Genomic DNA, 57061 nt, shown 5'->3' on the forward strand with positions numbered 1-57061 from the left:
TGATGAAGGCTGCGGGCGATGCCGGGTTGGACGTGACCTTTGCCACGGCTTTCCTCGATCAGCCCGGCAACATCGCCAATGCCGGCAAGACCGCGCTCGGCCACTACATCGCCAACAACTACGACAACGCCGCGACCGACGGCAAGTTCGCCGAAGCGTTCAAGACGGCGACCGGTCATTACCCGATCTTCGTCGAGGGACATTCGGCATTCGCGCTCGGCGCGCTGCAGCAGGCGCTGGGCACAGTTAATTTCAACGGCGGCGAGATCGACGTGACGAAGATCGCGCTGGCGCTCGAAAACACCACCTACGAGACCCCGCTCGGCCCGATCTCGGTGCGCAAGGAAGACCACCAGACGATCCGCCCGGTGGTCGTCTCGAAGGTCGTCGAGAAGCCGAAGTACCCGGCGGATGGCACCGACATGGGCTTCCAGACCGTCAAGGTGATCGCTGGCGACGCGGCAATCTACCCGGTCCAGGAAAGCTGCAGGATGGAACGCCCCAAGCAGTAGATCACGCAGCCCGTGGTCCGGCGGGCGTCGCCGCCGGCCGGACCATTTCTGCCGTTTCCCACTTCGGAAGTCCCATGGAATTTGCGATCATCTCAACGCTGAACGGCGTCACCTACGGCCTGCTGCTGTTCATGGTCTCGGCCGGCCTGACGCTCATCTTCGGCATGATGGGAGTCCTGAACTTCGCGCATGCGTCGTTCTACATGCTGGGTGCTTACGTCGCCTACGCCGTCTCGTCGCTGTTCGGCTTCTGGGCAGGGATCGTCGTCGCACCGATCTTCGTCGGATTGACGGGGATGGCGGTCGAGCGCTTCCTGCTTCCGCGGGTCCATGCGCACGGCCATGCCCACGAACTGCTCCTGACGTTCGGGCTTGCGCTGATCATCGAGGAGCTGGTCAAGCTGTTCTTCGGCGATTTTCCGGTGAACTACCAGATGCCGAGCGGCATGCGGTTCTCCGCCTTCCAGATCTTCGGCGCCGACTATCCCTTCTACCGGCTGTTCATCGGCGGCGTGGCGGTGTTGATGTTCACGCTCCTGTGGCTGCTGCTGACGCGGACCCGGACCGGCATCGTCGTGCGAGCAGCCGAACGCTTGCCGGCCATGGCAGAGGCGCTGGGTCACAACATCCCGCTCGTCTTCATGTTCGTCTTCGGGTCCGGCGCCGCACTTGCCGGACTGGCCGGCGCCGTGGCGGGAGCCTTCTATCCGACCAACCCGAACATGGGGATCGAGCTCGGCGTCATCGTCTTCGTCGTGGTCGTCGTCGGCGGGCTCGGCTCGCTCAAGGGGTCGCTGGTCGCCTCGCTGCTGATCGGCCTGTTCTCGTCTTTCGCGGTCGGCCTGGACTGGTCGTTGGCAAACCTCTTCGGCTTCGTCGGCCTCGGTGACTGGTCGACCTCGGTTGGTGGTTTGATGACTCTCCAACTGTCGTCGATCAGCGCCACGATCCCCTTCGCACTGATGCTGCTCGTGCTGCTGGTCCGCCCGGCGGGACTGATGGGCGAGCGCAACTGAGATGGTCTCGATGCGAAACATTTTCATTGTCGTCGTTCTGGTGCTGATGCTCGCCCTTCCACCATTCCTGGGCGCCGCCTGGCAGAACGCGCTCGTCAACCTGCTGATCGCAAGCCTCTTCGCGCTGGCATTCAACCTGCTGATGGGGCAGGCCGGGCTGCTCTCTTTCGGGCACGCCGCCTATTTCGGGATAGGGGCATTCGCCGCCCTCCATCTGATGATCGCGATCGAGGGCGGGTTCGCCTTCCCGACGCCGCTGGTGCCACTGGCAGGGGCCGCCGCGGGCCTTCTGCTCGGGCTTTTCGCCGGCTATTTCGCCACGATGCGATCCGGCGTCTACTTCGCTCTGGTGACGCTTGCGATCGCCGAGCTCTTCCACTCGCTGGCGCCGCAGCTGAAAGGGATGTTCGGCGGCGAATCCGGCGTCTCGTCGATGAGGATGCCCTGGAGCGGTATCATCTTCGGCTCGACGATCGAGGTCTATTACCTGACGCTCGGATGGGTCCTGCTCTGCGGCCTCGGCCTCTGGGCCTATACGCGCACACCGTTCGGCCGGCTGACGCTAGCCTTGCGCGACAACGAGCAGCGCGTGCGCTTCCTCGGCTACAATGCGCATTCCGCCAAGGTGGTGGTCTTCTCGATCTCGGCAATGACGGCCGGGATCGCCGGCTCGCTGCTGGCCATCTCCAACGAAACCGCAAACTACTCGCTGTTTGCCAGCGACGTCTCGGCGCAGGTCGTCCTGCACACGTTCGTCGGCGGCTCGACCGTCTTCCTCGGTCCGGTGATCGGCGCCGTGGCCTTCACGCTGTTCTCGTTTCTGGTGTCCGACCTCACGCGATCCTGGGTCTTCTACCAGGGCCTGATCTTCGTGCTGGTGATGCTCTTCGCGCCGACCGGTATCGGCGGTGTCGTGCAGCATCACATCCACAACCGGCACCGCCTCGACTGGCCACGCCTTTCGCGGCCTTACCTGCTGGCGCTCGGCGCAGGACTGCTGTTGACGGCAGGCGTGGTCTTCCTCACCGAGACCGTCGCCGTCCTGTTCGGAGAGGAATACGCCAGGATGCGTCGGAGCGCCGGCGGTGGCCTGCCCGATTACCAGCTGTTCGGGGCAGACTGGCATCCGACCGGCATTCTCACCTGGCTTGTGCCCCTGGTGCTGCTCGCCGGCGGTGGTGCCATCCTTTTTTACGCCAGGCGGCGGATCGCTGCCCTGTGGGAACACAAGAGCGAGGACGTCGGCAACGCGGCTGAGCCTGCTTCCGTGCGAGGTGTGGTATGACTGAAATGATGACAGACCAGCCGGCACTGCGGCTTGCCGCCGTGACCAAGTCGTTCGGCCCGATACGGGTCATTCAGGACCTGGACCTCGACATCCGGGCAGATGAACGCCACGCGGTGATTGGTCCGAACGGGGCCGGCAAGTCCACGCTCTTCAACCTGATTTCCGGCATGTTCCAGCCATCGTCCGGCGAGATCTCGCTGAATGGACGCAGCATCGGCGGCCTCTCGCCGCACCGAATCAACCGTGCCGGACTGGCGCGATCGTTCCAGATCACCAACATCTTCCACCGCCTAAGCGTGTTCGAGAACCTGCGCATCGGCGTGCTTGCCCGCCACGGGATCCGCTATGGGCTGTTCCGCCCCGTGTCGGTCATGAAGGCGGTCAACTTGGAAACAGCCGAGGTTCTGTCGCGGGTTGGCCTGGAGGCGCGCGGTCACGATCTTGCAGGCGATCTCACCTATTCCGAACAGAGGGCACTGGAGATCGGCATGACCTTGACGACCGGGGCCGACGTGATCCTGCTCGATGAGCCGACCGCCGGCATGTCCCGTGAGGAGACCGCGCAGGCCGTGCAACTGATCCGCTCGGTCACCGAAGGCAAGACGCTTCTGATGGTCGAGCATGACATGAGCGTCGTCTTCAGTCTCTGCGATCGGGTTTCCGTGCTGGTCTACGGGAACATCCTGGCGACCGATACGCCCGAACGGATCAGCGCCAATCGCGACGTACAGGAAGCCTATCTTGGCCAGGAGGCGTCATGAGCCTGCTCGAAGTAAAGGGGCTGCACGCCCACTACGGCAAGAGCCACATCCTGCATGGGATCGATATGGAGATCCCTGGATCCACCATTGTTTCGCTGCTCGGTCGCAACGGGTCGGGCCGCTCGACGCTGCTGAAGGCGATCATGGGCCTTGTGCCGCCGACCGCCGGAACGGTGACGCTGGACGGACTGCCGCTCGCCGGTCAGCGGCCTTACGGCATCTGCCGCCATGGCATCGGCTATGTGCCCGAGGAACGGCTGGTCTTCCCCAACCTGACGGTCGAGGAAAATCTGGCGATGGGTGTCCAGAAGGGCGCGCCCGGAGCCCATCGCTGGTCGGTGGGAGAAATGTACGACTATTTCCCTCGGCTGAAGGAGCGGCGTGCCATCCGGGCGGGCTACCTGTCGGGAGGCGAGCAGCAGATGCTGACCATCTGCCGGTCGCTGCTCGGCAATCCCCGCGTGCTGCTGATCGACGAGCCGACCGAGGGATTGGCGCCGAAGATCGTCGAGGTGGTAATGGAAGTGATCCTCGACATCGGCCGGCGCGGCGTCGCCGTGCTGCTGGTCGAACAGAAGCTCACCATCGCGCTCAAGGTCGCCCAGCAGGTCATGGTCATGGGCCATGGAGAACTGGTGTTTCAGGGCACGCCCGGCGAACTCGACGCGGCACCCGAGGTGCGCCGCAACTGGCTTGAGGTCGCCTGACATGGCCTTGCTTCTAGACATGCATCGACGGGATAGAAAATGAGCATGATTGAAAGGATGCGGCCGCGTGCCGGCCTCCGGGTTCTTGTCACCGCAGGCGCCTCGGGGATCGGTGCGGCGATCGCCGGCGCCTTCCTCGAAGCCGAGGCGAAGGTACTGATCTGCGACATCGACGCGGTGGCGCTTGCCGCTTTCGCCGAACAACATCCAAAGGTGGAGACGCTCCTCGCGGATATTTCGAACGAGGCGCAGGTCGACGCGCTGCTCGACGCCGCGTCCACTCGGCTGGGAGGGCTCGACGTACTGGTCAACAATGCCGGGATCGCCGGACCGACCGGCGCCATCGACGAACTCTCGGTTGAAGACATCCGCCGTACTCTCGATATCGACCTGATGGGCCAGTTCCTGGTGCTGCGGCGTGCCGCGCCGTTGCTGCGCGTCAGCGATGCCGGATTGATCCTCAACATCTCGTCGGTTGCCGGCCGCCTGGGCTATGCGCTGCGCACGCCGTATTCGGCGGCCAAATGGGGCATTGTCGGGCTGACGCAGAGCCTCGCCAAGGAGATGGGTCCGGACGGGATCCGCGTCAACGCCATCCTGCCGGGGGTGGTGCGTGGCGCCCGCATCGAAGGCGTCATCCGTGATCGGGCCATCGCCGCAGGCATCAGCTACGCGGAGATGGAGGCGCAATATCTCTCCAACATCTCGCTCCGCCGCATGGTCGAGCCGGAGGATGTCGCGGCCACCGCGCTGTTCCTCGCCTCTCCAGGAGGCGCCAACATTTCCGGGCAGGCAATCAGCGTGTGCGGCAATGTCGAAAATATCTGACAGCAAGGAGTGAGAACATGGCCAGATCATCCCGCAAGGTCATCGTCACCTGCGCCATCACCGGCGGCATCCATACCCCCAGCATGTCTCCTCATCTGCCGGTGAGCGCCGACCACATCGCCGCGGACGCGATAGAGGCTGCAGAGGCCGGCGCGGCGATCCTCCATCTGCATGCGCGCAATCCCGCTGACGGCCGACCGACGCAGGATCCCGCCGCCTTTGCCGCCTTCCTGCCGCGCATCAAACAGGCGACGGGCGCTGTGCTGAACCTCACGACCGGCGGCAGCCCTACGATGACGGTAGAGGAGCGTTTGCAACCAGCGCTGAAGTTCGCTCCAGAGGTGGCATCGCTCAACATGGGATCGATGAACTTCGGCCTCTATCCGATGCTCGGCCGGTACGAAAAATTCCAGCATGACTGGGAGCCGGAGTATCTGGAGAAGACCCGCGATACGGTATTCAAGAACACCTTCAAGGACATCGAGCACATCCTTCGGCACTGCGGCGGCAACGGCACGCGGTTCGAATTCGAATGCTACGACACCAGCCACCTCTATACCCTGGCGCATTTCCGAGACCGCGGGCTAGTGGAGGGGCCGCTGTTCATCCAGACAGTGTTCGGAATTCTCGGCGGGATCGGCACCCACCCAGACGACGTGTCGCATATGAAGCGCACCGCCGACCGGTTGTTCGGTGACAGCTATGTCTGGTCGGTGCTCGGTGCCGGGCGCCACCAGTTGCCGATCACCACGATGGCGGCGGCGATGGGCGGCAACGTCCGGGTTGGCCTGGAGGATTCGCTGTGGGACGGTCCGGGCCGGCTAGCGACCTCCAATGCCGTTCAGGTCCGCCGCATCCGCCAGGTTCTGGAGGGTCTCGGCCTGGAGATTGCAACGCCCGACGAAGCGCGCGACATGCTGGCGCTGAAGGGCGCCGACCGGGTGAACTTCTAGGCACCGGACGACAACAGGAGAGACACGGCATGCAGGGTGAATTCGAGGGACGGGTGGCGATCGTCACCGGCGCCGGTGCCGGCCTCGGCCGATGTCACGCGCTGGCGCTGGCCCGTGCCGGTGCAAAAGTCGTCGTCAACGACATGGCCGGGCCGGACGGTTCCGTCGGAGAGGCGGCACGATCGGTGGTGCTCGAGATCGAGGCATCGGGAGGCGAAGCGGTGGCCGAGCCTGCCGACGTTGCGTCGTTCGCCGATGTCGCGGCGATGATGGCGCGCGTCGATTCCCGCTGGGGCCGGATCGACATCCTCGTCAACAATGCCGGCATCCTGCGCGACCGATCTTTCGCCAAGATGGATATGGCGGATTTCGACAAGGTCGTCGCCGTGCATCTGCTCGGGTCCGCCAACTGCTGTCGCGCGGTATGGGAGCGGATGTGCCGGCAGGGCTACGGGCGGATCGTCCTCACCACCTCCTGTTCCGGTCTCTACGGCAATTTCGGCCAGGCGAACTACGCTGCCGCCAAAACCGGGATGATCGGCCTGATGGCGACGCTGCAGCAGGAGGGGTCGAGATACGGTATCCGGGTCAACTGCCTGTCGCCTTTGGCGACGACGACCATGACCGAGGGATTGTTTACGGCGGAAGATGCCGCGCGGCTCGCGCCCGAAGCTGTTTCCCCCGCGGTCGTCTTCATGGCCTCGGAACAGGCGCCCGAAAAGACGATCATCGGCGCCGGCGCCGGTGTCTTCACCGTGGTCCACCTTGTCGAGACGCAAGGCGTCTACCTGCCGCCGGAAGCGCGCAGCCCGCAGGACTTCCGCACCGCCTTCGCCGCGATGAGCGATATCTCCACGGCGCGTCATTTCGACACGGGCTTCGATCAGGCGGCCGGCTTCATCCAGACGGCCAATCGGGCGCGGGGCGCCGCCGCCTGAGGGGCGCGGAGTGGCTGGCTGTCAGTACGGAGGGGAGGCGGGCAAAGCAAATTCCGAGCGCGGTGACCGAGGAGGTCGGTCTGCGTGCCGGCCGGGCCGTTGAGCGCGGCTGACCTAGCTGGATCCGTCGTTCGTGTTCGGTGACTTTACAGCGAGGATATGGCGCAGACGGGTATCGCGCTCTTCGGCCAGTGCCTGCACCGAGCGGTCTGCGTAGCAGCGCTCGACAGCGTCCGTGACCCGCGCCTGCAGCGCCTTGTTGGGTACCGGCGCTCCAAGTTCGCCCCATAGCTTGTCCTGCATCGGCGCGAACATGTCCCAGAACCCCTGCATGCCTCTGTCGCCTCCGGCCAGCCGATAGGTGAGGAGCGGCCCCATCAGCGCCCAGCGCAGGCCAGGCCCCTCGGTCACCGCCCGGTCAATGTCCTCGGCCGATGCTACGCCGCTGTCGAGCAGGTGGATGGCTTCGCGGAAGATCGCCGCCTGCAGGCGATTGGCGACATGCCCATAGATCTCCTTCTGCAGCCGCACGGGAACCTTGCCGAGGCGTGTGTAGAAGCTTTCGGCGCGAGACAGTGCAGCCTCCGCCGTTTTTGCGCCGCCCGCGACTTCCACCAGCGGCACCAGATGCGGCGGGTTGAACGGGTGGCCGAGAACAACGCGCTGCGGATGCGCGCAGGCGCTCTGCATGTCGGTCACCGAAATCGCCGAAGAGCTGGAGGCGATGACGACGTCCGCAGGTGTCGCGGCATCGATGCGGCGCATCAGCTCGATCTTGGCATCCAGCCGCTCGATGGCATTTTCCTGGACAAACCCGGTCTCCGCACAGGCCTCTTCGAGTTCGGCAGTGAAGCGCAGCGATCCACGCCGGGCATGATCGAGCACGGACTGCGGCAGGGATTTCCAGCAGCGATCGACTGCTGCGGTAAGCGCAGTTTCGGCTCCGTCTCGGATATCTGTGGCAACCACGTTCAGCCCGTGCGCCAGAAACAGGCAGGTCCAGCTTGCCCCGATGATACCGGTGCCGACCACGGTGACCGTGCTGATGTCGTCCGTCTCCACAAGCAACCCTCCTGTTACGCGCCGAGCGATCGGGATCCGATCCGACGCCACCCTCCGCCGTCGAATCCCTGGCGTCTTGGATAGCACGCAAGCTCTTGAGGTCCCAAGAATTCCGTCGGATTTTGGGTTGCTCCGACACTCTATCTACGCCTGTGGAAGGCACGGTCTGCTTGGGGGGCCTAAAGGTAACGATCGAGGCGTTCGCGCCTGAGACCGTTCCCCCGGATCCTTCCTGGCGGAGGGCGGAACCCGTTTTGACAGACGGCGGGATTGACACTTCCAGCCTCACCGTTATTCTCTTATAAAAAGTTATACAACATAATAGTGGAACAGATGAAACGGGAGCATAAGATGAAGTTCAAGATTGCATTGCTACTGGCGACAGCCCTGGTTGCTGCACCGTCGATCCTCTCGGCCCAGGAAAAGGGCGGCGTGATCAACGTCGCAACGATCGGCGAACCACCGACGCTCGACCCCATGGCCTCGACCGCCGACCTTGTCGGGATGACGACGCAGCACATTTTCGAAACGCTGTTTACCTTCGATGCTGAGTGGAAGGTCATTCCGCTGCTGGCCGAAACGATGCCCGTCATCTCGGCCGACGGCAAGACCTACGACATCACCCTGCGCAAGGACGTCAAATTTCACGACGGCACGACAATGACCTCGGCCGATGCCGTGGCTTCCATCGAACGGTGGATGTCGATCGCCTCGCGCGGCAAGCAGGCGGCACCCTATATCGAAAGAGTGGAGGCGACCGGCGACCTGTCGCTGAAGATCACGCTCAAATCTTCCTACGCGCCGCTGATGTCGCTGCTCGCCTTCAATAACTCGGCCGCCGTCATCCTGCCGAAGGCCAACCTCGCCGATCCGCTGACCAAAATCATCGGCACCGGTCCTTACATGCTGAAGGAACGCAAAGCCGACCAGTATATCCAGCTCGTCCGCTTCGATGGCTACAAGGCCCGCAGCGAGAAGGCTTCGGGCTTCGGTGGTGCGCGCAAGGCGATCCTCGACGAGATCCGCTTCGTTCCGGTACCCGACGCCAATACCCGCCTGCAGGGGGCCGTCTCCGGGCAGTTCGACTACACGGATTCGATCGCTCCAGAGAATTTCGACCGGCTGAAGGCCTCCACCGCCTCACAGCCGGTGGTGCTGAAGCCGTTCGGCGCGCCGGTGTTCGTCATGAACATGAAGGAGGGCATGATGACAAGCAAGGTGCTGCGCCATGCCATCCAGGTGGCGCTGAACCCGGAAGACATGCTGCTCGCCGCCTTCGGCAATCCCGAATTCTTTGCCGTCGACGGGGCGCTCTATCCCGAAGGCTATGTCTGGCACACCAAGGAAGGCATCGAGCGCTACGGTTCCGGCGATCCCGAAGCCGCCGCCAAGCTGATGAAGGAAGCCGGCTACGATGGCAAGCCGGTGCGCATCCTCACCAGCCGGCAATACGAGTTCCACTACAAGATGGCGCAGGTCGCCGCCGAGTACCTGAAGGCGGCGGGCTTTGCCGTCGACCTGCAGGTGTTCGACTGGGCGACGCTGACGCAGCGTCGCGCGGACCCGGCCCAGTGGGACATCTTCATCACTCACGGCCCGTTCCCGGCAGACCCGGCACTCAACGGCTGGATGTCCGACAGCTATCCCGGATGGTGGGCGAACGACGCCAAGCATGCGGCCGTCGACCCGTTCCTCGCCGAGCCCGACCTGCAGAAGCGCATCGCGCTGTTCGGCGCGGTGCAGAAAACCTTCTACGAGGAGGCGCCGGTGTTCAAGGTCGGCGATTTCAACGCGCTGAGTGCCGAGGCGAAGACGCTGCACAACGTCCAGCCCTCGCCGTGGCCGTACTTCTGGAACGTCACCACCGACAAAAAGTGAATCATTGCGCCGGCGCATCCCATCGCGCCGGCTTTTTCTTGAATCCCTGTTTTCTGAATTTTTGAGCGATAGCCATGACGAGAGCCTTTCCCGCCGACTTCCTCTGGGGCGTTGCCGCCTCTGCCTTCCAGACCGAGGGCGCCGTCCACGCGGACGGCCGCGGCCAGAGCGTCTGGGACACCTATGCCCACACGCCAGGCCGCACGACCAACGGTGATACAGCCGACATCGCCTGCGACCACTACCACCGCTACCCGGAAGACATCGAACTGATGCGGGGACTGGGGGTCAAGGCCTACCGCCTGTCGACCGCCTGGCCGCGGATATACCCCGACGGCGACGGACAGCTGAACAGCCGCGGGCTGGATTTCTACGACCGGGTGATCGACCTCCTCCTCCACGAGGGTATCGAGCCGTGGATCTGCCTCCACCACTGGGACATGCCGGTCTCGGTGGAAGAACGGGGCGGATGGCGCAGCCGCGACACGGCAAAAATGTTCGCTGACTACAGCGCCACCGTCATCCGTCACTTCGGCGACCGGGTGAAGCGCTTTGCGCCGATCAACGAGCCCAATGTCATTCCCTGGGTTGCCTACAATGTCGGCCGCCATGCGCCGGGCAGGCAGGACTACCAGTCGAGCCTGAAGGCGATCCATAACCTCAATCTTGCCCACGGACTGACGGTAAAGGCGGTGCGCGCCGAAGCCCCAACCGCCGAGGTTGGCAACATCGTGTCGCTCGGGCCCGTCCGTCCGCACTATGACGATGCCGCGCATGAAGAGGCCCGCATCCTCGGCGATTGCCTCTGGCGCCGGATGCTGGTCGATCCGCTGTGGCTCGGGACATATCCGGACCCGCTCGCCAAGGAGATGGAGCCGCTGATCCAGCAGAACGACATGCAGGACATCAGCCAGAAGATGGATTTCTTCGGCCTCAACCACTATAATCCGGTGTTTGTCGGACCCAATCCTAATACGACCTTCGGCGTCGCCGAAACCGCGCCGCCGACGGGCATGGGGCCGCTGACGGACGTCAACTGGGTCGTCGATCCGGCAGCTTTCCTGGAGCAGATCCGCGATACAAGTTCCCGCTATGGAAAGCCCACCATCTACATCACCGAGAACGGCGCCTCCTACCCCGACGCGCTCACCAGCGCACGCGAGGTGATCGACAACGACCGGATCGCCTATTTCCACCAGTATCTCGACAAACTGCTCGACGCGATCGACGAGGGCCACGACATCCGCGGCTACTTCGCCTGGTCGCTGATGGACAATTTCGAATGGGGACGAGGCTTCTCCAAGCGCTTCGGCCTCGTTTACGTCGACTACCCGACCCTTCAGCGCATCCCGAAGAGATCCTACTACTGGCTGCGGGACACAATCACAGCCAATGCCATCTGATGCCGACGGGGGCAAAGCGGGTGGCGGATTGACACCAGCTGTTGCTGCGGTATTCTACAATTAACAAGCATAATACATAATAATGGAACAACGAACCGGGAGACTTCGACATGAGGATGAAACTTGCGTTCCTTGCCGCCACGGCGCTGATCATCGCACCGTCCCTCACACTTGCTGCCGAGAAGGGCGGCGTCATCAACGTTGCGACCATCGGCGAACCGCCGACGCTCGATCCGATGGCCTCGACCGCCGATCTGGTCGGCATCGTTACCCAGCACATGTTCGAAACGCTCTACACGTTCGACAAGAACTGGAAGACGGTGCCGCTTTTGGCCGAAGCCATGCCGGAGATCAGCGCCGACGGCAAAACCTACACGATCAAGCTGAGGAACGGCATCAAATTTCATGACAGGTCGGACATGGCGTCGGACGACGTCGTCGCCTCGCTGAACCGCTGGGTGAAGGTCGCCTCGCGCGGCAAACAGGCAGCAGCCTTCCTCGACAAGGTCACTGCGACCGACCCCTCTACCGTGACGATCACGCTGAAGCAGCCCTATGCACCGCTCGTTTCGCTGCTCGCCTTCAACAATTCCGCGGCGATCATCCTGCCGTCGGAAAAGCAGGACGAGCCGATGAAGGATTTCATCGGTACCGGCCCCTACATGCTGAAGGAACGCAAGGCCGACCAGTATATCCAGCTGACCCGCTTCGACGGCTACACGCCGCGTTCGGGCGAAAGCGACGGATACGGCGGCGCCCGCCATCAGTATCTCGACGAAATCCGCTTCGTGCCGGTGCCGGACGCCAACACCCGCGTCGAGGCGGCGATCTCTGGTCAATACGATTATATCGACTCCATTCCGGTCGAATCCTTCGAGAAGGTGAAGGCGTCGTCGGCTGTCGAGCCGCTGGTGCTGAAGCCATTCGGCTATCCGGTCTTCGTCTTCAACACGGCCGAAGGCGTTGCCAAGGACGTTGCCATCCGCAAGGCGATCCGCCAGGCGCTTAGCATGGAAGACATGATGGCTGCAGCTTTTGGCAGCACGGACTTTTACGCGCTCGACGGCAATATCTACCCGAAGAACTTTGTCTGGAGCACGGATGCCGGGGTCGAGGGCAGCTATAACCTCGCCGATCCGGAGGGTGCAGCCGCGGCTGCCAAGGCTGCCGGCTACGACGGCAAGCCGATCCGCATCCTGACCAGCCGCCAATACGAGTTCCACTACAAGATGGCGCAGGTTGCGGCGGAATACCTGAAGCTTGCCGGCTTTACCGTCGACATGCAGGTCGTCGATTGGGCAACGCTCACCCAGCGGCGCGCCGACAAGGGCCTCTGGGATATCTACATCACCCACAGCCCGTTCCTGCCCGAGCCGGCGCTGATCGGTTCGCTTGCGCCGACCTCGCCCGGCTGGTGGGACACGCCGCTGCGCAAGCAGACGGTCGAGGCATTCTCTGCTGAGCCGGACGCAGACAAGCGGGTCGCGCTCTGGGCCGACGTGCAGAAGGCCATGTATGCCGAGATCCCCTACATGAAGATCGGTGACTTCAACGCCGTCTCGGCCAAGTCCAAGAAGGTCGAAGGCGTCGAGCCCGCTCCGTGGCCCTACTTCTGGAACGCCTCCATCAAGAAGTAATTCATATCGACGATCCCGTAGCCGCCATCGGGCGGCGCCGGGTTCAAGACTGTTCTCTTCGCGGCAGCCGTCGCGAAGACACGGGAAGCCAGATACATGATCCGTTACATTTTCCAGCGCCTGGCCGGCATGATCGTCGTGATGTTCCTCGTCGTGACCATCGTCTTCGTCATCGTCCGCGTTACCCCCGGCGATCCGGCCGCCGTCATGCTCGGGCCTGATGCCTCGGCGCAGGACATCGCCGACCTGCGCGTCCGGCTGGGTCTCGATCAGCCGCTGGTGGTGCAGTATGTCTACTACATCGGCCAGATGCTGAAAGGCGATCTGGGGCAGTCGATCTTCCTCAATATGCCGGTCGCATCGGCTCTCCTGGACCGCGCTGAGCCGACCTTCTTCCTGACGCTGTTCTCGCTGGCCATTGCCACCGTCATCGCGCTGCCGATCGGCATCTATGCCGCCTATCGGCGCGGCTCCTTCGTCGACCAGGCCGCGACCACGATCGCCATGCTGGCCGCCAGCATTCCGAGTTTCTGGCTCGGCCTCATTCTGATGCAGTTCTTTGCCGTGCGGCTGAACCTGTTTCCGGTCTCCGGTTACGGCGGTCCGGGTTCCAGCTTCGCCGACCGCATGTATCATCTGACGCTGCCGGCATTTGCGCTCGGCATCGTCTCCTCGGCGCTGATCCTGCGGTTTACCCGCGCCTCGATGCTCGACGTGCTGGGTGACGACTACATCCGTACCGCCCGCGCCAAGGGGCTGATCGAGCGCCGCGTCATCCTCAAGCACGCCTTGAAGAATGCGCTGATCCCGATCCTCACCGTCATCGGCCTGACCGCTGCCGTGCTGATCTCCGGTGCCGTCGTCACCGAGACCGTGTTCGGGCTTCCGGGTGTCGGCAGCCTCGTCGTCTCGGCCGTTCTGCGGCGCGACTATCCGGTCATCCAGGGCGCGCTGCTGGTTATCGCGGCGCTCTACGTTCTCATCAATTTCGCGATCGACATGCTCTATCTGCTGATCGATCCGCGCGTACGTTACTGAGGGGCGTGACCGATGACAGATATCGCGACCACCACACCCACACCTGCCGTCAGCGAGAACGTGAAATTCCTGCGGCGCTTCCTCAAACGCAAGACCGTGGCGGTCGGCCTGGTCGTGCTGGTGATCTTCGTCGTGCTCGCGGTGCTCGCGCCTTGGATCGCACCCTATTCGCCGTCCAAGCTGTCGATCGTCAACCGGCTGAAGCCGCCAAGCGAACCGTTCTGGTTTGGAACCGATGAATTCGGCCGCGACGTGTTTTCGCGCACCATTTATGCCGGCCGGCTGTCGCTGCTGGTCGGAGCCTCGGTGGTCGTGCTGTCGGCAGCGATTGGCGTGACGCTCGGCCTGCTTGCCGGCTTCTTCCAGAAGCTCGACACCCCGATTGCCCGCCTCATCGACGCGATGATGGCGTTTCCGGACATCCTGCTCGCCATCGCTCTGGTGGCAGCGCTCGGTCCGTCGCTGACGACGGTCATCGTCGCGCTGTCGATCGTCTACTCGCCGCGGCTTGCCCGCATCGTGCGCGCCTCGACGCTGGTTATCCGCGAACTTCCTTACGTGGAGGCGGCGCAGGCGCTCGGCATTTCGACCTTCCACATCATGACGCGCCACGTGCTGCGCAACCTGCTGTCGCCGATCCTCGTCCAGGGGACCTTCCTGTTTGCCAGCGCCATGCTGGCGGAGGCCGGCCTGTCCTTCCTGGGCCTCGGCGTCAGTCCCGAAATTCCGACCTGGGGAACCATGATCGCCGGCGGCCGCCAGTATATCGGGCAGGCCGACTGGATGACCTATTTCCCGGGCTTTGCCATCATTCTTTCCGTGCTCTCGCTGCAGATGGTCGGCGACGGGTTGCGGGACATGCTCGATCCAAGACTGCGAAGGGATTTGTGATATGAACGGCCACACGGGAAAGCCGCTCCTCCTCACCAACATCAAGCCGATGGCCTTCGGCGCCACTGCTGAAGGCGGCACCACCGATATCCTGATCGGCGGCGACGGCAAGATTGCTGCGATCGGCCAATCGATTGACGCTCCCGCCGACGCGGAGCGCATCGACGGAAAGGGCGCCTGGATCTCGCCAGGCTGGGTGGATCTGCACGTACATATCTGGCACGGCGGCACCGACATCTCGATCCGTCCGTCGGAATGCGGCGCCGAGCGCGGCGTCACCACGCTGGTCGATGCGGGTTCGGCAGGCGAGGCCAACTTCCACGGCTTTCGCGAGTACATCATCGAGCCGTCGCGTGAACGCATCAAGGCGTTCCTGAACCTCGGTTCGATCGGTCTCGTCGCCTGCAACCGGGTGCCGGAACTGCGCGACATCAAGGACATCGATCTCGATCGCATCCTCGAATGCTACGCGGAGAACAGCGAGCATATCGTCGGCATCAAGGTGCGCGCCAGCCACGTCATCACCGGTTCCTGGGGCGTGACGCCGGTGAAGCTCGGCAAGAAGATCGCCAAGATCCTCAAGGTGCCGATGATGGTGCATGTCGGCGAGCCGCCGGCGCTCTACGACGAGGTGCTGGAAATTCTCGGCCCCGGCGACGTCGTCACCCACTGCTTCAACGGCAAGTCCGGCTCGTCGATCATGGAGGACGAGGATCTCTTCAACCTCGCCGAACGCTGCGCCTCGGAAGGCGTGCGTCTCGATATCGGCCATGGCGGCGCGTCGTTCTCGTTCAAGGTGGCGGAAGCAGCGATCGCCAGGGGCCTGCTGCCGCATTCGATCTCGACCGACCTTCACGGGCATTCGATGAACTTCCCGGTCTGGGACCTGGCAACGACGATGTCGAAACTGCTGTCGGTCGGCATGCCGTTCGACAAGGTCGTCAACGCTGTTACCCACGCACCGGCAGAAGTCATCCGTCTCGACATGGAAAACCGGCTGTCGGTCGGCCAGCGCGCCGACTTCACGATCTTCGACCTGATCGATGCCGATCTCGAGGCGACAGATTCCAACGGCGATGTCTCGCAGCTGAAGCAGCTGTTCGAGCCGCGCTACGCGATCATCGGATCAGAAGCGATCACCGCCAGCCGCTATATCCCGCGGGCACGCAAGCTGGTGCGTCATAGCCACGGCTATTCCTATCGCTGAGCCATCCAACACATCGCATGACCCAATTCGCATGACACAGGAGTTCGCGTGACACAGGTATCGACCAAAACCGGCGCCGAGGCGACCACGCCGATCGCACGGCTCGCCGCGCTGGGCATCGAGCTGCCGCCCGCGCCGCCGCCGATCGCCAATTTTGTCACCCACGTGATCGAGGGCAACATGCTCTATCTCTCGGGGCAGGGGCCCCGCGAGGCCGATGGCTTCATGCACACCGGCAAGGTCGGCGCCGCCGTGAGTGCCGAGAAGGCCTACGACGACGCGCGCCTGACGGGCATCAACCTTCTGGCCGTCATGCACGACGCGCTTGGCGACCTGTCGCGCGTCAAGCGGGTGGTGAAGCTCCTCGGCATGGTCAATGCCGCACCGGATTTCGGTGATCACCCGCAGGTCATCAACGGCTGTTCGGACCTCTTCAATGCCGTGTTCGGTGAAGCCGGGCGGCATGCGCGCTCGGCCGTCGGTTTCGGTTCGCTGCCCGGCAACATTACGGTCGAGATCGAAGCGATCGTTGCATTGCACGATTGATCAGCGGGGAGAGACGGTCAGTGGTTGCGCCAGCCCATCAGCTTTTCGATCCGAGCCGCCGAGGCCTTGACGCGTTCGGCGTAGCCGGTTTCGTCGGCGAAGGCCTTCTGTTCGGGAAGGACGATGGAGATGGTCGCGACGCAGTCACCCTTGCCGTCGACGATCGGCGAGGCGATGCACGCGACGGCGTAATCGGATTCGCCGGCCTGGACCGAGAGCCGCTCCTCGAAGGCCTTGGCGGCGGCCTCCGACAGTTCAGCCGGATCGATCGTAGCGCGGCCGGTCGGCGAGATGCGCGCACCGCGTTTGAACAGGTCGATGCGCTCGGCTTCCGCCATGTGGCCGACCAGCAGGCGACCCGACGCCGTCCAATTCAGCGGAACCCGCGTGCCGACGCGCGAGGTGACCTGAAAGTGGCTCGGGCCATCGGCCATGGCCAGCACCAGCATGTGCTCGGCGTCGCGACCGCAGACTTGCACCGTCTCGCCCGTCTCGCGGCAAAGATCGTGCATTTCGTGGGTGGCGACGCTCATGAAGTCCAGCGATCGGGCGTAGGCGAGACCGTAGTGATAGAGCCGCGCGCCAAGCCACAGCGTCCCGTCGGCATTGCGGGCCAGCATGTTCTTGTCGACGAGATCGTCGATGATCACGTACACGGTGGAGAGCGGCGCCTTGACCGCCTTGGCGATCGCGTAAGCTCCCGCCGGAGATCCCGTCTCGTAGAGGTAATCGATCACCTGCAGGGCGCGGTCGATGCCACTGACCCGCGAACGGCGCTGCTTGCCGTCGTCTGCCACGCCAGGCGCAGCGTCGGAAAGTGCGTCCGACCGAGATGCCGTCATATCCAAGCTCGCACTCCTGCGCTCCACTCTATCTATTGCATTACTATGGCATAGGGCCTCGCCCGGCAATCGAAATCAGCGCCGGCTTCGGCGCCACACTCTGGAGAATGACATGTCCGACGATATTCGCACGAAACTCGGCCTTCGCCCGGTGATCAACGTGTCGGGGACGATGACCGGCCTGGGCGCCTCGATCGTCGTGCCGGAAGCCATCGCCGCGATGACGGCGATCCTGCCGCAGTTCGTCGAGGTCAACGACCTGCAGCGCAAGGCAAGCGCCGTGATCGCCCGGCTGACCGGCGGTGAAGCGGGCTTCGTCACGGCATCCTGCTCTTCGGGCATCAGCCTTGCGGTTGCCGGCACAATCACCGGGCCGGATCTGCTGGCGATCGAGAAGCTGCCGGAAATCTCGACGCCGAAGAACGAGGTCCTCCTGCAGATGGGCCATGTCGTCAGCTACGGCGCGCCCGTCGACCAGGCGATCCGCATCGCCGGCGGCAAGACCCTGATGATCGGCCAGGCGACATCGACGCATCGCTATCACATGGAGAACGCCATCACCGACCGCACGGCGGCTGCCGTATACGTCGTGTCGCACCATGTCGTCGATTACGGCCTGCTGAACCTCAAGGAGTTCGTCGAAATCGCCCATGCCAAGGGCGTGCCGGTGATTGTCGATGCGGCATCGGAATACGACCTCAAGATCTTCCTCGATCAGGGCGCCGATATCGTGATCTACTCCGGGCACAAATTTTTGGGCGGCCCAACATCCGGCGTCGTCGCCGGGCGCAAGGACCTCGTGCGCAACGCATTCCTGCAGAACATGGGGATCGGCCGTGGCATGAAGGTTGGCAAGGAAAGCATCTTTGGCGTCATGGCGGCGCTGGAGGCCTGGGAAAACCGCGATCACGTCGGCATCCGCGAGCGGGAAACCGGGTACCTGAACCTCTGGAAGCAGACGCTGGATGGCCGCCCGGGCGTCACGGCGCTGATCGAACCCGACCCCACCAACAACCCGCTCGACCGTATGCGCGTGATCATCAAGGCTGAGGAGGCGCATATCACCGCCTGGGATCTGGCGGCTGCGCTGCGCAACGGCAGCCCACCGATCATCGTGCGCGATCATGAGGTCGAGCACCACTACTTCTACCTCGACCCGTGCAATCTGCATCCCGGCCAGGAGACGGTGGTGGCCCAGCGTCTGTCGGAAGAACTCGACAAGGCGCGCGCCTCCAACGAGATCATCGCCACGGCCATCGAGGATCTGGCGCGCCACCGATTTGATGGTGCGCTGCGCTGGCCGGATTGAGCAGGATAGAGCCCGCCCCAGCCCCCTCCCCACAAGCGGGAGGGGCTTAACCTAGCCGATCCGCCGGATCCCTGATTGAGGCGGGCGGTTGCCACAAGTCTTCTCGCCCCTTGTGGGGAAGATGGCCGGCAGGCCCGAGGGGACTTGCTCAGCCGCAGGACGCAAGTTGTCACTTCTGAAGTGCTTGCTTGCCGAGCCAGAGCGAGAGCCAAATTAGAACCAAAGGAACGCCCGATGATCACCGCCGCCAAGACCCTTGCAGCCGCCGATCCGGTCCTGTCCGTCGAACACTTGACGACATCCTTCATGGTGGATGGCGAGTGGAAGCCTGTCGTGCGCGACATCTCGTTCACCGTCGCTCCCGGCGAAACGGTCGCGATCGTCGGCGAGAGCGGCTCGGGCAAGTCGGTCACCTCGCTGTCGATCATGCGGCTGCTGCAAGCTGATTCCAGCCGCATCGAGGGCAAGGTGTTTCTCGGCGGCCGGGATCTTCTGGCGCTGCCGGAACACGAGATGCGCAAGGTGCGCGGCAACGACGTGGCGATGATCTTTCAGGAGCCGATGACGAGCCTCAACCCGCTCTTCACCATCGGCGACCAGATTTCTGAAGCGCTTCTGGCGCATAACGCGATCAGCAGGGCCGAGGCCAAGGCCGAAACCATCCGCATCCTGGAAAAGGTGCGCATCCCCTCGGCCGCCTCGCGGTTCGACGAGTATCCGCATCGCTTTTCCGGCGGCATGCGCCAGCGCGTGATGATCGCCATGGCGCTCGCCACGAAGCCGAAACTGCTGATCGCCGACGAGCCGACGACGGCGCTCGACGTCACCATCCAGGGACAGATCCTCGACCTCATCAAGATGCTGCAGGAAGAGGAGGGGACGTCGGTTCTCTTCATCACCCACGACATGGGCGTCGTTGCCGAGATCGCCGATCGCACAGTGGTGATGTACCGCGGCGAACAGGTCGAGAGCGGCAAGACCGCCGACATCTTTCATCGGGGCCAGCATCCATATACGCGGGCGCTTCTGTCGGCCGTTCCCGTGCTGGGCTCTATGCAGTCCTTCGAGAGGCCGCTGCGGTTTCCGGTCGTCGATACGGGGACGGGCCTCTCAGACGTGCCGATCGAGGTTGCCGATACGGTCGCGGATGGACAGCCGATCCTGCAGGTGAAGAACCTCACAAAGCGCTTCGACATCCATTCCGGTCTCTTCGGAAAGCTCTCCGGCCGCGTGCATGCAGTCGAGAATATCTCGTTTGATCTGCGAGCCGGCGAAACCTTGTCACTGGTCGGCGAATCCGGCTGCGGCAAATCCACCACCGGCCGCGCGATCATGCGGTTGATCGAGCCGGACAGCGGCTCGGTGCTGGTCGAGGGAAGGGAGGTTCTGGCGCTCGACAAGCGAGACATGCGCGAGATGCGCAAGTCGGTGCAGATGATCTTCCAGGATCCCTATGCATCGCTCAATCCGCGCATGACTGTCGGCGCAGCGATCGCCGAACCATTCCTCGAGCACAAGATGGGGGATGGAAAACAGGCTAAGGACGTCGTCGCCGATATGCTGGTCAAGGTCGGCCTGACGCCGGACATGGCGAAGCGCTATCCGCACGAGTTTTCCGGCGGCCAGCGGCAGCGCATCTGCATTGCACGGGCTCTGGCCCTGCGACCGAAAGTGATCGTCGCCGATGAGAGCGTCTCTGCGCTCGACGTGTCGATCAAGGCGCAGGTCATCAACCTGATGCTCGACCTGCAGCAGGAGCTCGAGCTCGCCTTCCTGTTCATCAGCCACGACATGGCGGTCGTTGAACGGGTCAGCCATCGGGTGGCGGTCATGTACCTGGGGGAAATCGTCGAGATCGGGCCGCGCGCTTCGGTATTCGGCAACCCGCAACATGCCTATACCAAGCGGCTGATGTCGGCCGTACCGGTCCCGGATCCGGAACGCCGCCGAGTGAAAAGCGGTGCGGCGGTCGAGGAGCTGAAGAGCCCCATCCGGCCGGTCGACTACAAGATCGTACCGATGCAGTATCGGGAGGTCTCCGCCGGTCACCTCGTTGCCCAAGCGTAAGGTGTAAGCACGTGCGTTGGTGTACGCTCGAAGGGCGGATGAGCCAGTCTAAAAATCGGGGCAAATCTTCAGGCCGGTGTACCGGCGAAAGCCAAAACGGCTTTCGGTGTCAGGCCCAATTCCTTAGAACGGGTGCAACTGACAATCCCCGGGAGGAAACATGAAGATCACCAAGCTGGAAACGGTGCGGATCGCTGAGCGAAGCAACCTGCTCTGGGTTCTCGTCCACACCGACGAGGGCATTACCGGTCTCGGCGAGACGTTCTTCGGAGCCGAGACCGTCGAGAGCTACATCCACGAATATGTGGCGCCGCGGGTGATCGGTCGCGATCCGCTGGCGATCGATCTGCTTGCCCAGGATCTGGTCGGCTATGTCGGCTTCCGGTCGTCCGGCGCCGAAGTGCGCGGCAATTCCGCTTTCGACATCGCGCTCTGGGACATTTTCGGCAAGGCCACCGGCCAGCCGATCGCGCAACTGCTCGGCGGCTTCTCGCGCAAGGAGATCCGCACCTACAACACCTGCGCCGGCACCGAATACATCAAGAAGGCGACCGGCCAGGCGACTGCGAATTACGGGCTGACCGGCGGCACCGCCTATGACGATCTCAACGGCTTCCTGCACCGGGCCGACGAACTGGCGGAATCGCTGCTGGCCGATGGGGTCACCGCCATGAAGATCTGGCCGTTCGATGCCGCCGCCGAAAAGACCAAGGGCCAGTACATCTCGTCGTCCGACCTGAAGACGGCGCTCGAACCCTTCGAGAAGATCCGCAAGGCGGTCGGCGACAAGATCGACATCATGGTCGAGTTCCACTCGATGTGGCAGCTCCTGCCGGCGATGCAGATCGCCAAGGCGCTGACCCCCTACGGCACCTTCTGGCACGAAGACCCGATCAAGATGGACAGCCTGTCCAGCCTCAAGCGCTATGCGGAAGTCTCGCCGGCGCCGATATCGGCTTCGGAAACTCTCGCCACCCGCTGGGGTTTCCGCGACTATCTGGAGACCGGGGTCGCCGGCATCGTCATGCTCGACATCTCCTGGTGCGGCGGCCTGTCCGAGGCCCGCAAGATCGCCTCCATGGCGGAAGCCTGGCACCTGCCTGTCGCACCGCATGACTGCACCGGGCCGGTGGTCCTGTGCGCGTCCACTCATCTGTCGCTCAATGCGCCGAATGCGCTGGTGCAGGAAAGCGTGCGGGCGTTCTACAACACCTGGTACCGCGATCTGGTGACGGCCCTGCCTGAAGTGAAGAACGGCATGATCACGGTTCCCCCCGGTCCCGGTCTCGGCATGGAGTTGAACCCGGACCTGGACAAGACGTTCACCGTCAGCCGACGGTTCTCCGACGCTTCGATCCTGTGAGGCGGCGATGCAAGCGTCTCACACGTCCCGCCTGAAGAGCCTGTCGGCAGCCGGCCCGGCGCTGATGCTGCTCGGTATGCTGATGTTCGCCTTGAACGATGCGATGGGGAAATGGCTCGTCTCAAGCTACGGGCTCGGCCAGGTCGTCCTCTTGCGCAGCCTTGCCGCGCTCGTCATTCTCGTCCCTATCGTCTGGATGGCCGGCCTGCCGGCGTTGAGGGCCGCCGAGCGGCCATGGATGCAGTTCGCCCGCGTCGCATGCTCGACGACGGAGGTCTTCTGCTTCTATTTCGCCGTCATGTATCTGCCGCTCGCCGACGTGATGACCTACTGGCTTGCCGCGCCGATCTACGTTGCGGCGGCGTCGCCGCTCCTGCTCGGCGAACGGGTGGGCTGGCGGCGATGGACGGCGATCGCCGTCGGCTTCGTCGGCGTCATCATCACGCTTGAACCGTCAAGCGCGATGTTCACCATGCCTGCGGTGATCTCGATCATCGGCAGTGCCGCCTTTGCCTTCATGCTGCTTTCGGGTCGCTTCCTGCGCGGCACGCCGGATTCGACGCTGGTCTTCTTCCAGGTCAGCGGCGCGGGGCTGGCAGGGCTGGCGTTCGCGCCGTTCGGCTGGTCGCCGATCCAGTCGGGCCTCGACCTTGGCCTGCTCGCCCTGCTCGGCATCGTCGCCATGGCGGCTCACATGCTCGTCAATCGCGCCCTGAAGATATCCGATGCCGCGACGGTCGCGCCGCTCCAGTACACGCTTCTGCTGTGGGCGGTGGTGTTTGGCTGGATGTTCTTCGGTGATGTGCCGCGGCTCGGAATGATCGTCGGCGCTGCGCTGATCGTCGCCTCCGGTCTGTTCATCTTCATCCGCGAACAGATGCTGAAGAAGCGGGACGCGGTGCTTCCGGCCATCCCTGAATAGCAAAAGGCCCGCGCCATTGCTGGCGCGGGCCTTCGTCGATTGATCACAAATCCGGGTGTCTCGCCCGGATCTGTCCGCGGATCAGTTGCCGCGGATCGTCTTCAGCTCAGCCAGGATGCCGTCAACCACGTCGGCGCCAATCTCGGCCTTGTGCTTTTCATAGACGACCATGGACTTCTCGCGGATGCGGGCCTGCTCTTCCGGCGACAGCTGGTTCACTTCCAGACCGGCTTCCTTGATCTTTTCCAGCGACTTCTTGTTCAGGTCTGCGATGACCTGACGCTCGACGTCACGACCAACCACGGCGCAGTCACGCAGGGCAGCCTGCTCTTCCGGGGCGTAGGAGTTGAAGATCGGCTTCGAGAACAGGAAGAGGAACGGCGTGTAGGCGTGGTTCGTCTCGGTGACGTACTTCTGCACTTCGAAGAACTTCGACGTGTCGATGGTCACGTAGGGGTTTTCCTGCGCGTCGATCGCCTTGGTCTCAAGTGCCGAGTACACTTCGCCGAATGCCATCGGCGTAGCGTTTGCGCCGAGGTTCTGGAAGGTGTCGAGGAAGATGTTGTTCTGCATGACGCGAACCTTCATCCCCGAGAAGTCTTCCCACTTGGTCACCGGACGCTGCGAGTTCGACAGGTTGCGGAAGCCGTTTTCCCAGTAGGCAAGGTTCACCAGGCCTGCTGCGTCGAGCTTCTCGTTCATGCTGTCGCCGAACTTGCCGTCGAGAACCTGGTAGGCTTCCGCGGGGCTGGAGAACAGGAAGGGAAGGTCGAAGACGCCAAGCGCCGGGATGATTCCGACCAGCGGCGAGGACGAGGTAACGACGGCTTCCTGGACGCCCGAACGGAGCGCCTGGGTTGCCTGAAGGTCGCCGCCGAGCGCGCCGCCCCAGAAGGCGGTCAGCTTCAGCTTGCCGCCCGACTTCTCGTCGAGGCAGGCCTGCATGGCCTTGATGCCGTTGCCGACCGGGTGATCGGCATTGATGCCGTTCGACACGCGGATGTTACGGCTCTTGAATTCGGCGAAGGCCGGAGCCGCACCCGAGATCGCGATGGCGATTGCGGTGGTTGCAAAAAGTAGTTTCTTCATGTTGGTCCTCCCATTTGGACAGTTGAAGTAGAAGCGGTGAAGTCGGCGCCGGTCAACGCAGCCATTGAGCCGGCACGGTAACGATTTCCGGAAATGCCACGAGCAGCAGCAGCAGAACCGTCTGGGTGAGCAGGAACGGCGCAACCCCGATCGTGACCTTGCCGAGCGGAATGCGACCGACGCCGCTGACGACGTTCAGCACCACGCCGACCGGCGGCGTGATAAGCCCGATGCAGTTGTTCATGATGAACATCACGCCGAAGTAGACGGGGTCGATGCCTGCCTGCTTGATGATCGGCATCAGCACCGGCGTCAGGATCAGGATCGTCGGCGTCAGGTCGAGCGCCGTCCCGACGACCAGCACGAGGACCATGATCGCCAGCATCAGCAGCTTCGGGCGGTCGATCAGCGGTTCGATGTAGCCGGTGATTTCGGCCGGGATGTTGGCCGCGGTGATCAGCCAGGCCGAAACAAGTGCGGCGCAGACGAGGAACATGATGACGGATGTGGTCTTGGCGGCGCGCAGGATGACCTGTGGTAGGTCGCGCGGCTTCAGCTCACGGTAGATCACCATGCCGACGAACATCGCGTAGACGGCGGCAACGACGGCGGCTTCGGTCGGCGTCACGACGCCGGCCTTGATACCGCCGAGGATGATGACGGGCATGCCGAGCGCCCAGAGCGCACGGCCGGTCGCCGTTACCCGCTCCTTGCTGGAAGCCTTCGGCAGCGGCTGGATGTTGTCCTTGCGCACGACGTACAGCCAGGTGCCGATCAGAGAAAGGCCCATCAGCAGGCCCGGCACGATGCCGGCCATGAACAGCTGGGTGATCGAGACGTTGGCCGCGACACCGAAGACGATGAAGGCCATCGAAGGCGGAATGACCGGCGCGATGATGCCGCCAGCGGCGATCAGGCCGCCCGAACGGGGAATGTTGTAGCCGGCCTTGGCCATCATCGGGATGAGGATGGCGGCAAGCGCTGCGGTATCGGCGGCAGCCGAGCCGGAGATGCTGGCCATGATCAGGGCCGCAACGATGGCGACGATGCCGAGGCCGCCGCGGATATGGCCGACAAGCGCGATGGCGAAATCGATGATGCGCTTCGACAGGCCACCGGAATTCATCAGTTCGCCGGCGAGGATGAAGAAGGGGATGGCAAGCAGGGTGAAAGTGTCGGCACCCGCGATCATGTTCTGGGCGATGATCTGCGAATTGAACATGCCCATGAACCACATGAGCACGACGCCGCAGAACATCAGCGAGAAGGCGACCGGCACGCCGACGGCCATGGCGCCAAGCAGTGAGCCGACGAAGACGAGTAGGGTCATATCAGGTCCGCTCCGCCATCTGCTCGATGGTCATGTTTTCGCCGGCGAATGCCGCAATCTCGTCGTCCGTCACGCGGCCCGTCACAAGCCGCACAAGCCGCTCCAGTGATATCAGCATGCAGCCCGCGCCGGTGAAGAAGCCGACGCCATAGACCCAGGCCATCGACAGGCCGGTCACCGGGGCAACCATGCTGGAGTTGATCGGCAGCTGCACCCATGTGCCCCAGAAGAAGATCCCCGAGCACAGGATGATCGTCAGGTTGCTGAGGATCATGCAGAAGATCCGGCCCTTGCGGCCGAACATCGCCACGAGCGTCTCGACCCCCAGGTGGCCGTATTCACGGAAGGCGACGACCGCGCCGATGAAGGTGAGCCAGACGAAGAAGTAGCGTGACAGTTCGTCGGATACCGTCAGGCCGGAATTGAAGCCGTAGCGGAGGATGACGTTGCCGAACACCATCAGTGCCATGCCTGACAAGAGCAGGATCAGCAGGATCTCGAGGAACCGGTAAAATAGATCGATTGTCTTGTGCATTGTCTCCCCCCGATGCCTCCTACAGCAGCCCGCGCCGGGCCAGGTTCTTCATCAGTGCAGTTATTCCGAAATTCCATTCCGGGCATTTATCGCTGTATTCCACCCGGTTGATCAGACGCCCGAGTGTCGGGCTGGAGATCTCGACGATGTCGCCGATCTCGTGCGTGAAGCCCATTCCCTTGCCGCGGCGGTCCTTGACGGGCGCGAACATCGTGCCGAGGAACAGCAGGGCCCCATCGGGGTACTGGTGACTGCGATTGAGCAGTTGTGATGTGAGGTCTTCCGGCGAGCGGCTGATGGCGCGCATCGGGCTGACGCCGGTCATCTCGAAACCGTCGGTGCCCTTGACCGACAGGCTGATCTCGGCGGCCTTGACGTCTTCCAGCGTGAACCTGCCATCGAACAGGCGGATGAACGGTCCGACCGAACAGGACGCGTTATTGTCCTTGGCCTTGCTCAGCAGCAGTGCCGAGCGGCCTTCGAAATCGCGCAGGTTGACGTCGTTGCCGAGCGTCGCGCCGATGATCTCACCCTTCGAGGTGATGGCGAGCACGACTTCGGGCTCGGGATTGTTCCAGTCAGACTTGGGATGGATGCCGACCGCAGATCCGCAGCCGACGGAGGACATCGGCTGGGCCTTGGTGAAGATTTCTGCATCCGGGCCAATGCCGACTTCGAGATACTGCGACCAGAGGCCCATCTCCTGCAGCAGCGCCTTCACTTCGGCAGCTTTTTCAGAACCGGCGGTCAGACCCTTGAGGTTGTCGCCGAGCACCGGCGCCAGACGCCCGCGGATTTCCTGCGCATGCAGGGGGTCGCCCTTGGCCTGTTCCTCGATGACCCGTTCCAGCATGCTGTTGGCAAAGGTCACTCCGGCGGCCTTGATCGCCTGCAGGTCGGCTGGCGCCAGAAGTTCGCCGGCAGTGCCGTTCAGGAAATCGTCGAGGCTGCCGAGATCGGCAAATGAGGTCTTGGCGGAAAGCGTCTCGACCAGACCGTCGATCTCCAGAAGCATCGACAGCGTCGGTGCGAGGGAAGAGAGGTCGAGGAGACGCCCGTCCGACAAAAGGACGGGGCAGGGGCCATCGGCGGATTTCGACCATACGCGTCCGACCAGCAATGCGTTCGATGCATCGACCGGCAAGATGGTGTCCGACGACAGGGCATTCTGATGCGCCACGAAAATCCTCCCTTGGTGATCAAGAGGGCCTCCACCCTCTCGTCGTTGTCAGATGTCCGACAACGTAGTGCGCCGTTTTAGTATGACTTTTCCATTCTGTCTAGAAGAGGTCGAAGCTCATCCAAAGGAAAGCCGACCTCCACCATCTAGACCATTTCCAACTCCAGGTTAAGGCGTCGGGCAGCGCCATCCAGATGATGCCTCATCGCGGCCTTCGCGGCTAGCGGATCACCGGTGGCAATGGCATCGCGGATAGCAACATGCTCGGCGATCGTCACCTCGACGATCTCCTCGAGGATGGCGGCAGCTCGTGCTGCATTGATGGCGATGTGCGTCCTCTCGGCGATGAAGCCGATGAACTGCTGGAAGTATTCGTTGCGGGTCGCCGCAGAAACCGCCCGGTGGAACGCCAGGTCGGCGACAATTCCCTGGTCCGTCCATCTCTCGGCGCCCGACATCTGGCTCAGCAGTTCGTCCAGCCGGGCAAGGTCGTCTTCCGAATGATGAAGGGCTGCGAGCCCGGCGGCTTCGGTTTCCAGCGTGTACCGCACCTGAAACAGGTCGCGAAATGCATCGCGGTCGCCTGGCGGTCCGGAATCGATCCGAATCGACTGACGCTGCTGGATCTCGGTTGCGAAGGCGCCGACCCCTTGCCGGGTCTCGACGAGGCCTTCGTTGCGAAGGTGGGCAATGGCCTCGCGAACGACCGAGCGACTGACACCGAACGTGCTTGCCAGAAGATGTTCCGTCGGAAGCTTCTGCCCGGGCTTGATGCGACCCTCGGCGATTTCACGGCCGATTTCGCCGGCAATGCGCATCGGCAGGTGCTCGCTCCGCTTGATCTGCGTGAAATCCGCCATTGCGATCCTCGTTCCCCTCACTCCGGCCTAGTGATTAGCCGGAGCGAGATCGATCTGGCAATGCGGATTGAGAATGAGATCCGGGTCGATCGCCTTCTTTATGGCGACCAGCAGGCTTCGCTTTGTTTCCGATAGACGCTCCTCGAAGTCGTCGCGCTTCAGGCGGCCGATCCCGTGTTCGGCGCTGATGCTGCCACGGTACTGGTCGACCACGACATTGACGACCTTCTTCGCCTTGTAGATCCGCTCGTTGCGTTCCTCTGGCGTCGCGCCATTCGGCGGAAGGACGTTCAGGTGGACGTTGCCGTCGCCGACATGACCGTAGGACACGCTGATGCAATCGGGAAGTGCCGCGCTGACGGCGGCCTCCGCATCGGCGACGAAGGAAGCGAGCCGCGACAGGGGCACGGAGATGTCGGTGCGCATATGGCTGCCGCGCTTGGCCTGGCCCTCGTTCATGCCCTCGCGGATCAGCCACAGATTGCGCGCCTGTGCCTGTGATGTAGCGATCGTGCCATCGACAACGAGACCGTCGGACATGACGCCTTCCAGGAAGCGGTGCATGAGGTCGTCGATATCCACCAGACCGGAGCCGGAGATCTCCATCAGCACATAGGCCGGGAACTCGCCGGAAAGCGGGATCGGTAGATCGGGCATGGCTTCCTGTGCCAGGGTGAAGGCGAGCGGCGGCATGAATTCGAAGGCCGACATCAGGTCGCAGCAGTCGCGCCGCGCCCGGCGGTAGAGGGTGATGGCGTCGTCGAGCGAATTCAGCGCCACGAGTGCGGTGGCAACATTGTCGGGGTAGGGCGTCAGCTTGATCGACACCGCCGTGATGATGCCGAGCGTGCCTTCCGCGCCTATGAACAGCTGCTTGAGGTCGAGGCCGCGATTGTCCTTGCGCAGCGTCGAGAGGCCGTCGAAGACGCTGCCGTCCGGCAGAACCACCTCGAGGCCGAGCACCAGCTCGCGCGTCATGCCGTAGCGCAGCACGTTGATTCCGCCGGCATTGGTCGAGACGTTGCCGCCGATGCGGCAGCTGCCCTGGGCGCCCAGCGCCAGCGGGAAGAACATGCCCTTCGCCGCTACCGCATCCTTGAGTTCAGTCAGGATGCATCCCGCCTCGACAACGGCGGAGAAATCGTCGCTGTCGATGTTGCGGATCTTGTTCATCCGCTCCAGAGTCAGAACCACCTGGCGTTCCGGGTCGTCGGGCGTTGCACCGAGCACAAGGCCGGTATTGCCACCCTGCGGCACGATGAACAGGCCCAGTTCGCGGCAGGCCTTCACAGCGGCCTGGACGTCTTGCGTCGTTCTCGGACGGATGACCGCGACCGCGCCGGTGGTGACGTCGCCGTGCCAGTCCCGGCAATAGCGGAGCATGTCCTCCGATCCGGTCAGGACAAGGTCTTCGCCCAGAACGGAGCATAGCGAAAGGCGCTGCTCGGCAATCGAGCGCGGTGCTTCAGTCATCGGTTCCTCTCCTCCCTCGGGATCTGCAATGCCAGTCCGAGGCCGCATGCGTGTTTCTTGCGCCTGGTTGGGCCAGAGGCAAAAAACCTGTTTTCAAGCGAAGCATACAGGGTTATCAGACAACCTTACAAGGAGAAAGTCGTGGTGCATCCACGGCTGTATGGGAGGAAGACATGCATATCCTGATTATCGGTGCTGCCGGCATGGTAGGCCGCAAGCTGACCCAGCGTCTGGTTTCGGAAGGCGGCGTGAATGGCCAGCCCATCGACGCGCTGACGCTGGTCGATGTCGTCAAACCGGACGCGCCGGCCGGGTTTGCCGGAAGCGTTGCCGCACGCGAATGCGATTTCAGCGCGCCCGGCGAAGCGGAAGCGTTGATCGCATCGCGTCCGGACGTCATCTTCCATCTCGCGGCCATCGTATCCGGCGAGGCGGAGCAGGATTTCGACAAGGGCTACCGGATCAACCTCGACGGCACGCGCTATCTGTTCGACGCCATCCGCATCGCAAACCAGGCGGACGGCTATTTTCCGCGCGTCGTGTTTACCTCGTCGATCGCCGTCGTCGGTGCGCCGCTGCCCTATCCGATCCCGGACGAGTATCACCTGACGCCGCTGACGAGCTACGGCACGCAGAAGGCGATCAGCGAGCTGCTGCTGGCCGACTACAGCCGCCGCGGCTTCTTCGATGGCATCGGCATCCGCCTGCCGACGGTCTGCATCCGTCCCGGCAAGCCGAACAAGGCTGCCTCCGGCTTCTTCTCCGGCATTCTGCGCGAGCCGCTCGTCGGCCAGGAGGCGATCCTGCCGGTGTCCGACGAGGTCCGCCACTGGCATACGTCGCCGCGCTCGGCCGTCGGGTTCCTGATCCACGGTGCAGGGCTCGATCTGTCGAGGCTCGGCTGGCGCCGCAGCCTGTCCATGCCGGGCGTCAGTGCGACGGTCGGCGAGCAGATCGAGGCGCTGCGGCGGGTCGCCGGCGACAAGGCGGTACAGCTGATCCGCCGTCAGCCGGACGAAGCGATCATGAAAATGGTCGCCGGTTGGGCGCCCGGCTTCGAGGCCAAGCGCGCGACCGAACTCGGCTTCACCTCGGAGAAGAACTTCGACGAAATCATCCAGGTACACATCGAGGATGAGCTGGGAGGCAAGCTATGACCTCGGACGCCTCATCGAAGAAGCGGATCGCCTTTCTCGGCACCGGACTGATGGGCGCGCCGATGGCCAGCCGGCTTGCCAAAGCCGGCTATCCGCTCACGGTCTGGAACCGTGACCCGGCCAAGGCCGAGGCACTTGCAGCGGACGGGGCAACCGTCGCCAAGTCCCCGGTCGAGGCGGTGCGGGAAGCGGACGTAGTGTTCACCATGCTGACCGACGGCGGGGTGGTCGGCGAGGTGCTGTTCGACGCGGGCGTCGTCGATGCCCTGAAGAACGGCGCCATCGTCGTCGACACCAGTTCCATCGCCCCGCCGATCGCCCGCGGTCACGCGGCGCGGCTGGGTGCGCGTGGCATCCGGCACCTCGACGCCCCGGTTTCCGGCGGCGTCGTCGGAGCGCAAGCCGGGACGCTGGCGATCATGGCGGGCGGCGATGCCGCTGTCGTCGAGGAACTGGGCGATGTGTTCGCCGCGCTAGGCCGCGTGACGCATGTGGGGCCGAGCGGCGCCGGTCAGGTGTGCAAGCTCGCCAACCAGCAGATCGTCGCGGTGACGATCGGCGCGGTTGCCGAGGCGATGATCCTCGTCGAGGCGGGCGGCGCTTCGCGTGAAGCCTTCCGCAATGCGATCCGGGGGGGATTCGCCGAAAGCCGTATCCTGGAACTGCATGGCCAGCGCATGGTGGACCGCAATTTCGAGCCGGGCGGCTCGTCGAGGAACCAGCTGAAGGATCTCAACGCCGTCATCGCGCTCGCCGAAGAGCTTGCACTACAGCTTCCGCTGACCACCACAGTTCAGGCGGAATATTCCGACTTCGTCTCCGGCGGTGGTGGCGAGAAGGACCATAGCGGCCTGCTGCTCCATCTTGAAGACCTGAACCGCAAGGTCTGACGCTGCAAGATTGCGACCGGCCGGCATCATCCTGCCGGCCGGTCGTATCTACCGAAGCAGTGTCGGACGCGTCAAAGTCCACGGAACCATCATCCACCTGGCTTGGTTTAGGGGCACGGCATGTGCCGGCGCCTCCTGAATAGGGCGAAATGGGTTGGAGGTTGCGTTGCGCGTAATAGAGTATCCCGGTCGGGCTGAGGTGGATCGACCAAAGCCGACGAGCAGGCCCGCCGCTGCGCTGATTGCCGCTAAGCTCATCGAAACATTCGAGACATCCAACCGTTCGCGCGTCTACGTGGCGCTGAGCGAGAGTTCCGCCGGCAGGATCGCCGATGCGATCCGCTGCCTCGATCCGGATCTGGATATCGTCGTCCTGCCACCCTGGGACTGTCTTCCCTATGACAGGGTGCCCCCGTCCAGACAGTCCATGGGACGGCGGATGGATGCGCTGCGCGTCTGGTTGCAGCCATCGACGAAACCGCGATTGCTGATCACCTCCCTCGACGCGGGCCTTCAACGCGTGCCGCCGGCGCCGGTCGTCCGGGATAGCTGGTTCAAGCTTGCCGTCGGAGATCTTTTCGATCGCGAGGCATTCGACCGGTTTGTCCGGCGCACCGGATATATCGAAGACGGCATTGTCGACGAGCCCGGCGAACTGGCGTTTCGCGACGATGTTATCGACATTTTCCCCGCCGGTGCGTCGGTGCCGATGCGGATCATCCTCGATGAGGACACGACGATCTCGGAGCTGAGATCCTACGACCCGGGGACCCAGCGAACGACGAACAACGGCGAAGTGATGGTGTTCGGACCGGCCTCGGAAGCGGTTACCCTGGAATCCGACTTACAGGCCGTCGACGAGGCAGTGCCGCAATGCGACGTCTCGGAGCGTCGGCTGTTCCAGGTGTATGGCGAGCTTCCGACGGTCTTCGACCTGGTCGGCGATGCCGACATCGCTTTCGAGGACGGCTATGACGACAGGCTCAGCAGCTATCTCGACATCATTGAGGAGGCGCGTCAGGCGCGCCGGCGTTTCGATGGCGAGGACAGAAGCATCGCGCACTCGCTGTATCTCGACCGATCCGGGTGGACGAGTGCCGTCAGCGATTGGTCCCGGTTCGATCTCGACTTCAGCGCGGCCAGAGCGCTTCCGACATTCAGCGACGACGCCAACCCTCGCCGTATGTTCCTAAGCTTTGTGCGGGAAGAGAAGCAGTCGGGGCGCACCGTCGTGCTGACCGGCAGCGGCGAGAATGTCGACCGTCTGACAAGGCGTCTGGAGCGCGACTCGGACACCAGGGTTCAGCCGCTCGCGACCTTCAAGCAATGGGCGGCGCAGGATCCGGGTGCTCTCCTGAAGCTTGCATGCCCGCTGGATCGCGGCTTTGCGGATGGGCCATTGAGCGTCGTCACCGTGCGGGACATCCTCGGCGAACTGGCGGAAGCGACGGAGGTTGCGGCGCGTCTCGCCGAGCCGGAGCTTCAGCTGGGAGACGTCGTGGTTCACGAAGACCACGGCATCGGCGTGCTGAAGAGCCTCGATACCGTCACCGTGGAAGATGTCGTCCGGGATGCGGCACGCCTCGAATACCGCGATGGCGCGTCACTGCTCGTGCCGATGGACGAGTTCGGCAAGCTCTGGCGCTACGGATCGGAACCGGAAGCCGTAACGCTTGACCGGCTGCACACCGAAGCCTGGTCGAAGCGCCGTGCTGAGATCGACACGGATATCCGCACCGCTGCCCGCCATCTTATGCGGCTTGCCAAGCAGCGCCGGGATGCCAAGGCTGAAGCCTTCGTGCCGCCGCGCGCCGAGTACGCAAAATTTGCCCGGCGGTTCCCCTATGCCGAAACCGCCCACCAGGTTGCGGCGATCGACGCCGTGCTGCAGGACCTCGCCTCCGGCACCGTCATGAGCCGGTTGATCTGTGGCGATGTCGGCTTCGGCAAGACCGAGGTCGCGCTGCGTGCCGCCGCCGCCGTCGCGCTTGCGGGTGGCCAGGTCGTTCTCATCGCTCCGACCACTGTGCTTGCCCGCCAGCATTTCACCACCTTCGAGCGGCGGTTTGCAGGCACCGGAATTGATGTCGCAATGCTGTCTCGGGTCGTCGAACCGAAGCGGGCAAAGGAGGTCAAGGAGGGTCTCGCCAGCGGAGCGATCGGCATTGTGGTGGCGACCCAGGCCATCCTCGCGAAGGACATGCGTTTTGCGCATCTCGGCCTCCTGATCGTCGATGAAGAGCACCGCTTCGGAACGCGCGAGAAGCAGGCGATGAAGGCGATGGCGCCGCTCCTGCACACGCTGACCATGTCGGCGACACCGATCCCGCGGACGCTGCAATCGGCGATGATCGGCGTGCAGGACGTCAGTATCCTGGCAACCGCCCCGTCGAAGCGGCGGCCGGTGAGGACCTCGCTCACTCCCCTTGATCGCGCGGCGATGCGGGTGGCGCTGATGCGCGAATATCGTCGCGGCGGCCAGAGCTTCCTCGTCGTGCCGCAGATCGAGGACCTCGATCCTGTGCGTACGATGCTCGGGGAAATCGTACCGGAACTGTCGCTCCGCGTCGCGCACGGCAAGATGAAAGCTGCGGAGATGGACGAGGTCATGGTCCGCTTCGCCGATGGTGACGGCGACGTGCTGCTGTCCACCAACATCATCGAAAGCGGTCTCGACGTGCCGCGCGCCAACACGATCTTCATCTGGCGGTCCGACCGCTTCGGCCTGGCGCAACTGCATCAGTTGCGCGGCCGTGTCGGACGCGGCAAGGCTCAGGGCATGGCTTACCTTACCACCGAGAGCGACGAGCTCCCGGAGGAGACTCGGTTGCGGCTCGCAACGATGGTGGAGAACGACCGTCTCGGCGCCGGCCTTGCGATCAGCATGCAGGATCTCGATCTGCGGGGTGCCGGGGATATTGCCGGCGAAGACCAGGCGGGCCACATGCGGGTGATCGGCGTCAGTCTCTATCAGAAGCTCCTCGAACGGGCAGTCAAGGCTTCGGCCAAGTCGACGTCAATGGAGGACCAGGCTGCTGCCCTGAACCTTGGAATTGCCGGTACCATCCCGCAGGAATACGTGTCGGACGCCGCCCTGCGGCTCAACCTCTACGCCCGCCTGTTCCGAGCCGCGGACGAGGCGGAGATCGACCGTTTCGTCGAAGAGTTCGAGGACCGGTTCGGGGAACTGCCGGATGAAGTCTCGACGCTGTTTCGCCTCGCCCGGCTGCGCATCAGGGCCACCCGGCTTGGCATAGCCAAGGTGGATGGTGGTCCGCGTGCGCTTGCACTTACATTTAACGGAAAGCCCGCAGCAAGGACGCTGAAGCTGCTGACGCGATCCAACAATGCAGACCTCCGCGACGGCCGGCTGATCTTCGAGCAGGCTACGGCGACGCCGGCAGAGAGGATGGCGCTGGTCGAGACGCTCCTGTCTGATCCATAAGCGGGCTGTCGGCGGGCCGGACCATCCAGATCCATTGTCAGGTTTCGCTTTCCGTTCGGGCCGTATCATGCGAAGATGATGGGCCCGAAGCACGACCGCCCATCGTTCCTTGGTAGAAAGGACGACAATGGCTCTGGATCAGATCACTGACCGCTCGACCCCGCTCGCCAGCCTGACGAAGGCGGCGTCGCGCATCGCCCGTTCTCGCAGCATTGAGGAGATGGTCGAGACGATCCGTGCGAGCGCGCGCCTGTTGATCGGCTGCGAGGGGATTGCCGTCATTCGCCGGGAAGGCGACCTTTGCCATTATGTCGATGAAGATGCGATCGGTCCGCTCTGGAAAGGGCAAAAGTTTCCGATTTCAACCTGTGTCTCTGGCTGGGCAATGATCCACCGGCAGACCGTCGTGATCGCAGACATTGCGAAAGACCCTCGTATTCCCACGGAACTCTACCAACGGACGTTCGTCCGCGCGGTTGCGATGGCGCCGATCCGGGCTGAAGATCCGGTCGGCGCGATCGGGGCCTATTGGTCTCAGACCTACGAGCCGTCGCGATGGGAAGTCGAGACGCTCGAGGCGCTGGCGGAAGCCGCTGCCATCGCTGTCGAGAACATCGGCTTTCAGGCCCACGCGGTTACCGCTCCGGCAGAGAGAGTGGGCGACTTCTCACGAGATATCGCAACCGTCTCCGGCATCGCCGCGGTGCCGGCCATCCTTGACGTCGTTCTGCGGATGACGGGCATGGGATTTGCCGCCGTTGCGCGGGTGACGGACAGCCGATGGGTTACCTGCAGCGCGCTCGATCACGTCGGGTTCGGGCTCGGTCCGGGCGACGAACTGCCAATCGAAAGCACGCTGTGCAACGAAATTCGCGACCATCGCCAGCCAGTCGTCTTCGACGATGCGACTGCCGATGCCGTCTACTGCGATCACCATACGCCGCGCATCTACGGGCTGCGTGGTTATATTTCGGTGCCGATCATCCTGGGCAACGGGAGCTTCTGGGGCACCCTTTGCGCCATCGATCCCAATCCCGCGACCGTCAACAATCCCCAGGTGCTCGGTGCATTCAAGCTGTTTGCCGAACTGATTGCCCATCATCTCGATGCCGACGAGCGGCTGAAGGCGACCGAGGCGTCGCTGTCGCAGGAGCGGGAACTGGCATTGTTTCGCGAGCAGTTCATCGCCGTGCTCGGCCATGACCTCCGAAACCCGATCGCCGCCGTCAATGCCGGGACATCGCGGCTCATCAAGGAAGGGTTCACCGAGCGCAGCCCGCTGATCCTCAAGCTGATGAAGACCAGCATCTCCCGCATGTCCGGCCTGGTCGACAACATCCTTGATCTGGCCCGGTCACGGCTTGGTGGGGGCATTGTTCTCAACGTTCAGGATGGTGATCTCAATGAGACGCTCCAGCACGCGACGGATGAACTGAAGGCCGCCTATCCGGACCGGGAGGTCAATGCTTCCTTCGCGTTCGGTCAGAACGTCGAGCTCGACCACATGCGTATGGCACAGATGTTCTCCAACCTGCTCTCCAACGCCATCACCCACGGCGCGCAAGGTCAGCCGATCAACGTCTCAGGACTGATGGTGAATGGGGAGATAGAGGTATCCGTCAGCAACGGCGGACGTCCGATCCCTGCCGACCAGATCGAGATGCTCTTTCATCCCTTCCGCCGTGGCGATGCGAAGTCCGGCGTCCAGGGGCTGGGGCTCGGTCTCTACATTGCCTCAGAAATTGCCAAGGCCCACGGCGGCAGGATCGATGTCCGGTCGGATGATGCGGAGACCTGCTTCACGTTCCGGATGCGTCTCGCCTCCTGAACGGCCGACCGGCGTTCGCCGGGCCTCCCAAGATCATGCTCCACACGACTTGGATAAACTCCGGCGGAGTGCCCGCCGGAGCCCGTTCAGGCACTATAGCGCTACTGCTGCTTCTGCATCGACAGTTCCCAATGGTGCGGCACCGAGGTGACGAGGTCCTTCAGCGTCTTCGGCTCGACGCTGCCGGGCACCGTCTTCTGGCCAAGCGCCGCGGCCTTGGCGAAGGCGACCATGCGCTCTCCGGCGAATGCCATGGTCTCGGGGTTCTGTGTCTGCAGGATGTGCGGACCGAGGAAGACGGAGATATCCTTCAATCCGGAGGCCCGCTGATAGGTGGCGAACGATCCTTCGAGCCCTTCGACATAGTCCCAGCTACCCTTGACGATCTGCAGCGCCGGCCACTTGTCGACATTCGCGAAGACACCGGAATCGACGTAGTAGGTCGTGTTGAACTCAACGCGCAGGGCGCCTTCCACGGCATCGTGGCCGGCCAGACGATATCCGAGGCCTGCCGAATTCGGGCCGTAAAGGATGGCGCCCTTGACGTTGTCCAAGCCGCGCTTTGCCTCGCAGACGGGGGTAGCGAGATCGTAGTTGCAGTCCTCGACGAAGTTCTTGTGCATGAACCACTGCGTCGCATACGAGCCGCGCGAATAGCCGCCGACGACAACCGGAACATCACGCGCCGACCTGCCGTCGAGCAGCACTTTAGCGGCATCCTGCCCCGCCACCAGCTTTCCATCTGGACCCAGGACGCGAAGGCCATTCCCGCTGTCCAGCTGCTCAAGTTCGCGGAACATGTCGTTCGCCTGCTCGGCCGTGTTGAAGCCGTTGCGGCCGCCGGAGATGCCGTTGCCGCGGCGGTCGGTGATCAGCACGTCGAAGCCGGCAGCGTTGAAATCCCGCAGGAAGCCGCGCCAGTGGCGCATGCCGGGTTCTTCCGAAAGGCTGTCTCTGGCGGCCGGCGTATATTTTCCGGTCGCCTTGTCGATGCTGAAGGGAGCCGTTGCCGGATCGTCGATGGCGGTCACTTCGCCGCCGCCACCATTGTTCAGGATTACCAGCGCGCGCTGCTTGTTGCCTGCTTCGTCGGTGATCCCGGCGCCCTTCAGATACCAGCCGCGCACCTTGATATCGCCAGAAAGCTTGAGGTGCTGGATCTCGTAGCTGTCACGGGGTGCCGTAAACTCCACCACATAGGCGGCCGGATCGGACTTGGCGATCTCCTCGGAGTAGGCGCCCTTGCCGAAATAGGCGGGGCGGCGAATGGATGCGAGGTCCACATTGCCATCGAAATCGATCACGCCTTTTTTGTCGACCGTGCCGGTGTCGCGCGGCTCGAATTTTGCAAAACCCTTGGCCGCCGTCATGGTCTTCTCGCGGCAGGCGGTATCGGCCTTGCAAGCCGCCCACTTCTCGCGAACGCGGCTGTCCGAGAACTCGTCGATGTAGAACTGCGACGCCGTCGTGCCGGCCGGGACGAGCTGGTTGGTCGGGGTGAAGGGCAGGCACACCTCGGTGTCGTCCCACTTCGCCTTGTAGCCCGGCAGGCTGGCGTTTCGGTCGACATTCACATGCACGCTGCAATCGGGTGTCGGAGTGCCGTTGTTGACGATCTTCTGGCCTGCATCCTGTGCACCGGCTTGCATCGGCATGAACGCCAGCGAGAGCGCGGCGAGGGCGATTGTCTGTTTCATGGGGTTCCTTTTCTGCGGGATCGCTGCCGGGATGTGTTCGGACTAAATCCGCCGCATGTCGCAACTGATCGCGCGCGGCAGCGAGCGGCTGCGACGGGGTGTGCGAGCATGGGACGTGGAAATACGGCTATGCGTAACGCAGCAGCCGGCCAAGGGTTGTTGTCATGGATATCCTCCTCGGTGCCATTCTCCTCCGGCACCGATTTTGACAGGCTAGGCGCGAAACCTGACGCCTAGCTGACAGTTGGGTTGCTAATATCCGAACGGCGCAAGGAAGTTCGTGTCGCATCAGGAGGAACTCGCAGATGTTGTTGCGGGTGTAGATGTACCTCAATGGCCCCCAGGGCCGGCAGTGTATCGAACGACTTCGCGAAGCATCGATGGACGGAAACCCCTCGCTTACGGCATACTCGATATGGTGAATCAAGTTTTGGCCGTAATCTCCACAAAATCACCTCAAACCTTGGCGAATATTTCGGAAACAATATGTAAGGCCTCTGGTTCTATACATGTCAGCGGCACCGAATGGTCCCGGTGGCGAACGTAACGAACCAGTAAGGAACTATAACATGTCTATTATCGACGAACTTCTGGGAAGCAACGGTAGCCAGGAATCCGGCTCGATCAACGAGTCTGACAATACTTCGTCCTTCGCAACCGATCCCAGCCTGTCTGTCGAGACGGGCGACATCCTCAGCTTCTCGTCGTCGGATTACTCGTCTGACGGCAACGGCGAGGATGTAAGCGCGAACGACAGCCACTTTACTCTCGTGGACGGCCTTGGCCTCGACGCGTCGGCTCCGACCGAAAACTGGTCGAGCGACATGAGCGACAGCGCCGACTACTCCGACACCGATTCAAGCGGCGGCGGTCTGCTCGGCGGCCTCGTCTAAAATGGAACGGCGGGACTTCGGTCCCGCCGCTTCTCTCAGGTGGGCCTTAATATGCAGACAAGAAATGAAGTGGCTGACGCGTTGCGGCAGCTGGCGCCCCAGTTCCTGGTGGCGGGATTGTTCAGCGGCTTCATCAACCTGCTCTATCTGAGCTCGCCGCTCTATCTCATGCAGATCTACAACAGGGTGCTGGAGAGCGAGAACGTTACGACGTTGCTGCTGCTGACCCTGGTATTGGCACTGGCATTGCTGACGATGGGCGCGCTTGATGCGACCCGCTCGCAGTTGCTCATCCGTTCGGGCATCAGGTTCGACACGCAGATGGCCAGCCGCGTGTTTCGCGCACTCGTGGCGAAGTCGGCCTATCAGGGATTTTCGCGCGGCTCGCAGCAGATGCGCCAGCTCGACCAGTTCCGCTCCTTCGTCACCGGGCCCGGCATCTACTTCGCCTTCGACCTGCCCTGGATCCCGCTCTATCTGCTGCTGCTGTTCTTCATCCATCCGCTGCTGGGTGGCATAGCGACGCTCGGCGCCATTGGCCTGTTCGGCCTTGCGCTTCTCAACGAGAAGCTGACCCGGCCGACCTTGAAGATGGCCGAGGAGGCGGCCAACGGCTCCTATGGTTTTACCGAAAACATCCTGCGCCATGCCGACGTCGTCCAGGCCATGGGAATGCAGCCGTCCATCGAACGCCACTGGCTGGACAACCGCGACCGGATGCTGACGGCGCAAGCTTTTGCCAGCGATCGGAACGCGACGATCTCCTCGGCGATCCGCTTCGCAAGACTGATGCTGCAGGCCTGCATGCTGGGCACTGGTGCATGGCTGGTGATCAACGGCGCAATCCAACCGGCCACGATCTTCGCCTCCAGCATCATCATGGGACGAGCACTGGTACCGGTGGAGCAGGGCGTCGCGGCCTGGAAGCAGTTTTCCGAGGCACGGCTGGGCTATGGCGAGGTCAACAAGCTGCTCTTCGACATGCCGGAAAGCAATGTCCACACGATTGTGCCAAAAGCCGGCAATGCGCTGAGCGCGCGGGAGATCGTTTATAGGTTTCCGAATGCCAGGGAGCCCGTGCTCAAAGGCGTCTCGTTCGATATCCCGGCCGGCTGTGCGGTCGGCATCGTCGGCCCCAGCGGTTCGGGAAAGAGCACTCTCGCGCGCCTGCTCGCCGGTGCCACGCGTCCCGACGCCGGCACCCTGACCTATGGCGGCATCGAATACACGAAGTGGGATCATACGCGCTTCGGTCAGCAGGCCGGTTATCTGCCGCAGGATGTTGGGCTGTTTGCCGGTACGGTGCGAGAAAACATCGCGCGCTTCGGCACGCCGGAAATCGAGAAGATCGTCGGTGCAGCCAAGGTTGCCGGTATCCACGACATGATCATGGCCCTGCCGCAGCAATACGACACGGAACTCGGGCCCGAGGGCGTCGGTCTGTCGGGTGGTCAGCGCCAGCGTCTCGGCCTGGCGCGAGCCCTGATCGGCGCGCCGTCGCTGCTGGTCCTCGACGAGCCGAACGCCAATCTCGATACGGCGGGCGAGATGGGGCTTAGGGCAGCCATCGAGGCGCTGAAGAAGCATGGATCGACAGTGATCGTCGTCACGCACCGCCAGGCAGTGCTCGATGTGATGGACCGGCTGATGTTCATGCGGGCGGGCCGGGTTGAGCGGTACGGCGCGCCGGACGAGGTCTATGCGCACATTAAGGAAACCATGGTCGAACCTGCAGCGCCCGTGACGGCGGCATAGGAGATGGTGATGGCTCGCAAACCGGCTTCGTCTCGCCAGGACTACTCCAATCCTTGGCGGCCCGCGCGTTACGGGCTGGCTGCCATTGCGGCCTTCGTCGTGCTGCTCGGTGCTTGGGGCGCCACCGCGCCGCTTTCGGGAGCCGTGATCGCCAGCGGTAGCCTGCAGGTGGAGGGACGGCGCCAGAAGGTCCAGCATCCTTACGGCGGCGTCGTCGAGACCATTGACGTGCGCGAGGGGCAGATGGTCCAGCGCGGCGACGTGCTGATGACGCTTTCGGATGCCGAGCCCCGTGCGAAATACAGCATCTTACAGCACAGCCGGGTGACGTTGCTGGCGGAACGGGCCCGGCTGATCGCCGAGCGGGACGGCGTCCAGCAACCGGACTTCCGCGAAGTGCTGGAAGGATCCGTGGCCGAAGGCGATGCGCGCCAGCTCATCGACAATCAGGCTGCCCTGATGCAGGCGCGGCAGAAACAGTATGCCGCGAATGTCGATTCCGTCAGCAGCCAGATCCGCCAGACGGAAGAGCAGGCGCGGGGCTTCGAGGCCGAGATAGACGGTCTGCGGCGGCAGGTGGAGCTTGCCGAGAACGAGGCTCAAAGCGGACGCAACCTGCTGCAGTCCGGCGCTGTCTCGCGCAGTCGGGTGCTTGCTCTGGAGGGACGCGTCGATACCGCGCAAGCGGAACTCTCGGCGCGCCGTTCGGAACTCGCGGCAGCGCAGGCGAAGATCGGCGAAGCGAGGCTGAAGATCACCCAGATCGAGCGGGAGCGGACGGCGGAAGTCACGACGCGGCTGCAGGAGGTCGATGCCAGCCTTGCCGAACTCCAGCCCAATCTGGATACAGCGAAAGATATGCTGGAGCGAACCCAGGTCCGCGCGCCCGCCACCGGCAACGTCGTCGGCTTGACGGTATTCACCGTCGGCGGCGTCATTCAGGCGGGATCCTCGCTGATGGAGATCGTGCCGCAGGACGACCCGCTGTTCGTCGACGCGAAACTCAAGCTGTCCGACATCAGCGACGTCCGCAAGGGCCAGGCAGCGGACGTGCGGCTGATCGGCGTGCCGCGCAACATGCGGCCGAAGATCGGCGGCGAGATCACCACGGTTTCCGCCGACAGTCTCGCCGAGAATGGCTCGGGAGAGCGCTACTATGCTGTTCAGGTCTCGCTCAACCGCGCCGACGTCGATGGCGCGAGGCTTTCGCTGCAGCCGGGCATGCCGGTGCAGGTGATCGTCGAGACCAGGCCCCGGACGCTGGTGAGTTATCTGACCAGTCCGTTGATGGATGAGATAAGCGGCGCCTTTCGCGAGCGCTGATGGATGGAGATCGATATGAGCAGGAAACAGACGCAGAAGGAGGCGTATCGCGACCGCAACGAAGTGGCGCGCAATTCTGTGTTCAATGCCGGCAAGCCGGTAGATACGACGGCCTTCCTCGCAGCGGCAGGCGCCGCAACGCTCGGCGTGCTGCAGGCGGGCGAAACACATGCCGCGAACGGCACAAGCCCGGCACCGAAGACAGACATCGCGACAAGACCTGCCGACGATGGCGGTCAGTCCAGTTCGACCGTTCGTGGTCTGGAACTGCTCGCAGACGGCACTCATCAGCAGCTTCAGGTCCCGGGCATGCAGCTTTCGTCAGGCTACCACCCGGGCTCCCAAACCGATGCTTCCACGCCGGTCTCTTTCGCCGCAGCGCCTGCTGTTGCACCGGCGGCAGACCAGCATGAGACGGGTGCGCCTGAGCTGACGGCGACCCAGGCCATCTCGCCCGACGGAGCGTCGGATGTTCAAGCGGTTCCCGATGAGGTCGTGACGCGGGTCGCCGAACAGATCGCCTCCAGCGTCCAGTCGGTGGTTGCCGCCGCTCAGGGCGGTGACGGCGATGGGATCGGCGACGTGCTTGCCCGCGACATCCTGCAGACGGCAACAAGCATCGTCGAAGGCATCCGCGCGCAGATCCCCGGCGCCGGCGACCTGTCGGACATCGGGGCCGGGGTACATCTTGCCGCTGATGCGGTCGAAAATATGCTCGGTACGATCTCCGGAACCGTGCAGGATACCGTCGGGGCTCTGCCTGACCTTGTCAGTCATGTGCAGGACGCTACCGGACACATTCAGCAGGTCGTCGCTTCGGTTCCGGTGATCGATCTTCTCGACGGCCAAACGGGTTTCGATCCGCCGCCGCTTGCTGCCGACGGACTGGTGGGGCAACTCACCGGGAGCGCCACCGCGATCACAACCGGTTTTGCCGGGGCGGTGTCCGATGTTGCCGCGATCCCTTCTTCCGTTCTCGGCGGGGCCGACGGCGAGAAGGGCATCCTGACCCAGGTCTTCTATGATGACGGTGGCGGCTCAGACATCGGCGCAACCGTCGATACGATGGCCGATGTCACAAAGCCCGCCGATCTGGGATTCCTCGGTCAGCCGCTGACTGGAGCCGAGGAACTCACCGGCATCTTCCATGGCAGCAGCGCGCTGCATCTCGTGTAAGCCCGGATTCCCGGCGTCCAACCGGACATGGAGAATCAATGCCGGCCGCCTCCGGTCAGCGTCGATCAGGTCTCCGCGATCGGATCGCCGCCCTGCAGACGTTCGCTGATGTAGAGTTCGAGCAGCCGCTGGCTCTGCGGGCCGACGGCACCGCCGTTGATTGGCTGTCCGTCGAGGCTGACGACCGGCATCACGAAGCTCGTCGCAGAGGTGAGGAAGGCTTCGGCGGCAGATCTGGCCTCGTCTACCGTGAAGGCACGTTCCTCCACCTTCAGACCGGCGCGCTGGGCAAGGTCAAGAATCGAGCCACGGGTAATGCCGTGAAGGAGGACGTTCGACAGGTCGCGAGTCACCAGCGTCCCGTCCCTTGTGATGATGTGGAAGTTGGCCGAACTGGCTTCGGTGATATGGCCATCCTCAACGAACAGAACGTCGTCGAACCCCCGGCGAGCGGCTTCTGTCTTCATCAGCGACGAGTAGAGCAGCTGGACCGTCTTGATCTGGCGCTGCGACCAGCGACCTTCGGCGACCGTCTCAAGCGAAAGCCCGGTCTTCCATTTCGGATTGTCCAAAACGCGCTTTGCCTGTGTGAACATCACCAGCGTCGGCTTCAGATCCGAGGGGAAGACGAAGTCGCGATCCTGGGAGCCGCGCGAGACCTGCAGGTAGATCAGCCCCTCGGTGATCCCGTTACGGCGGGCGATCTCCTTGTGGAGCGCCAGCAACTCATCGTCTTCCACAGGCATGGGGATGTCGAGGGCCGTGAGCGAACGCTTCAGTCGTGCGGCGTGTCCTGGATAGTCGATGAGCTTTCCGTCGATCACGGCCGTGACTTCGTAGATGGCGTCGGCGAACAGAAAGCCGCGGTCGAACACGGAGACCTTCGCATCCGCTTCCGCGTGCCAGTCCCCATTCAGGTAAACGGTCCTGCTCATCATCGTCCTCATGTTGAATTTCTGTCGCCATTTTTGCATCGCCAAAATCCGTGCACAAGGGAGGGCTGTGCTAGGACTGCTTGGAGCCCGTCCGGCTCGCGAAGCATCCAGTGACCGGAATAACTTTTAACTGTCTGAATTCACTTCCGAATCAAACAGGATCGATGCCGCCTCTCCTATACGAATTCCGAATAATTCAATTCAGATAATAATATGAAATTATATTGCGGTGCGGCAGGCTGCGTGAAATCATCCGCTCCATAACAAGCCGGAAAACCGGCACTTCCAGTAGGAGAACGGAATGAAGACCCTGTTGAAATCCGGTATCGCCGGACTGTCACTCTGTATTGCCATCGGCACCGCACATGCTGAAGGAACTCTGAAGACGGCATTGGACGGCACCTTTGCCCCGCACGCCATGCCGACGCTCGACGGCAAGGTCGAAGGGTTCAACGTCGACCTCGTCAACCTGATCGGCGAACGGTTGGGCAAGAAGATCGAGCTGACATCGGCGCAGTTCTCGGGCCTTATCCCGGCCCTCCAGGCGAAGACCTATGACTTTCTGGCCGCGCCGGTGACGGTCAACGCCGAACGCGCGGCGAACCTTCTGTTCACCGAAGGCTTCATGGACACCAACTTCGCCTTCGTCGTGCCGGCCAATGCGCCGGACTATGCATCGCTGGACGACCTCAAGGGCAAGACCATCGCGGTCAACAAGGGCTCGGCCTATGACAGCTTCCTGCGCGAGCGGCAGGCTCAGTACGGCTGGACGATCGAGAGCTACGGCACCAATACCGATGCGGTCGCTGCCGTGGTCGCTGGCCGCGCCGATGCCAATCTGGCCGGTGCAACGGTTGCCGCGTGGGCTGCCAAGCAGAACCCGCAGGTGAAGCTCTCCTACGAATACCCGACCGGGCTCGTTTGGGGGCTGGCCTTCCGCAAGGACGATCTGGAAGGGCGCAAGATGATCGACCGGGCGATCGAATGCCTGAAGATCGATGGCTCCATGGCCGAGCTCTCGAAGAAGTGGTTCGGCGTCGAGCCGGCAGCCGGCACGACGATCGTCACGCCCACCAAGGGTTATGGGGTGCCGGGCCTTGAAGGCTATGTCGAAGACGATCATCAGCCGTCCTGCGAACTGAAGTGAGCAGCGCTGCCGGCGGCGGGGTGATCCCTGCCGCCGAAAGCGTCAGGGAGCGCCCGATGACCAACCGGCCCATGCTGGAGATCGTTTCACTGCAGAAGCGTTTCGGCGACAATACCATCCTGCGGGACATCAACCTGAAGGCCGCGCGCGGCGAACTCGTCTTCGTCATCGGCCCTTCGGGCTCCGGAAAGAGTACGATGCTCCGGTGCTGCAACCGGCTGGAAGAGCCTTCCGGCGGCGACATCGTCGTGGATGGCCGCAACATCATGAGCGGAACGCGGCGAGACCTCGATCTGATGCGGCTGAAGGTCGGCATGGTCTTCCAGGGCTTCCACCTCTATCCTCACATGAGCGTTCTGAAGAACGTCACGCTGGCACAGCGCAAGGCGCTCGGCCGTTCGGTGGAAGAATCCGATGCCCGTGCCATGGACATGCTGGAACGGGTGGGCCTTGCCCACAAGGCGAGCGCCATGCCAGCCGAACTTTCCGGCGGCCAGCAGCAGCGCGTGGCGATTGCCCGTTCGCTCGCCCTCGATCCCCTCGTGATGCTGTTCGATGAGCCGACGTCGGCGCTCGATCCGGAACTGGTAGGATCGGTGCTGGCCGTCATGAAGGACCTGAAGTCGAAGGGCATGACCATGCTCGTGGTCAGCCACGAGATGGAGTTTGCCCGCGAAACCGCCGATCGTGTCGTGTTCATGGACGAAGGCGTCATCCTGGAAGAGGGCACGCCGGACGAGATTTTTGGAGCGCCGAAGGCCGAGCGCACGCGCGCCTTCCTGTCGCGGGTCAGGCGGTAGGCGTCGATGCAGAACTTTCTTCAGACCTTCTTCAACCCCGTCGTCATGGAACGCTACCTGCCGGACATCCTGGCGGGCGTGCTGGTTGCCGTCTGGATCGGGCTGGCCGTGGTCGTGGCAGGGGTCGCGGCCGGGCTTGCCCTTGCGTGCCTGCGCACCTGCGGGATCCGCCTGTGCAACTTTTTCATCATCTGCTTTGCCGACATCTTTCGCGCCCTGCCGCCGCTGGTGCTGATCCTCCTTCTCTACTTCGGGCTGCCCGGCGTTGGCATAAGGCTGTCCGGCCCGATGGTGCTGTTCATCGTCCTGGCACTGACGCTTGCCGCATTCGCCGAGGAGATCTTCTGGGCTGGCTTTTCGTCGGTCGAAAAGGGTCAGTGGGAGGCTGGGATCTCGACGGGCCTGGGATTCGGCGGAACGCTCTTCTACGTCGCGCTACCACAGGCGGTTCGGCTCGCCACGCCGCCGCTCGTCAACCGTGTTCTGGCGATCACCAAGATGACCGCCCTAGGTTCGGTAATCGGTGTCTCGGAAATCCTGTCGGCGGCAACGACGGCGCAGAGCTTTTCGGGCAGCGCCACGCCGCTGTCGCTGGCGGCCATCGCCTATCTGCTTCTCTTCCTGCCGCTGGTGTTCGTCGCCCGCGCCTACGAAGGCCGGCAGATGCAGCGGCGCGGGAGATGACGATGCAGAGCCTTGCCGATCAGTTCTTCAACCTTCCCATCATGATCAAGACGCTGCCGCTGATGCTGCAGGGCTTGTGGATGACGGCAAAGCTCTGCGCCGCGGTCATCCTGCTCGGTCTGGCCGGCGGGTTGATGGTGGCCCTTGCCAATCTCAGCCCGCGACGCTGGCTGCGGCTGCCGTCCATCGTCTTTACCGATGTCTTCCGGGCGCTGCCGCCGCTGGTGCTGCTGATCTTCATCTATTCGGGCCTGCCATTTGCGGGTGTCGAGATCTCGCCGTTTGCCGCGGTAGCGCTTGCCTTCCTTCTCAACAATTCCGCCTACTATGCGGAAGTCTATCGCGCCGGGATCCTTTCGGTCGGCAAGGGCCAGTGGGAAGCGGCGCGATCGACCGGCCTGACAAAGACCCAGACTTTGACCTCCGTGGTGCTGCCGCAGGCGATCCGCAACGTGCTGCCGGACCTCCTGTCGAACACGATCGAGGTCGTCAAGCTGACTTCGCTTGCCTCTGTCGTGTCGCTCTCGGAGCTTCTCTACAACGCCAACATGGCTCGATCGATCACCTACAACGCCTCGCCGCTGGTTCTGGCAGCGCTCATCTACCTCGTCATCCTCTGGCCCGTGGTGCGGCTCGTCAGCCGCTTCCAGCGCAAGCTTGCGATGTGACGAGAGAATTCAGGAAGGATAATACCATGACCCGAATGATCATTGCCGGTGCGCAGCTCGGCGCCATCCAGAGGGCGGAAAGCCGCGAAGCCGTCGTGGCGCGGATGATCGACCTGATGAACATGGCGGCCGACAAGGGAGCCGAACTCGTCGTCTATCCCGAGCTGGCGCTGACCACCTTCTTCCCGCGCTGGTATATGCCGGATTGGAACGAGGTCGATACCTGGTTCGAGCGCGAAATGCCGAACGGCGCGACGATGCCGCTCTTCGAGCGCGCCCGCGAACTCGGCGTTGCGATGACATTCGGATACGCGGAACTGACACCGGACGGTCATCGCTTCAACACGTCGATCCTCACCAATCGCAAGGGAGAGATCGTCGGGAAATATCGCAAGGTCCACCTGCCCGGGCATGACGAGTACGACACCGGGCGCGCCTTCCAGCATCTGGAAAAGCGGTATTTCGAACCGGGCGATCTCGGCTTCAACGTCTGGCGCAACGAAGGCGTCATCATGGGAATGGCGATCTGCAACGACCGCCGCTGGCCGGAGACCTATCGCTGCATGGGCCTGCAGGGCGTGGAACTGGTGACCATCGGCTACAACACGCCGGCGGTGAACAGCCAGATGGATGCCGAAGGCGTGGAGAAGCGGCTGTTTCACTCCGACCTCTCGCTGCAGTCAGGCGCCTATCAGAATGCCACCTATGTGGTGGGTGTCGCCAAGGCCGGCATCGAGGACGGCCATCCGCTGATGGGCGGATCGATCATCGTCGATCCGGATGGTTTCGTGCTGGCCCGGGCGCAGACCGAGGATGACGAACTTATCCTCGCGGACTGCGACTTCGACAAATGCGCGTTCGGCAAGACGACGATCTTCGATTTCGCCCGCCACCGTCGCATCGAGCACTATGGTCGGATAACATCGCAGACCGGAGCGATCGTCGAGGTCTGAGGAGCAGTTATCATGATGCAGTTCGAGACGGTTATTCACGGCGGCACGGTCGTTACGCCCTCCGAGACGTTCAAGGCGGATATTGGCATCAATGGCGGCACGATCGCCGCCATCGCCGACCGCATCGCCGGAGGCGAGAGGCGCATCGATGCGGGCGGCAGGCTCGTCATGCCCGGCGGTATCGAGGGACACTGCCACATCGCGCAGGAAAGTTCTTCCGGTGTGATGACGGCCGACGATTACTATTCCGGCTCGGTCTCTGCGGCCTTCGGCGGAAATTCGACCTTCATTCCCTTCGCCGCCCAGCATCGCGGACAGTCGATTGCCGACGTCATCGCCACCTATGACAGCCGCGCTGCGCCGAACTCGGTGCTGGATTATTCCTACCACCTGATCATTTCCGATCCGACACCCGCCGTTCTCGACGAATTGCCGGGCGTGTTCGCGCGCGGCATCACCTCGTTCAAGGTGTTCATGACCTACGATCTGATGAACATCGGCGATGCCGGAATGCTCGACATCCTGACGGTCGCCAAGACGCATGGCGCGCTCACCATGGTTCATGCGGAAAACAACGAGATGGTCAAATGGATGAACCGTCGGTTTGCCGATGCCGGCCTGACCACGGCCAGATATCACGCACTGAGCAGGCCGGAACTTGCCGAAGAGGAAGCCATCAACCGGGCCGTTTCGCTCGCCAAGCTTGTCGATGCGGCGCTGTTCATCGTGCATGTCTCGACGCGCGGCGGTGCGGAGATCGTGCGCCGGGAGAAGCTTGCCGGAACTAAGCTGTTCGCCGAGACCTGCCCGCAATATCTCGCGCTAACACGCGATGACCTGGATCGCCCCGGCACCGAAGGCGCCAAGTACATCTGCTCGCCGCCCTTGCGCGACAAGGCAACGCAGGAGGGGCTCTGGCAGCACATCCGCTCCGGCACTTTCGAAAGCGTTTCCTCGGATCACGCCCCCTACCGGGCCGATGCCACCGGCAAGTTCCTGAACGGTGCCGATGCGCCCTATCCGAAGATCGCCAACGGCATGCCGGGGATCGCCATGCGGCTTCCCTATCTGTTCTCGGAAGGCTTCGTCAAAGGCCGGATCACCTTGGGGGAGTTCGTGCGTCTCTCCAGCCTCAACGCGGCCCGCGTCTTCGGCCTCGACCGCAAGGGCGCCATCGCCCCCGGTTTCGATGCCGATATCGCCATCTGGAACCCGGAGGAGACCCGCAGGGTGACCCTGGAGGATCAGCACGACAACATGGACTACAGCCCGTTCGAGGGCATGGAGATCACCGGCTGGCCGGAGCTGGTCATGAACCACGGCCGCGTCGTTGTGGAGCGGGGCGAACTGAAGGCTTCCCGTGGCGAGGGCCGCTTCATCGCCCGCAAGCCCGTCGACACCGGCGCCATGCCCGGCCACCGAGCCATCGAGTTCGAGGTTGCCGCGTCCTACGGCAAGGAGATCGCACCGTGAGTGCCGCATCGGGTCCCATTCTCGTCATCAATCCTAACAGTTCGGAAACCGTCACCGAGGGCCTGCGCCAGGCACTGTCCGGCTTCTCGTTCCCCGGCGGCCCGCACATCGAATGTGTGACGATCGCCCACGGCCCGCCTGGCGTCGTCACCCAGCGGCATGTGGACGAGGCGGCGCTGCACACGGCAGCGGTGATCGAGGCGCGGCCGGATGCTTCGGCTTACGTGCTTGCCTGCTACTCGCAGCCCGGCCTCGATCTCGCCCGCTCGATCACCCGGCGCCCCGTCTATGGCATTCAGGATGCTGGCGTCCTGTCGGCGCTGGCGCTTGCCGACACGTTTGGCGTCATCGCCGTGGCCGAGGCCTCCATACCGCGGCATCTGCGCAACCTCCGACGCCTGGGCGTCGACAACCGGCTGGCCGGCGAGCTTGCGCTGGAGGGATCGGTCAGTGTCGCCGAAAGCGGGCACGGCGAGGAGAGCTACGGTCTGCTGCTGCTGGCAGCCCAGAAGCTGAAAGCACTGGGGGCCGGGGCGATCGTTCTGGGATGTGCCGGGATGTCCGGCCATCGGCAACGGCTCGAAGACGAACTCGGCCTTGCCATCATCGATCCGACGCAGGCGGCGGTTTCCATGGCGTTCGGACATCTGGTGACGGGCTCGCGATGAGCGGATCCTCTGCCAAATCCGACATTTCGATCCGTCTTCTGGAAATCTTCGACGCCATCATGCGCTGCGGCACGACAGTCGAGGCCGCCGAGCAACTGGGCATCTCGCAGCCCGCCGTGTCGAACGGCATCCGCCAACTGGAAGCGCAGACGGGCGTGACCCTGTTCGAGCGGCTGCATAGGCGGTTGCAGCCGACGGAAGAAGCAGTCGCCCTCCATGAGGACATCAAGCCGGTGTTCGGCCTGCTTCGCGGTTTTGCGTCGCGGGCGCAGGACATGCGCCAGGGGATTTCGGGGCGGCTGCGGGTCATTGCCACGCCGCCACTCGGTCACACGGTGGCGCCTATCGCCATGCGGCGCTTTCTGAAGGACCGTAAAGGCGTATCGGTCGCCTATGACGTGCGGCGTCTCGAACATGTGGTGGAAGCGGTCCAAAGCGGCAATGCTGATCTTGGGCTCGCGCTCGGGCTCGATCGGCACATGGCGGTCAATGTGGAGGTGCTGGCGCGCACCCACATGGTCGCGGTTCTGCCGAAGGGGCAGGAGACGGATGGCAATACGGTCACCGCCGCGACCCTGGCGGACAGCGACTTCATCGGCCTCGAGATCGAATCGCGGCTGGGCCAGATGGTGCGTTCCGCCTTCGAGCGAGACGGAGCGGCTTACAATCCGCGTGTCGAGGTGCGCTACTGTGCGACCGCCGCCGTGCTTGTCGCGGCGGGCATCGCCAACGCCGTCATCGATCCCTACACGGCTGCCTTCAACCGGTCGATCGGCATCGTCGAGCGGTCCTTCCTGCCGCCGATCGAGGTGGCGGCCGTGCTGATCACCCGCAAGGGCATTCCGCGCTCGCGGCTCCAGCATGCCTTCATCTCCGAGATGAGAAAGGCACTTTCCGATTTCGAAACGGCCGGCGTTCGCACCAGCCCGGTCAGGAGTTCGCGTGATGATGGATGATGTCGGACACACCCACTTCGACTTCTCGGAGTTGACGGAGAGACAGAGGTACAAGCTGCTGATCGGCACCGTCATTCCTCGGCCGATTGCCCTGGTCACGACGCTGAGCCGCTCGGGGCAGCCGAATGCCGGCCCGTTCAGTTTCTTCAACGTGCTCACCCACGATCCGGCACTGGTCGCCATCGGTGTCGAGAACTATGCCGACATGCGGTTCAAGGACACTGCCCGCAACATCCGCGAAACCGGCGAATTCACCGTCCACATCGTCGATACCAGCCTGGTGGCGCAGATGGAGATCTGTGCGATCAAGTTCGACCCGGATGTCGACGAGTTGAAGGAGGCGGGGCTGGCCACCGTGCCGGGCCAGATGGTCCGCAGCCCGCGCATCCTTGCAGCGCCAGCGGCACTCGAATGCCGCCGCCATACGACGCTGCAGGTGGGGCCGGCCCGCGAGATCATCATCGGCGAGGTTTTGGGCGTCTTCGTCCGCAGCGATGCCGTCGACCCACAGAACCTGCATGTCGACCAGACGATGATGGATGCAGTCGGCAGGCTCGGCGGCTTCCTCTACACCCGAACCCAGGAGCAGTTCGAGGTGCGTACCCAGACGGTCGACGAATTCCGTCGAAGCGCGGAGCGCGACACCGACTGATCGACTGCTGGGTCGGAGGGCAAGTAGGGGGAGCCTCGACGGGAGCTGATCACCTCGATCAGCGCCCGCCTATTTGGCATGCGGGTGCGGTCAACCGTGCAGGGGCGGTCTAGTCAGTCACCTCGATCGACACCCGATCAGGATAGAAAGCCAGATGGCCGGCGATTTCGCCAACGGCATCGAAAGGTGTTTCGTAGGTCCAGACGCTGTTCAGCCCGGCTTCTCCAAGCGCTGGGATGCTGTAGTAGTTCGCTTGCCCCTTGTACGGACAATAGCTGGTGCGCGCCGAGCGCTCCAGCAGCGACATGTCGACGTCGCGGCGCGGTATGTAGTGGACGGGTGGATAGGAGGCTTCCGCAAGCGTCAGAGCGTCCCTTGTTTCGCCGATGCGCAGCGACCCTCGACCAAGGACGATCGTCGATGAAGATCTTTCGATGGTGATGGGATGCGATGCGTCGGGAATGAGGTGTTTCCGGTCGACCATGAGGGTGTCCTTTCGTCCGCAGATCTACGGCATAGAGAACTAAGATAGGATCAGACGGTGGCGGCGACCAGCGTCTGCGGACAATCAGTAAGCCCCGAAAGACGTGCGCCCTTACCAGGGCACGACGGCCTGATCGAAGTAGAAGCCGCCCGTCGGCCCCGTTCCATCTTGGGAGGCCAGCCAGACGATGCCGGCCGCCGCCTGCTCGACGCTCCGGTAGCCGCTGTGTCCGTTGAAATCCGTCGCGGTATAGCCCGGATCGACCGAGTTGACGTGAATGCTCTCGGCAGCCAGTTCCTTGGCGAAGGCGACAGTCACTGCATTGAGGGCGGTCTTCGAGCTGTTGTAGCCGAGAATGTTGACGGCATGGAACGGGTGCGACGGATCATTGACCCAGCCGAGCGAACCGAGCCCGCTGCTGACCATGACGACGCTGCCACCGCCTGCCGATCGCAATAGCGGCAGAAACGCCTGCGTCACCCGGATCGGCGCAAAGACGTTGGTTTCGTATACAGTGCGGATGTCGGAGATTTCCTGCTGGCTGGGCTTGGACATCGCGCCGGGGATGCCGGCATTGTTGATCAGCACGTCCAGTCTTCCGTCCTCCTCCTGCACGCGTCCAACTGCCTGCCGAACGCTGCCGTCATCGACGACGTCGATCTCCAGCAGCCGCACGTCATGACCTTCGCCGAGGAGCCGCTCCACCGCAGCCTGTCCACGCGCGCCGTCACGGCTGCCGAGCCAGATGCGGTGTCCAAGTGCGCCGAGCTGGCGTGCAGTTTCAAAACCAATGCTCTTGTTGGCGCCGGTTATGAGGATCGTCTTCTGTGTCATATCGAGGTCCCTGATTAAATGATCGGCTCCGAATGCCGCATCCAAGAGAAATGTAGATGTTCGTCCAGCTTTGATAATCCAGCTCGCGTCGGATAGTCTGATCGGCATGGCGAACAACGACAACCAGGCCTCCCTCGACGACCTGTCGATCTTCCTCGCGGTCTGCGAGCTGAACGGCTTTCGCGCGGCTGCAAAGCGGCTTGAGCTGGCGCCCTCGACGGTGAGCGACAAGATCGTCCAGCTGGAGATGCGGCTGGGGGTGCCGCTGCTGATCCGGACCACCCGCAGCGTCGTCCCGACGGAGGCTGGCAGGGCGCTTGCCGAACGGATAGCGCCACTGCTTGTCGAGACACGCGCGGCTTTGCAGGATGCCTCCAGCTCGCAGAGCGAGGTGAGGGGACTGCTGAAACTGAACGTCACCGGGGCGGTGATGGTGGACATCCTGCCGCCGCTCCTCGATCGTTTCGTCGGAAGGCATCCGAAGGTTCGCGTCGAGGTCATGGTGGACGATCGTCTCGTCGACGTAACGGCTTCGGGGTGCGACGCCGGGATCCGCTACGGCGAGCACCTGGCGCAGGACATGATCGCCGTGCCGATCGGCCCGAGGACGCAACGCCTGGCACTCGCGGCAGCGCCAGCCTACTTGCAGGCAAAAGGTACGCCTCGGCATCCCCGCGATCTTCTTGGTCACGATTGCATCCGGCTGCGCTTCTCAAGCGGCGCGCTTGTCGAATGGGAGTTCGAACGACAAGATGAGATCGTCACCGTCGATCCCGTTGGCCGACTGGTGATCGGCGTCGACGCTGTCCCGGCAGCGATTGACCTTGCCGGCAAGGGGCGGGGCATCATCGCGACGTTTGAGGACTTCCTTGATCCGCGTTTCACGAGCGGCGAACTTGTGCCGGTCCTGCCCGACTGGTGGCTGAAGTTCGAAGGTCCATGGCTGTATTTCTCCAGCCGCTTCATGCCAGCGCCGCTGCGGGCCTTCGTCGATCTCGTGGCCGAGGATCGCAAGGCATCGGGTTCCGCAGCGACGCCGGATTGAGCCGCGCCAACCGATCTCACCAGGTGATCAGGGGTGATCGGTGCAGCCACTCGGGCGCTCGGGCCTGCTCCAGAACGAAGCGCGCGACGTCGGCGCGGGCGATCGTTCCGCCGTGGTAGCCGGAGAGATCGGTGAGTGCCCGGACGGTACCGCGGCCGGGCTTGTTGTTGAGGACGGTCGGGCGGACGAGAACCCAGTCGAGCCCGCTGTCCCGAACGATGTCCTCCTGCCGGTTCTTGTCCGCATACACCTTGCGCAGGAGAAGCGGGAAGATCAGTTTGTCGAACAGCAGGCCGCCATGCCCGGCGCTGTCTCCGGCGCCTATTCCCGTCACGGCGATCAGCCGTGAGACCTGCCCTGCCTTCATCGCCTTCACCAGCGCCCGCGTCGCGGACGACAGAAGCGTCACCTCCCGGAACGGGCTCGCCGGCGTTCCCAGTGCACTGATGACGGCCTTCCGTCCTGCGAGGGCCTCGCGCAATACGCTTTCGTCGCGCGCGTCTCCGACGATCAGTTTCGCGCCGGACATATCGCCCGCCTTGTCCCTCGAGCGGACCAGCGCCGTGACGTCATCGCCGCGGGCTAGCGCCTGAGATACGATCAACCGGCCGGTGGCGCCGGTCGCGCCGAGGACGAGGACCTTCAAAGGCTCGGTATGGGTGATGTCAGTTGTCTCGTTCTTCATGATTGCCTCCTTCGGGCAGCGGGACGCCTCATCTGGAGGTCGCCCCGTCAATCTTCGTCGTGATGATCAGAGCCTGCCTTCGGCGACCAGTTCGCGGGTACGCTTGAGTGTCGAGAGAAGGGCGCTGCGGTAGCCTTTGTCGCCGTCCATCCAGGCCTGTTCGGCGGCTTCTTCCGGGCCGTTCGGCTGTTTGCCGCGCAGGCCGATGTAGCAATAGAAGCGCAGCTGCAGCGCTCCGGCATCATCCTCGAACAGCTCGTTGATGATCGCGCCTTCGCGCGGCCCGCTGACCTGGAAGAAGGTGATCTTGCTCTCCGGCTCGAAAGCGATGATCTCCCGCAGGTCCTGGCCCGCAATCGTTGCGTCGCGGACGATGTGCGTCGAGCTGTCCTCGACGACTTCGCAATAGGTGCAGAGGTTGGCTGGGAGGAATTCGCGCGCGTCGCCGGCCTTGAGCATCAGGCCGGCCCATGCCTGTGCCCGGCTGAGCTGCGCTTCTCCATCCGGATTTACCGGGACGGTGGCGGTTGAGTAGATCATGATCGTGTTCCTTGGCTGTGAGTGCGATGGGCGATGTCCAGCTCGCCCCGTCAATGTGATAGGTTCACATCCGCTCCGATAGACGCTAAATCTGGACGGCTTGTCTCATTGGTGGAACGATCATGGATCTTGTCGCACTCTCGGATTTCAACCTCGTTGCGCGGCATGGCGGGTTTGGCAAAGCCGCTCGGGCCGCCGGACGACCGAAAGCGACACTTTCGCGCCGGGTCGCGGACCTGGAGGGCAGCCTCGGGATACGCCTCTTCGAGCGCGGAGCCCGTACGCTAAAACTTACGCAGGAGGGGCGGGCATTATTTGAACGGACGGCGGGTCTGCTGACCGAGCTTGACGAGACTGCAGCGGCAATCACATCCGGAGGCGATCGGCCGCGCGGCAGGTTGAGGATCAGCGCGCCGATGCTGTTTTCGCAAACTGCGATGGGCAAGCTCGCTGCCGGGTTCGCCCTTCAGTACCCCGAGGTCCGGCTGGAAATTACCACGGAAGACCGCACGGTCGACATGGTGGAGGAAGGTTACGACCTGGTGATCCGCGTCAACCCGGATCCGGACGAGAGCCTTGTCGGCCGCATCTTCCTGCGTGACCGGCTGGTGATCGTGGCAAGCCCGCAGATGGCCCGGCCAACGGACGACGTTGCGGTTCCGGCGGTCGTTCGTGGTGCCAGCGACGGAGCGGCTGCGTGGAACATGATCACGCCCGCCGGACGATCGAGCATCGCGG

52 protein-coding genes (2 of these 52 only partly in view) are annotated in these 57061 nt (G+C 63.3%); 38 read left to right on the forward strand and 14 right to left on the reverse strand.

The window, feature by feature from the left end; genetic code table 11:
* The 8 genes from ACR65N_RS06305 to ACR65N_RS06340 all read left to right on the forward strand — a co-directional run.
* On the forward strand, positions 1 to 512 hold the 3' end of the coding sequence (locus ACR65N_RS06305) for a branched-chain amino acid ABC transporter substrate-binding protein (protein ID WP_440456235.1). The gene continues 721 nt to the left of window position 1, outside the view; the window shows 512 of its 1233 coding nt (coding positions 722-1233); the start codon falls outside the window, past its left edge; the stop codon is at positions 510 to 512.
* Between the two features lie 74 nt (positions 513 to 586).
* Entirely contained in the window at positions 587 to 1528 is a 942-nt protein-coding gene (locus ACR65N_RS06310; protein WP_440456236.1) for a branched-chain amino acid ABC transporter permease, read from the forward strand.
* A gap of 1 nt (position 1529) precedes the next feature.
* Positions 1530 to 2813: a branched-chain amino acid ABC transporter permease gene (locus tag ACR65N_RS06315; RefSeq protein WP_440456237.1), complete on the forward strand. Its 1284-nt coding sequence runs from the start codon at positions 1530 to 1532 to the stop codon at positions 2811 to 2813.
* A gap of 8 nt (positions 2814 to 2821) precedes the next feature.
* Positions 2822 to 3577, forward strand: coding sequence for an ABC transporter ATP-binding protein (locus tag ACR65N_RS06320; RefSeq protein ID WP_440456779.1), 756 nt, complete (start codon positions 2822 to 2824; stop codon positions 3575 to 3577).
* A complete protein-coding gene (locus ACR65N_RS06325) occupies positions 3574 to 4284 on the forward strand; it encodes an ABC transporter ATP-binding protein (protein WP_440456238.1) in 711 nt (236 codons plus the stop codon). Before ACR65N_RS06320 ends, ACR65N_RS06325 begins: the two co-directional genes overlap by 4 nt.
* 39 nt (positions 4285 to 4323) lie before the next feature.
* The gene (locus ACR65N_RS06330; protein ID WP_440456239.1) at positions 4324 to 5112 is read left to right on the forward strand and encodes an SDR family oxidoreductase; all 789 of its coding nucleotides are present in this window, start codon (positions 4324 to 4326) and stop codon (positions 5110 to 5112) included.
* A 17-nt stretch (positions 5113 to 5129) separates the two neighbouring features.
* On the forward strand, positions 5130 to 6065 hold the full coding sequence (kce, locus tag ACR65N_RS06335) for a 3,5-dioxohexanoate:acetyl-CoA acetone transferase (RefSeq protein WP_440456240.1): 936 nt from the start codon (positions 5130 to 5132) through the stop codon (positions 6063 to 6065).
* Positions 6066 to 6094: 29 nt separating this feature from the next.
* A complete protein-coding gene (locus tag ACR65N_RS06340) occupies positions 6095 to 7003 on the forward strand; it encodes an SDR family NAD(P)-dependent oxidoreductase (protein ID WP_440456242.1) in 909 nt (302 codons plus the stop codon).
* 114 nt (positions 7004 to 7117) lie between these two features.
* On the opposite strand, the gene ACR65N_RS06345 is transcribed toward ACR65N_RS06340, so the two are convergent.
* Entirely contained in the window at positions 7118 to 8065 is a 948-nt protein-coding gene (locus tag ACR65N_RS06345; RefSeq protein WP_440456243.1) for a 3-hydroxyacyl-CoA dehydrogenase NAD-binding domain-containing protein, read from the reverse strand.
* A 351-nt stretch (positions 8066 to 8416) separates the two neighbouring features.
* On the opposite strand from ACR65N_RS06345, the gene ACR65N_RS06350 reads away from it, so the two are divergent.
* The 7 genes from ACR65N_RS06350 to ACR65N_RS06380 all read left to right on the forward strand — a co-directional run bounded on the left by ACR65N_RS06350 (position 8417) and on the right by ACR65N_RS06380 (position 16665).
* A complete protein-coding gene (locus ACR65N_RS06350) occupies positions 8417 to 9943 on the forward strand; it encodes an ABC transporter substrate-binding protein (RefSeq protein ID WP_440456244.1) in 1527 nt (508 codons plus the stop codon).
* A gap of 74 nt (positions 9944 to 10017) precedes the next feature.
* Positions 10018 to 11346: a GH1 family beta-glucosidase gene (locus ACR65N_RS06355; RefSeq protein WP_440456245.1), complete on the forward strand. Its 1329-nt coding sequence runs from the start codon at positions 10018 to 10020 to the stop codon at positions 11344 to 11346.
* A gap of 110 nt (positions 11347 to 11456) precedes the next feature.
* Positions 11457 to 12983: an ABC transporter substrate-binding protein gene (locus ACR65N_RS06360; protein WP_440456247.1), complete on the forward strand. Its 1527-nt coding sequence runs from the start codon at positions 11457 to 11459 to the stop codon at positions 12981 to 12983.
* Between the two features lie 96 nt (positions 12984 to 13079).
* Complete coding sequence (locus tag ACR65N_RS06365; RefSeq protein WP_430306620.1) at positions 13080 to 14021, forward strand: ABC transporter permease; 942 nt, start codon at positions 13080 to 13082, stop codon at positions 14019 to 14021.
* Positions 14022 to 14033: 12 nt separating this feature from the next.
* Positions 14034 to 14912, forward strand: a complete 879-nt coding sequence (locus ACR65N_RS06370; RefSeq protein WP_440456249.1) for an ABC transporter permease — start codon at positions 14034 to 14036, stop codon at positions 14910 to 14912.
* 1 nt (position 14913) lies between these two features.
* Entirely contained in the window at positions 14914 to 16119 is a 1206-nt protein-coding gene (locus ACR65N_RS06375; protein ID WP_440456251.1) for an amidohydrolase/deacetylase family metallohydrolase, read from the forward strand.
* A gap of 48 nt (positions 16120 to 16167) precedes the next feature.
* Positions 16168 to 16665, forward strand: coding sequence for a RidA family protein (locus ACR65N_RS06380; RefSeq protein WP_430306623.1), 498 nt, complete (start codon positions 16168 to 16170; stop codon positions 16663 to 16665).
* A gap of 17 nt (positions 16666 to 16682) precedes the next feature.
* Here the strand turns inward: ACR65N_RS06380 and ACR65N_RS06385 are convergent, their stop codons facing one another.
* Positions 16683 to 17507, reverse strand: a complete 825-nt coding sequence (locus tag ACR65N_RS06385) for an IclR family transcriptional regulator (RefSeq protein ID WP_430307320.1) — start codon at positions 17505 to 17507, stop codon at positions 16683 to 16685.
* 112 nt (positions 17508 to 17619) lie between these two features.
* Between ACR65N_RS06385 and ACR65N_RS06390 the strand changes: the two genes are divergently transcribed.
* The 4 genes from ACR65N_RS06390 (at position 17620) to ACR65N_RS06405 (ending at position 23168) form a co-directional block, all read left to right on the forward strand.
* Positions 17620 to 18816 carry an aminotransferase class V-fold PLP-dependent enzyme gene (locus tag ACR65N_RS06390; RefSeq protein WP_440456252.1) on the forward strand — a complete coding sequence of 399 codons (1197 nt, stop codon included), beginning with the start codon at positions 17620 to 17622 and terminating at the stop codon, positions 18814 to 18816.
* A gap of 234 nt (positions 18817 to 19050) precedes the next feature.
* Entirely contained in the window at positions 19051 to 20883 is a 1833-nt protein-coding gene (locus ACR65N_RS06395) for an ABC transporter ATP-binding protein (RefSeq protein ID WP_440456253.1), read from the forward strand.
* 160 nt (positions 20884 to 21043) lie between these two features.
* On the forward strand, positions 21044 to 22246 hold the full coding sequence (locus tag ACR65N_RS06400) for a mandelate racemase/muconate lactonizing enzyme family protein (RefSeq protein WP_440456254.1): 1203 nt from the start codon (positions 21044 to 21046) through the stop codon (positions 22244 to 22246).
* Between the two features lie 7 nt (positions 22247 to 22253).
* Positions 22254 to 23168 (forward strand): DMT family transporter, encoded by a 915-nt coding sequence (locus ACR65N_RS06405; RefSeq protein WP_440456255.1) that lies wholly within the window; start codon positions 22254 to 22256, stop codon positions 23166 to 23168.
* 81 nt (positions 23169 to 23249) lie between these two features.
* Here the strand turns inward: ACR65N_RS06405 and ACR65N_RS06410 are convergent, their stop codons facing one another.
* The 6 genes from ACR65N_RS06410 to ACR65N_RS06435 all read right to left on the reverse strand — a co-directional run bounded on the left by ACR65N_RS06410 (position 23250) and on the right by ACR65N_RS06435 (position 29635).
* Entirely contained in the window at positions 23250 to 24257 is a 1008-nt protein-coding gene (locus ACR65N_RS06410; protein ID WP_440456256.1) for a TRAP transporter substrate-binding protein, read from the reverse strand.
* Between the two features lie 52 nt (positions 24258 to 24309).
* Positions 24310 to 25587 carry a TRAP transporter large permease gene (locus ACR65N_RS06415; protein WP_440456257.1) on the reverse strand — a complete coding sequence of 426 codons (1278 nt, stop codon included), beginning with the start codon at positions 25585 to 25587 and terminating at the stop codon, positions 24310 to 24312.
* Between the two features lies 1 nt (position 25588).
* On the reverse strand, positions 25589 to 26122 hold the full coding sequence (locus ACR65N_RS06420; protein ID WP_440456258.1) for a TRAP transporter small permease: 534 nt from the start codon (positions 26120 to 26122) through the stop codon (positions 25589 to 25591).
* Positions 26123 to 26141: 19 nt separating this feature from the next.
* The gene (locus tag ACR65N_RS06425; RefSeq protein WP_430306633.1) at positions 26142 to 27302 is read right to left on the reverse strand and encodes a fumarylacetoacetate hydrolase family protein; all 1161 of its coding nucleotides are present in this window, start codon (positions 27300 to 27302) and stop codon (positions 26142 to 26144) included.
* 146 nt (positions 27303 to 27448) lie between these two features.
* Positions 27449 to 28168 carry a FadR/GntR family transcriptional regulator gene (locus tag ACR65N_RS06430; RefSeq protein WP_430307321.1) on the reverse strand — a complete coding sequence of 240 codons (720 nt, stop codon included), beginning with the start codon at positions 28166 to 28168 and terminating at the stop codon, positions 27449 to 27451.
* A gap of 21 nt (positions 28169 to 28189) precedes the next feature.
* Positions 28190 to 29635, reverse strand: a complete 1446-nt coding sequence (locus ACR65N_RS06435) for an FAD-binding oxidoreductase (protein ID WP_440456259.1) — start codon at positions 29633 to 29635, stop codon at positions 28190 to 28192.
* Between the two features lie 173 nt (positions 29636 to 29808).
* On the opposite strand from ACR65N_RS06435, the gene denD reads away from it, so the two are divergent.
* The 4 genes from denD (at position 29809) to ACR65N_RS06455 (ending at position 36955) form a co-directional block, all read left to right on the forward strand.
* On the forward strand, positions 29809 to 30792 hold the full coding sequence (denD, locus tag ACR65N_RS06440) for a D-erythronate dehydrogenase (RefSeq protein ID WP_440456260.1): 984 nt from the start codon (positions 29809 to 29811) through the stop codon (positions 30790 to 30792).
* On the forward strand, positions 30789 to 31682 hold the full coding sequence (locus ACR65N_RS06445; RefSeq protein WP_440456261.1) for an NAD(P)-dependent oxidoreductase: 894 nt from the start codon (positions 30789 to 30791) through the stop codon (positions 31680 to 31682). Before denD ends, ACR65N_RS06445 begins: the two co-directional genes overlap by 4 nt.
* Before the next feature lie 166 nt (positions 31683 to 31848).
* Entirely contained in the window at positions 31849 to 35127 is a 3279-nt protein-coding gene (locus ACR65N_RS06450; RefSeq protein WP_440456262.1) for a DEAD/DEAH box helicase, read from the forward strand.
* Between the two features lie 127 nt (positions 35128 to 35254).
* Positions 35255 to 36955 carry a sensor histidine kinase gene (locus ACR65N_RS06455; protein WP_440456263.1) on the forward strand — a complete coding sequence of 567 codons (1701 nt, stop codon included), beginning with the start codon at positions 35255 to 35257 and terminating at the stop codon, positions 36953 to 36955.
* 101 nt (positions 36956 to 37056) lie between these two features.
* On the opposite strand, the gene ACR65N_RS06460 is transcribed toward ACR65N_RS06455, so the two are convergent.
* Positions 37057 to 38652: an alpha/beta fold hydrolase gene (locus tag ACR65N_RS06460; protein WP_440456264.1), complete on the reverse strand. Its 1596-nt coding sequence runs from the start codon at positions 38650 to 38652 to the stop codon at positions 37057 to 37059.
* 569 nt (positions 38653 to 39221) lie between these two features.
* Between ACR65N_RS06460 and ACR65N_RS06465 the strand changes: the two genes are divergently transcribed.
* From ACR65N_RS06465 to ACR65N_RS06480, 4 genes are read left to right on the forward strand one after another with little or no spacing between them, the layout of a single operon-like run.
* Positions 39222 to 39545: a hypothetical protein gene (locus ACR65N_RS06465; RefSeq protein ID WP_430306640.1), complete on the forward strand. Its 324-nt coding sequence runs from the start codon at positions 39222 to 39224 to the stop codon at positions 39543 to 39545.
* A 51-nt stretch (positions 39546 to 39596) separates the two neighbouring features.
* Positions 39597 to 41300, forward strand: a complete 1704-nt coding sequence (locus ACR65N_RS06470; RefSeq protein WP_440456265.1) for a type I secretion system permease/ATPase — start codon at positions 39597 to 39599, stop codon at positions 41298 to 41300.
* A 9-nt stretch (positions 41301 to 41309) separates the two neighbouring features.
* Positions 41310 to 42623, forward strand: coding sequence for an HlyD family type I secretion periplasmic adaptor subunit (locus ACR65N_RS06475; RefSeq protein ID WP_440456266.1), 1314 nt, complete (start codon positions 41310 to 41312; stop codon positions 42621 to 42623).
* A 15-nt stretch (positions 42624 to 42638) separates the two neighbouring features.
* Positions 42639 to 43799: a hypothetical protein gene (locus tag ACR65N_RS06480; RefSeq protein WP_440456267.1), complete on the forward strand. Its 1161-nt coding sequence runs from the start codon at positions 42639 to 42641 to the stop codon at positions 43797 to 43799.
* 65 nt (positions 43800 to 43864) lie between these two features.
* On the opposite strand, the gene ACR65N_RS06485 is transcribed toward ACR65N_RS06480, so the two are convergent.
* Positions 43865 to 44734 carry a D-amino-acid transaminase gene (locus ACR65N_RS06485; RefSeq protein ID WP_440456268.1) on the reverse strand — a complete coding sequence of 290 codons (870 nt, stop codon included), beginning with the start codon at positions 44732 to 44734 and terminating at the stop codon, positions 43865 to 43867.
* A 301-nt stretch (positions 44735 to 45035) separates the two neighbouring features.
* On the opposite strand from ACR65N_RS06485, the gene ACR65N_RS06490 reads away from it, so the two are divergent.
* From ACR65N_RS06490 to ACR65N_RS06530, 9 genes are read left to right on the forward strand one after another with little or no spacing between them, the layout of a single operon-like run.
* Positions 45036 to 45881, forward strand: a complete 846-nt coding sequence (locus tag ACR65N_RS06490; RefSeq protein ID WP_440456269.1) for a transporter substrate-binding domain-containing protein — start codon at positions 45036 to 45038, stop codon at positions 45879 to 45881.
* Positions 45882 to 45937: 56 nt separating this feature from the next.
* Positions 45938 to 46681 (forward strand): amino acid ABC transporter ATP-binding protein, encoded by a 744-nt coding sequence (locus tag ACR65N_RS06495; RefSeq protein WP_440456270.1) that lies wholly within the window; start codon positions 45938 to 45940, stop codon positions 46679 to 46681.
* A gap of 6 nt (positions 46682 to 46687) precedes the next feature.
* Positions 46688 to 47365 (forward strand): ABC transporter permease subunit, encoded by a 678-nt coding sequence (locus tag ACR65N_RS06500; protein ID WP_430306647.1) that lies wholly within the window; start codon positions 46688 to 46690, stop codon positions 47363 to 47365.
* 2 nt (positions 47366 to 47367) lie between these two features.
* Positions 47368 to 48033, forward strand: a complete 666-nt coding sequence (locus ACR65N_RS06505) for an amino acid ABC transporter permease (protein ID WP_440456271.1) — start codon at positions 47368 to 47370, stop codon at positions 48031 to 48033.
* A gap of 26 nt (positions 48034 to 48059) precedes the next feature.
* Positions 48060 to 48986, forward strand: coding sequence for an N-carbamoyl-D-amino-acid hydrolase (locus ACR65N_RS06510; RefSeq protein ID WP_440456272.1), 927 nt, complete (start codon positions 48060 to 48062; stop codon positions 48984 to 48986).
* Positions 48987 to 48998: 12 nt separating this feature from the next.
* Positions 48999 to 50459 carry a dihydropyrimidinase gene (hydA, locus tag ACR65N_RS06515; protein ID WP_440456273.1) on the forward strand — a complete coding sequence of 487 codons (1461 nt, stop codon included), beginning with the start codon at positions 48999 to 49001 and terminating at the stop codon, positions 50457 to 50459.
* On the forward strand, positions 50456 to 51127 hold the full coding sequence (locus ACR65N_RS06520; protein ID WP_440456274.1) for an aspartate/glutamate racemase family protein: 672 nt from the start codon (positions 50456 to 50458) through the stop codon (positions 51125 to 51127). Before hydA ends, ACR65N_RS06520 begins: the two co-directional genes overlap by 4 nt.
* Positions 51124 to 52083, forward strand: coding sequence for a LysR family transcriptional regulator (locus ACR65N_RS06525; protein ID WP_440456275.1), 960 nt, complete (start codon positions 51124 to 51126; stop codon positions 52081 to 52083). The genes ACR65N_RS06520 and ACR65N_RS06525 overlap by 4 nt, the downstream gene beginning before the upstream one ends.
* Positions 52073 to 52735, forward strand: coding sequence for a flavin reductase family protein (locus ACR65N_RS06530; RefSeq protein ID WP_440456276.1), 663 nt, complete (start codon positions 52073 to 52075; stop codon positions 52733 to 52735). The genes ACR65N_RS06525 and ACR65N_RS06530 overlap by 11 nt, the downstream gene beginning before the upstream one ends.
* A 109-nt stretch (positions 52736 to 52844) precedes the next feature.
* Here the strand turns inward: ACR65N_RS06530 and ACR65N_RS06535 are convergent, their stop codons facing one another.
* Together ACR65N_RS06535 and ACR65N_RS06540 are read right to left on the reverse strand one after the other, a co-directional pair.
* Positions 52845 to 53219, reverse strand: a complete 375-nt coding sequence (locus tag ACR65N_RS06535) for a DUF427 domain-containing protein (RefSeq protein WP_440456277.1) — start codon at positions 53217 to 53219, stop codon at positions 52845 to 52847.
* Positions 53220 to 53330: 111 nt separating this feature from the next.
* Entirely contained in the window at positions 53331 to 54053 is a 723-nt protein-coding gene (locus ACR65N_RS06540; RefSeq protein ID WP_440456278.1) for an SDR family oxidoreductase, read from the reverse strand.
* Between the two features lie 106 nt (positions 54054 to 54159).
* On the opposite strand from ACR65N_RS06540, the gene ACR65N_RS06545 reads away from it, so the two are divergent.
* Positions 54160 to 55098, forward strand: a complete 939-nt coding sequence (locus ACR65N_RS06545; RefSeq protein WP_440456279.1) for a LysR family transcriptional regulator — start codon at positions 54160 to 54162, stop codon at positions 55096 to 55098.
* A gap of 16 nt (positions 55099 to 55114) precedes the next feature.
* Here the strand turns inward: ACR65N_RS06545 and ACR65N_RS06550 are convergent, their stop codons facing one another.
* Together ACR65N_RS06550 and ACR65N_RS06555 are read right to left on the reverse strand one after the other, a co-directional pair.
* Entirely contained in the window at positions 55115 to 55783 is a 669-nt protein-coding gene (locus tag ACR65N_RS06550) for an NAD(P)-dependent oxidoreductase (protein WP_440456280.1), read from the reverse strand.
* 66 nt (positions 55784 to 55849) lie between these two features.
* Entirely contained in the window at positions 55850 to 56323 is a 474-nt protein-coding gene (locus ACR65N_RS06555; RefSeq protein WP_440456281.1) for an AtaL-like protein, read from the reverse strand.
* Positions 56324 to 56445: 122 nt separating this feature from the next.
* Between ACR65N_RS06555 and ACR65N_RS06560 the strand changes: the two genes are divergently transcribed.
* Positions 56446 to 57061: the 5' portion of a LysR family transcriptional regulator gene (locus ACR65N_RS06560; protein WP_440456282.1), read on the forward strand. Its footprint extends 284 nt past the window's final position; 616 of the gene's 900 nt are visible here — the first part of the coding sequence; its start codon is at positions 56446 to 56448; its stop codon lies off the right edge, out of view.

The organism is Rhizobium sp. SAFR-030, from assembly GCF_059415005.1.

Coding starts and splice junctions, on each gene's coding strand:
- ACR65N_RS06505 (WP_440456271.1), top strand. CDS start 47,368: ATGCAGAGCCTTGCCGATCAGTTCTTCAACCTTCCCATCATGATCAAG.
- ACR65N_RS06385 (WP_430307320.1), bottom strand. CDS start 17,507: ATGACGGCATCTCGGTCGGACGCACTTTCCGACGCTGCGCCTGGCGTG.
- ACR65N_RS06485 (WP_440456268.1), bottom strand. CDS start 44,734: ATGAGCAGGACCGTTTACCTGAATGGGGACTGGCACGCGGAAGCGGAT.
- ACR65N_RS06470 (WP_440456265.1), top strand. CDS start 39,597: ATGCAGACAAGAAATGAAGTGGCTGACGCGTTGCGGCAGCTGGCGCCC.
- ACR65N_RS06395 (WP_440456253.1), top strand. CDS start 19,051: ATGATCACCGCCGCCAAGACCCTTGCAGCCGCCGATCCGGTCCTGTCC.
- ACR65N_RS06340 (WP_440456242.1), top strand. CDS start 6,095: ATGCAGGGTGAATTCGAGGGACGGGTGGCGATCGTCACCGGCGCCGGT.
- ACR65N_RS06495 (WP_440456270.1), top strand. CDS start 45,938: ATGACCAACCGGCCCATGCTGGAGATCGTTTCACTGCAGAAGCGTTTC.
- ACR65N_RS06415 (WP_440456257.1), bottom strand. CDS start 25,587: ATGACCCTACTCGTCTTCGTCGGCTCACTGCTTGGCGCCATGGCCGTC.
- ACR65N_RS06490 (WP_440456269.1), top strand. CDS start 45,036: ATGAAGACCCTGTTGAAATCCGGTATCGCCGGACTGTCACTCTGTATT.
- ACR65N_RS06540 (WP_440456278.1), bottom strand. CDS start 54,053: ATGACACAGAAGACGATCCTCATAACCGGCGCCAACAAGAGCATTGGT.
- ACR65N_RS06480 (WP_440456267.1), top strand. CDS start 42,639: ATGAGCAGGAAACAGACGCAGAAGGAGGCGTATCGCGACCGCAACGAA.
- ACR65N_RS06420 (WP_440456258.1), bottom strand. CDS start 26,122: ATGCACAAGACAATCGATCTATTTTACCGGTTCCTCGAGATCCTGCTG.
- ACR65N_RS06410 (WP_440456256.1), bottom strand. CDS start 24,257: ATGAAGAAACTACTTTTTGCAACCACCGCAATCGCCATCGCGATCTCG.
- ACR65N_RS06530 (WP_440456276.1), top strand. CDS start 52,073: ATGATGGATGATGTCGGACACACCCACTTCGACTTCTCGGAGTTGACG.
- ACR65N_RS06365 (WP_430306620.1), top strand. CDS start 13,080: ATGATCCGTTACATTTTCCAGCGCCTGGCCGGCATGATCGTCGTGATG.
- ACR65N_RS06405 (WP_440456255.1), top strand. CDS start 22,254: ATGCAAGCGTCTCACACGTCCCGCCTGAAGAGCCTGTCGGCAGCCGGC.
- ACR65N_RS06350 (WP_440456244.1), top strand. CDS start 8,417: ATGAAGTTCAAGATTGCATTGCTACTGGCGACAGCCCTGGTTGCTGCA.
- ACR65N_RS06475 (WP_440456266.1), top strand. CDS start 41,310: ATGGCTCGCAAACCGGCTTCGTCTCGCCAGGACTACTCCAATCCTTGG.
- ACR65N_RS06310 (WP_440456236.1), top strand. CDS start 587: ATGGAATTTGCGATCATCTCAACGCTGAACGGCGTCACCTACGGCCTG.
- hydA (WP_440456273.1), top strand. CDS start 48,999: ATGATGCAGTTCGAGACGGTTATTCACGGCGGCACGGTCGTTACGCCC.
- ACR65N_RS06360 (WP_440456247.1), top strand. CDS start 11,457: ATGAGGATGAAACTTGCGTTCCTTGCCGCCACGGCGCTGATCATCGCA.
- ACR65N_RS06510 (WP_440456272.1), top strand. CDS start 48,060: ATGACCCGAATGATCATTGCCGGTGCGCAGCTCGGCGCCATCCAGAGG.
- ACR65N_RS06315 (WP_440456237.1), top strand. CDS start 1,530: ATGGTCTCGATGCGAAACATTTTCATTGTCGTCGTTCTGGTGCTGATG.
- ACR65N_RS06545 (WP_440456279.1), top strand. CDS start 54,160: ATGGCGAACAACGACAACCAGGCCTCCCTCGACGACCTGTCGATCTTC.
- ACR65N_RS06325 (WP_440456238.1), top strand. CDS start 3,574: ATGAGCCTGCTCGAAGTAAAGGGGCTGCACGCCCACTACGGCAAGAGC.
- ACR65N_RS06550 (WP_440456280.1), bottom strand. CDS start 55,783: ATGAAGAACGAGACAACTGACATCACCCATACCGAGCCTTTGAAGGTC.
- ACR65N_RS06390 (WP_440456252.1), top strand. CDS start 17,620: ATGTCCGACGATATTCGCACGAAACTCGGCCTTCGCCCGGTGATCAAC.
- ACR65N_RS06525 (WP_440456275.1), top strand. CDS start 51,124: ATGAGCGGATCCTCTGCCAAATCCGACATTTCGATCCGTCTTCTGGAA.
- ACR65N_RS06355 (WP_440456245.1), top strand. CDS start 10,018: ATGACGAGAGCCTTTCCCGCCGACTTCCTCTGGGGCGTTGCCGCCTCT.
- ACR65N_RS06400 (WP_440456254.1), top strand. CDS start 21,044: ATGAAGATCACCAAGCTGGAAACGGTGCGGATCGCTGAGCGAAGCAAC.
- kce (WP_440456240.1), top strand. CDS start 5,130: ATGGCCAGATCATCCCGCAAGGTCATCGTCACCTGCGCCATCACCGGC.
- ACR65N_RS06330 (WP_440456239.1), top strand. CDS start 4,324: ATGAGCATGATTGAAAGGATGCGGCCGCGTGCCGGCCTCCGGGTTCTT.
- ACR65N_RS06375 (WP_440456251.1), top strand. CDS start 14,914: ATGAACGGCCACACGGGAAAGCCGCTCCTCCTCACCAACATCAAGCCG.
- ACR65N_RS06445 (WP_440456261.1), top strand. CDS start 30,789: ATGACCTCGGACGCCTCATCGAAGAAGCGGATCGCCTTTCTCGGCACC.
- denD (WP_440456260.1), top strand. CDS start 29,809: ATGCATATCCTGATTATCGGTGCTGCCGGCATGGTAGGCCGCAAGCTG.
- ACR65N_RS06320 (WP_440456779.1), top strand. CDS start 2,822: ATGACAGACCAGCCGGCACTGCGGCTTGCCGCCGTGACCAAGTCGTTC.
- ACR65N_RS06500 (WP_430306647.1), top strand. CDS start 46,688: ATGCAGAACTTTCTTCAGACCTTCTTCAACCCCGTCGTCATGGAACGC.
- ACR65N_RS06555 (WP_440456281.1), bottom strand. CDS start 56,323: ATGATCTACTCAACCGCCACCGTCCCGGTAAATCCGGATGGAGAAGCG.
- ACR65N_RS06460 (WP_440456264.1), bottom strand. CDS start 38,652: ATGAAACAGACAATCGCCCTCGCCGCGCTCTCGCTGGCGTTCATGCCG.
- ACR65N_RS06455 (WP_440456263.1), top strand. CDS start 35,255: ATGGCTCTGGATCAGATCACTGACCGCTCGACCCCGCTCGCCAGCCTG.
- ACR65N_RS06465 (WP_430306640.1), top strand. CDS start 39,222: ATGTCTATTATCGACGAACTTCTGGGAAGCAACGGTAGCCAGGAATCC.
- ACR65N_RS06435 (WP_440456259.1), bottom strand. CDS start 29,635: ATGACTGAAGCACCGCGCTCGATTGCCGAGCAGCGCCTTTCGCTATGC.
- ACR65N_RS06370 (WP_440456249.1), top strand. CDS start 14,034: ATGACAGATATCGCGACCACCACACCCACACCTGCCGTCAGCGAGAAC.
- ACR65N_RS06535 (WP_440456277.1), bottom strand. CDS start 53,219: ATGGTCGACCGGAAACACCTCATTCCCGACGCATCGCATCCCATCACC.